This window comes from Exiguobacterium sp. s40, from assembly GCF_018617905.1.
GTDB lineage: Bacteria > Bacillota > Bacilli > Exiguobacteriales > Exiguobacteriaceae > Exiguobacterium > Exiguobacterium mexicanum_A.
Genome location: NZ_JACSLC010000002.1, coordinates 170,856 through 226,738, shown reverse-complemented (window position 1 = coordinate 226,738; position 55,883 = coordinate 170,856). Strand labels below are relative to the sequence as shown.

The window sequence follows — 55,883 nt, the reverse complement described above, 5'->3', positions numbered from 1 at the left end:
TGATTATAGCACATACACGAACAAATATTCGCTTCTGACACGCTTCCCAAATCGTTCCGCTTTTCGTTATCATGGAGAGTGAATCTAAGTAGAAACGAGTTGGTCGTCATGTGGTCACTTCTCTTCATCCCGCTCGGTGCCATCGTCGGCGCCTTGTCCGGATTCTTCGGCATCGGCGGCGGGGTCATCATCGTCCCGGTGCTGCTCTTTAGTGGTTATTCGGCAGCAGAGGCCGTCGCCACGTCGCTCCTGTTCGTCGTCGGGACGAGCCTGTCCGGCGCGAAGAAACATACGTCGCTCGGCAACGTGTCTTGGTCGACCGGCATCACGGTCGGACTGACCGGCGCCGTCACGGCACAGCTGTCGAGCCGCCTCGTCCTCTCGATCTCGGGGACGTATGATTGGTTACTGAACTTATTTTATCTGGCTATCCTATCTTATTTTGCCGTTACGCTATTAAAGAAAACATCGAAACCGCAGAAGCCGAAAAAATCGACCGTTCTCGCGGGGATGATGATCGGAGCGATGGCCGGACTGTTGTCCGCCCTCCTCGGCATCGGCGGCGGGTTCATCATCGTCCCGCTCCTCGTCAGTTGGCTCGGCTTCACGACGCATCGCGGGGTCGGGACGAGCCTTGCTGCCGTCCTGTTCATCTCGCTCGGCGGACTCGTCGGCTATCTGCCGTCGCTATCGCTCGATTATGTGACGCCGCTTGCCCTCGTCATCGGGGCGTTCATCGGTGCGCCGATTGGGGCATCCCTCACGGACCGTTACGACGATAAAGAGATTTCGCGGCGCCTCGCTTGGCTCTACCTCGCCGTCATCGCTTCGATTCTCCTCGACCTCGGAGCCACGAGCTTTCCCCCGCTCGCGTACGTGAGCTTGATGGTCCTGCTCGTCTTTCTCGTCGGGATCACCCTCGACTTCAGACGCCGGATTACCAATCAAAACCACTTTTCATAAGAAAAGTGGCTTTTTTTGCATATTCGGTTTTGAAACGCTTTCATTTGGGGCATATAATGAAGTGGTAAGCCAAATTTAATATGGAAGGAAGGGAGTATCACATGTCAGCATTCGTCAGCGAAATTATTGGTACAATGCTACTCATCTTGCTCGGTAACGGTGTCGTCGCCGGCGTCGTCCTCCGTCATTCGAAAGCGGAGAACGCAGGTTGGGTCGTCATCACGTTCGGTTGGGGCTTCGCCGTTATGATCGGGGTATACGCAGCCGGAATCTATGGAGGGGCTCACTTGAACCCTGCCGTGACGGTCGGTCTCGCGACAGCAGGCTCATTCCCTTGGGCTGATGTGCCAGCGTATATTTTGGCACAATTCATCGGGGCGTTCATCGGGGCCGCCCTCGTGTATGTCCATTACAAGCCGCACTATGATGCGACCGACGACCCGGGCGCCAAATTGGCGACGTTCTCGACCGCACCTGGGATTCGTAGCACGCCGTTCAACGTGATCGGAGAAATCATCGGTACGTTCGTCCTCGTCTTCGGAATTTTATCTTTCGGGGCCAACACGTTCACGGACGGTTTGAATCCGCTTATCGTCGGTTTCCTCGTCGTCTCGATCGGTCTCTCGCTTGGTGGTACAACGGGATATGCCATCAACCCGGCGCGTGACCTCGGACCGCGGATTGCACATGCGATTCTTCCTATCAAAGGCAAAGGCACGTCGGACTGGGGCTACTCATGGATCCCGGTCGTCGGACCGATCATCGGGGCGGTCATCGCCGCATTGCTGTACGGTATTCTCGTACCATAATCTTTCTAATTTCTAAGGAGGCTCTCTCATATGGAGAAAGAAAAACGCTACATTTTAGCACTTGACCAAGGAACGACAAGCTCACGGGCGATCATCTTCGACCACGACGGAAAAATCGTCACGACCGCTCAGCGTGAGTTCAAACAATACTTCCCTAAGCCAGGCTGGGTCGAGCATAACGCCAATGAGATTTGGGGTTCTGTCCTCGCCGTCATGGCCGAGGCGTTCGGTTCGGCCGACATCGATCCAAAAGAGATCGCAGCAATCGGGATCACGAACCAACGGGAAACAGCCGTCGTCTGGGAGAAGTCGACAGGACGTCCGGTCTATAACGCCGTCGTCTGGCAATCGCGTCAAACAGCCGGTATTTGTGATGAGTTGAAGGAAGCCGGTCATGCCGACTTGTTCCGCGATAAGACAGGCCTCTTGATTGACGCCTACTTCTCAGGCACGAAAGTCAAATGGATCCTCGACAACGTCGAAGGCGCCCGTGAGAAAGCCGAAGCCGGTGACCTCCTCTTCGGAACGATCGACACTTGGCTCATCTGGAAACTGTCAGGCGGCCACGCCCACGTCACGGACTACTCGAACGCGTCACGGACGCTCATGTACAACATCTATGAGCAGAAGTGGGACGATGAGTTGCTCGAGATCTTGACGGTACCGAAGTCGATGCTCCCGGAAGTCAAACCGTCGAGTGAAGTGTACGCCAACACGATCCCGTACCACTTCTTCGGCTTCGAAGTTCCGATCGCCGGCGCGGCCGGTGACCAACAGGCTGCCCTCTTCGGTCAGGCCTGCTTCGAGTCAGGAGAAGGTAAGAACACGTACGGTACAGGTTGCTTCATGCTCATGAACACGGGCGAAGAAGCCGTCAAGTCGGACCATGGTCTGCTCACGACGATCGCATGGGGATACAATGGTAAAGTCGAATATGCGCTCGAAGGTTCGATCTTCGTAGCCGGTTCGGCCATCCAATGGCTCCGTGACGGACTCCGTATGCTCAAGTCGGCGAAAGACACGGAACAGTACGCCAACCGCGTCGAGACGACAGACGGCGTCTACGTCGTCCCAGCCTTCGTCGGACTTGGTGCCCCGTATTGGAACTCGGACGTCCGTGGTGCCATCTTCGGCCTCACGCGCGGGACGGAGAAAGAACATTTCGTCCGGGCGACGCTCGAGTCACTCGCCTATCAGACGCGCGATGTCTTGACGGCGATGGAACAAGATTCTGGCATCGAGTTGAAGACGCTCCGCGTCGACGGCGGTGCGGTCAACAACAACTTCCTCATGCAGTTCCAAGCGGACATCTTGGACGTCCCGGTCGAACGGCCTGAAGTGAGCGAGACGACGGCTCTCGGTGCCGCCTATCTCGCCGGTCTCGCCGTCGGGTTCTGGAAAGACCAAGCAGAGATCAAACAACAGTGGAAACTCGACCATCAGTTCGAACCGAAGATGGACGAAGCACACCGCGAAAATCTGTATAAAGGCTGGCAACACGCAGTCGAAGCGACAATGGGCTTCAAACCATCAAAACTTGAACTTTAATTGAACGCACGAAAGGGAGCATCCGCCAAGGATGCTCCCTTTTATAGTTTCCGTAACCGCAGACGCGGGCTCGCCGGTTCGGCGACGAACAAGATGCCGAGCTCGTGCGGGTCGGTCTCGTACATCGCCCGTTGCACGAAACGGATGTCTCCGTTCAAGTTGAGCACCTCGAGCTTGATGTACGGTTTATGCGACTGGAGCGCCTCATAGAAGCTGCTCCCGCCCGTGATGACGGTCCCGTTCACTTTGTAGATCGATTCGCCCGGGATGAGCTGCATCGCCTCGCCCGGTGAGCCCGGGAGCGTGTCGATGATGACCGCTCCTCGGTTGCCGTTGATGAACACCGGCGTCGTCCCTCGATTCTCTCGCTTGATGAGTTGTAGCGCCAACTCATACAACACGAACAGACCGAGCAAGATGTAGGCCGCGTACGGGACGTCGATGGCGTAGGAAGCTCCGAACAAACCGATGGCGATGAGCGCGAGCAGGCCGCGATATAGGCTCAAGCGGCCGAGGAGCGTCCCTGGGAGTGCTCCCGTCGACAGCAGGCTGACCCCGATCGGGATCGGCAAGATGATCGGCACTGGGCCGTCGAGACCGAAGGACGGGGGTAAGAAGACGACAAGCGGGAAGAACCAGAGTCGTTTGACGACGTGGCCGCCGATGAACTGGCCCCGTTTGGACAAGATGAGCGTCGGTGACGTCTCGACCGGACCGTTCCACCGTAAGAGAATCGCCTCCGCGAGCGTCACGACACCGAACACGAGCGCATACACCGGCCAGTCGACCTCGGCCAATCGATCCATCCACCCTGTCAGTCCCCCATACTCGATGACGTCACGAAGCGCGACTGCCGTCAGCATGATCAAAAATGGGAACGCCGGGCTGCTGAAACGCGGGTGCATCGTCAAGACGATAAGCGCGTACAGCACGCTGAACGTCACGACCCATTCCCAGTTGACGGTCGTCTCGAGCAGAATCAGCGCCGCCGAACCGATGACGGCGAGGAGCAGGCTTGGCCATAGAAAATGGCGCCAGTCCGATTTCGGCGAACGCCGACGCGAGCGAAACATGCCCCGCTCCCGTTTGATACGCGTCGTGGATATGTAAGCGAGGGCGACGAGCGTCGCCCAGAGTAGCGGACTACCGATCAAGGTCAACAAAGCAGTAAAACTCATTCGTAGAACGTCCACACTTGTCCAATCCTTTCCCTAATCCTTATTTTGCAGCTTCTTCGAGCGCGCGATTCAATTGGGCATCGTTCGCCTCATCTTGAATCTCCTCGAGCAAGCGTGACTCGAGCGCCGACGCCGTCGCTTCATTGATGATCCCGTCTTCCGGCAAGTTGTTGTCGGCTTGGAAGGCACTGACGGCACGGCCCATCGTATCACCGAAATAGCCCGGCTGTCCGCCTGGTTCATAGCCGATGCCCGTCAACACGGTATGCAAGTTCGAGACCGCTTCCCCGTAGTCCCCGACTTTGAGCGTATCCGCGTCGGCGAGGATGCGGGTGACATTGAAGTAGTCTGGTTGATCGACCTCGACGTCCGGTTCGATGCCTTTCTCGTTAATCCAGTTTCCGTCCGGTGTGAGCCATTTGCTCGTCGTCAGCTTCAAGTTGCTGCCGTCCTCTAAATCGAACGCCGTCTGCACGACGCCTTTCCCGAACGTCTTGTTGCCGATGATCGTGGCCCCGGCCCCTTCTTTGAGGGCTCCGGCCAAAATTTCAGACGCCGATGCCGACCCTTCGTCCGTCAAGACGAACAAGTCGTACGGCTTCGCTTCCCGGGCACGGCCGCTCTGCGACTCACGGTCCCCATCCGCATTCTCGATTTGGACGACCGGTTTGTTCGTCGGGACGAATCCTTCGGTCATCTCGATGACGGCAGGAAGCAATCCACCCGGGTTGCCTCGTACGTCGATGATCAGGCTATCGATCCCTTCCGATTCGAGCGTCTCGAGCTGCTCTAAAAATTCGTCCGCCGTCGGTTCGGAGAACTGGGTCACCTCGATATAACCGATTTTCTTTCCATCTTGCTCTTTCACTTCCGAGTAGACGGTCTCAATCGGAATCGTATCGCGTGTAATCTCGTAGTCGGCCTCTTGGCCGCCGCGCTGAATCGTCAGCGTAACGACGGTCCCTTTCTCGCCCCGGATGAGTTGAACCGCCTCTTCGACGGCCATCCCTTCAATCGATTCCCCGTCGACCGCTGTGATGACATCACCGGACCGAAGACCTGCCGCTTCGGCTGGTGCGCCTTTGATTGGAGCGACGATTAAGATGTCTTCTCCTTTCTTCTCCAAAGTCGCGCCGATTCCTTCAAAGCTCGACTCGATTGAGTCGGTGAACTGTGACGTCTCTTCGGCATCGAGGAAGTCCGAGTACGGGTCGTCGAGCGCTGCCGTCATCCCGTCGAGGGCACCGGTCAATAAATCCTCTTCCGAAATATCCTTCAATGAATGCGTCTCAATCAATTTTCGGACTTGGTCGACTTTGTCCCAACCTTCCGCTTTCGGTTGAATCGGCAGCGCCGTATCCGTAAACGCCATCGTCGCGAGCCCAGCACCAGCTCCGGCAACGAACGTGGCACCGGCTAATAATCCTGCGGTTGTATTTTTCACGGGTGATTCCCTCTTTTCTCTTTGTCAGTCTTTCATTCAGTATAGCAAAAAGTTCAGAAAAACGGACGCGTTCCACAAATTTGGAACACGTCCGTCTCATCAGTAACCGATATAAGGACCCGGGTCGACCGCATTCGGTTGCCCTGGCGCCCATTGTCCGCGATGTAATTCGAAGTGGAGATGCGGTCCCGTCGACCAGCCCGTGTTGCCGAGCGTACCGACGGTCTGGCCAGCGGACACCGTTTGCCCAGACGAGACCGTGATCGAGTCGAGATGGGCGTAGACGGTCGTCCAGACGGCCCCACCGACGATGTGGGAGACGAAGACGACGTTGCCGTATCCTGTCGCCGGCGCCGCCTTGATGACGATGCCTGGTGCCGCCGCGACGATCGGGGTCCCGGTCGCATTGACGAGATCGATGCCGCGATGCGACTCCGCCACGCCTGTCAATGGGTTTTGGCGAGGACCGAACGGGCTCGACACGTAACCGGACACCGGACGGACGAACGAGGTCGCTGGCCCCGACACATTCGTCGGGGCTTCCGCAGGCGGTGGGGTCGTCGGTGCTGGTGAGGCCGTGGCCTTCTCGTCCGACTGTCCTTTCGCTTCCGCTGCGGCTTTGGCCTCGGCCTGTGCTTTCGCCTCTGCTTCCACCTTCGCCCGTGCTTCCGCTTCGGCTCGAGCCTGCGCTTCGGCCGCTTCTCGTTCCGCCGTAGCGATTGCTTCGAGCTGCCCGGCGATGATGCGGCTCTGTTCGTTCATGAGCGCCTGCTCTTCAGCACGGCTCATTTTTTCAAGTTCGAGCAGTTCGACCTGTTCGTTCAGCTCCGACAACAAGTCGCGCTTCTGTTCGGCGGCGACGTCGAGCGCTTGTTTCGTCACGACGAGCTCACGTTCTTTTTGTTTCAAGAATGACAGCTGCGTCCGTTGCCGTGCCTCGAGCGTTTCGAGCCGCTCGACTTCATTCATGTAGGTATGTATGAGGTCCCGGTCCTGCTCCGCGATCGTCTGCGCGGTCAACAGCCGCGTCACGAAGTCTCCGAACGAGCGGGACTCGAAGACGACTTGGAGATAGGACCGGTCCTCGTGTACTTGAAGCACACGAAGACGCTCACTAAGGAGCGCCTTCTGGCTTTCGAGGTACTGCCCTTGGGCAGCGAGTTGATCACGGGTTTCCTCGAGCTCAGTGCGCGCCGCGTCCGCTTCTTCCTGCTGGACGGCGATCTGTTCACTTAATCCCTCGAGACTTTCATTGACGGCGCGAATCTCTGTCGATACCGCGTCGCGTTCCGCCTCGGTGATGTCGAGCTCGGCGTCCGTCTCGTCTTGCGCTTTCTTGGACTCCTCCAATTGATTGGATAGACGATCTTGTCGTGCTTTCAGCGTGTCTTTCTCCGTCGCCATGACCGGCGAGACAAGTAGCGTCAAACTTAATCCAAGCGCAAGCGAACGTTTCATCCGCCAACTCCTCCTCATATTTAAATTAGATTAAACTTTCAAGAACCGACCGAGTGATGTCGTCGAGCCCCAGATCCCGATGAAAGCACCGAGCGCCAAGAGGACGAGCGACACTTGTGTCGTCAGTACCGATGGATCAATCAATTTAAATATATCACTGTTCAGTTGATCTAGCGATGGTTGTAAAGCACTATATGCGACGTCATAACCGAAGTAGATGACAGCGATCGGGATGAGCGCGCCGAGCACACCGAGGAGAAGTCCTTCGATGAAGAACGGCCAGCGAATGAAGCTGTTTTTCGCCCCGACGAGACGCATGATTTCAATCTCGCGACGGCGTGAGAAGATCGTCATCTTGATTGTGTTCGAGATGAGGAACATCGCCATGAGTGTGAGACCGACGATTAACGCAAGTCCACCGATGCGAATCCCATTGAAGAAGGCGAACATCTTGTCGATATAGTCCTGTCCGTATGTGACCTTATCGACGTTGTCGAGTGATTGTACCGCTTTTGCAACCGTCTCCGTGTTGAGCGGGTCTGACGCCTTGACGATATAGCGGTCATGGAGCGGGTTGTCTTTCTCGACCGTCCCATAGGCGTTGGCATCTTCCCCGAGTTGGTTACGGAAGTTCTCCAGTTCCTCTTCTTTCGAACTGAACGTGACCGACGCGACGCCTGGAATCTGCTCTATATTCTCGCCGAGCTTCTCGACGTTCGCTTCCTCCGCGGTCCGGGTGACGAACACTTGGATTTCGACGTCGTTCTCGACGTTCTCCGAGATCTCATTGACGTTGAACATGACGAGGGCGAACACCCCGACGAGTAACAAGGTGATGGTGACGGCACTGACAGCCGCAAACGTCATCCACCCGTTGCGAAGTGTTCCCTTGAACCCTTCGCGTAGATGACGGATTCCACTTTTAAATATCATAGCCATATGCTCCTTTCTCTTCATCGCGGACGACTTTTCCGTTCTCGATCGCGATGACGCGATGACGGATCTTGTCGACGATATCACGGTTGTGCGTCGCCATGACGATCGTGGCCCCGCGACGGTGAATCTCTTCAAATACTTCCATGATGCCCCAAGCCGTGTCCGGGTCTAAGTTACCGGTCGGCTCGTCGGCGATGATGAGCTTAGGCTTATTGACGATGGCACGGGCGATCGACACACGTTGCTGCTCCCCACCCGACAGTTCGTCCGGATAGTTGCGCGCCTTGTGCTTCAGGCCGACGAGGTTCAACACGTCCATGACCTGTTTGCGCATCGTGCCCGTGTCGGCTTGAACGACCTCGAGTGCGAACGCGACGTTCTCATATACCGTCAAAGACGGCAACAACTTGTAGTCTTGGAAGATGACGCCGAGTTGACGGCGCAGTTTTGGGACGTGGCGGTTTTTCAGTTTGCCGACGTCAATCCCGTCAATCATGAGCTGACCGCTCGACGGTTTTTCCTCCCGATAAATCATTTTCATGAACGTCGATTTCCCGGCGCCGGATGGTCCGACGACGTATAGAAATTCGCCGTCTTCGATCTTCAAATCGAGGTCGTCGACTGCGACGACGCCGTTTGGATATACTTTGCTGACTTTTTGCATCGATATCATAACGTATTCCCTACCCTTTTTATATATTTTCCATGCATCTATGACGAATTCTGAATTGGTTTCATCGAATTGATTCGTTAAGTGAATATTTTCGCCTAGCCTCTGTTCTACACGATAATCAGATAACCTGTCAAGCGACCATATAACAGTCACCCCTATCCAATTCATCGCTGAGGCGATAGTTCAAGCGCCTACAATTATAACAATCGAACTTTTAAATAACCATTACAGGATTGTTTCAGTTGGATGGAGTTCGGTGGGAAATTGTCGAAATGAAGATGGGCTTCACGAGATCGACACAGACGGTGAAACGCAAATTCAAAAAGGCACTCGCGGACGCGAATGCCTTAGTCAAATCACGAGTTTCCCGTGCCTTGATTATTTTTTCTCAGCGAGCCAAGCCGCGACCGCTGTGATTTCTTCGTCTCCCTCGATCACGTTCGCAGGCATGGCGCCTTTCCCGTTTTTGATAATTTCTTCGATTTCACTAGCCGACAGACGTGAACCGACGTCCGAAAGTTTCGGACCGCTCATGCCTTCTAAGTTCGCGCCGTGGCACGCCGCACAGTTTTGGGCGTAGACCGCTTCCGCGTCGACCGACGCCGTGTTCGCGCCGTCCCCGTTGCTCGTCGACTCTTCTTCATCGCCACCGCCGCACGCACCGAGCGTGAGCATGGCGCCAAGTCCAATCGCCATCATCCATTTCTTCATAATCAGGTTCCCCTCCTAAGTTGTAGAAATAACCTCCTTTTACCATTATAGCCGTTATGAACCGCTTTCTAACCTAATCTCATGAAAAATACACAAAGATTCCACAACTCACGGCACGTTGATATAGCGTTTGTCGGATGTGAATCCTTGCCCCATCACCTCGTGCGCCTCGCTGAAGATGAGGAACGCATCGGGATCGATGCGACGGATGATCTCTTTCAGACGACTCACCTCGTTTTGACGGACGACGACGAGAAGCATTGGCCGCTCGAGACGCGAGTACGCCCCGATCGCCTGGATCTCCGTCGCGCCCCGGTCGAGCTCGTCGAAGACGGCGCGCGTGATAACGTCCCGCTTCTCCGAGATGACGTATGCCATCTTGTCCTGCGTGAAGCCGAGCTGGACGAAGTCGATCATCTTGATCGTGATGAACAGCGCGATCAGTGCGTACAGTCCCGTCGTGAACGAGAACGTGACCGCAGCGACGAGGACGACCGCCCCGTCGAGGATGGCGATACAGAGATAGAGCGGGATGTGGGTGAACTTATGTAGGATCTGCGCGAGCAAATCCATTCCCCCGGTCGAGGCCCGTCCCCGGAAGATGAGCCCGAGACCGATCCCGACGCCGGCCCCGCCGAAGATGGCCGCGAGCAGCGTGTCATTGACGGCCGCCCCCGCATCAATTGCTTCATAAAATAAGATCACGCCCGGTAAGAAGATTGACCCGACGAGCGACTTGACGCCGAAGCCAAGCCCGAGGATCATCCAGCCGACGAGGAGGAGCAACACGTTCGACACAAGCTGGAACGCCCCTGGCGAGATGTTGAACAGCTCATACGTGATGATCGAGATCCCGCTGACGCCACCCGAGGCGAGGTTGTTCGGCAATAGGAACAAGCTGAACGCCGAGGCGACGAAGACGGACCCGGTCAGTAAATAGATGTAGTCTTTGACGATTTGCTTCATTAAAGGTTTTCTCCTCTACATACAACGTGGCCCAAAGACGTCAGTCCTTGAGCCACTTGCATCACATATTTGTCTTGCGGAGGTAAGCGTCGATAAAGCCCATGATGTCGCCATCCATGACGCCGCTCGTGTTCCCGACCTCATAGCTCGTGCGGTGGTCTTTGACCATCGCGTACGGGTGGAAGACGTACGAGCGGATTTGGCTGCCCCAGCCGATGTCTGTTTTCTCGCCGCGGATCTCATCGAGCTTGCGTTGCTGCTCGTCGAGTTCGCGTTGATACAGTTTCGCTTTAAGCATCTTCATCGCCGCTTCGCGGTTCTTGATTTGCGAACGTTCAGCCTGACACGAGACGACGACACCTGTCGGCACGTGCGTGATCCGGACGGCCGAATCGGTCGTGTTGATGTGCTGACCGCCGGCACCCGACGCGCGGTACGTGTCGATGCGGAGGTCTTCCGTCTTCACTTCGATCTCAATGTCGTCATTGAACTCCGGCATGACATCACACGAGACGAACGATGTATGACGGCGGCCTGACGAGTCGAACGGCGAGATGCGGACCAATCGGTGAATCCCTTTCTCCGCTTTCAAATAGCCGTAGGCGTTATGCCCGACGATACGGAGCGTGACCGACTTGACGCCGGCCTCTTCGCCCGCAAGGTAGTCGACCGTCTCGACTTTCCAGCCTTGCTTGTCAGCGAAACGTTGATACATGCGCAGCAGCATCGATGCCCAGTCTTGCGATTCGGTACCGCCCGCCCCTGGGTGCAACTCAAGGATGGCGTTGTTCGCGTCATACGGTCCGTTCAAGAGGATCTCAAGTTCGAACGCGTCGAAATCGGCCTTGAGCGCCGTCACCATTTCCGAGAGTTCTTCTTGCATCTCGGCGTCCGGCTCTTCTTTGATGAGTTCAAGCGTGACTTCGCCGTCCTCATGGCCGTCCGCAAGCTGTTGATACTTGTCGACCATCGCTTTGAGCGCGTTCGACTCATCGATGACTTTTTGCGCCTTCTCTTGGTTGTCCCAGAAGTCCGGGTACGTCATCTCGTTCTCAAGCTCGGCGATGCGGGCCTGCTTCTCTGTCAGGTTGAGCGATTGGCGATAATTCTCGAGGCGTTTCGCCATCGCCTCGAGTTCGTTGCGAATATCTGAAATTTCCATAGTGTAGGTCACCTTTCCGTAGGAAAGAGGCGAGCGGGCTCGCCTCTTTCAAAATTAAGCCTGTTGTTTGCCGTGGCAGTTTTTGAACTTCTTGCCTGAACCACACCAGCACGGGTCGTTGCGCCCGAGCCGTTGGTCTTCAGAGCGACGGACCGGCTTTTTCTTCACCGGCGTGTCGTCCTTGCCAGACACTGCCACTTCCTCCTCGACGACTTTCTCGCGTCGAAGGTTGTCGCCGACTTCGGCACGGAGCACGAAGCCGGTCACTTCTTCGGAGATGGCCGCGTTCATCGCATCGAACATGTTGATCCCTTCCGCCTGATACTCACGGAGCGGGTCGTTCTGCCCGTAAGCGCGCAAGTGAATCCCTTGACGAAGCTGGTCCATATGGTCGATGTGCGCCATCCAGTGCGAATCGACGGCACGGAGAACGATGATCTTCTCGAACTCGTTGAAGCGTTCCGGCGGCGCGAGTTGGCGTTTCGCCTCATACTGCGCGTTCGTACGTTCGCTCAACAGCTCGATGATCTCTTCGCGCTCTTTGCCGAAGAAGTCCTTGCCTTCGACCGGTTGCTCGAGGGCAAGCGTCTGGTTGGCCCAGTGCGCGAGTTCCTCGATGTTCCACTCTTCCGGCACGAGTTCGAGCGGCGTATATTGCGCCACGCCCGTCTCGACCGTCTCTTGAATCATCGAACGGACGATGTCCGTGACCGATTCGTTCTCGAGGATGCTGGCCCGGTCTTTGTACATGACTTTCCGTTGGTCGGCCATGACGTTATCGTAGCCGAGGAGCTGCTTCCGTGCGTCATAGTTGTTGCCTTCGACACGTTTTTGAGCCGACTCGACCGCTTTCGAGACCATGCGGCTCTCGATCGGTTGCGTGTCGTCCATGCCGAGGCGCTCCATCATGCTCTGGAGGCTGTCGGTACCGAAGCGGCGCATAAGCTCGTCTTCGAGTGACAAGTAGAACTGGGATTTACCTGGGTCCCCTTGTCGTCCGGCCCGTCCACGGAGCTGGTTGTCGATCCGGCGCGATTCGTGGCGCTCGGTCCCGACGATGTATAATCCGCCGAGCTCGATGACGCCTTCGCCGAGCTTGATGTCGGTACCGCGTCCGGCCATGTTCGTCGCGATCGTGACCGCACCTTTTTGACCGGCGTTCTCGACGATTTCGGCCTCACGAGCATGGTTCTTCGCGTTCAACACTTCGTGTTTGACCTTCTTCTTCGAGAGGAGCTTGCTCAAATACTCCGACGTCTCGACGGCGACCGTCCCGACGAGGACCGGTTGTCCCGTCGCGTGAGCTGCCATGATCTCGTCGACGACGGCTTTGAACTTGCCTTCCATCGATTTGAAGATGAGGTCCGAACGGTCTTCCCGAAGGATCGGTTTGTTCGTCGGGATCGTCACGACCTGCATGTTGTAGATGTTACGGAACTCTTCTTCCTCTGTCTTCGCCGTCCCGGTCATCCCGGCCAGCTTCTCATACATGCGGAAGTAGTTCTGGTACGTGATCGTCGCGAGCGTCATCGATTCGCGTTGAATCTCGACGCCTTCTTTCGCCTCGATCGCCTGGTGCAACCCTTCCGAGTAGCGGCGTCCGTCCATGACCCGACCCGTGAACTGGTCGATGATCATGACTTGGCCGTCGCGGACCATATAGTCGACGTCATGATGCATGACGGCGTTGGCACGAAGGGCGAGCCCGACGTGGTGGTTGACCGAGACGTGCTCGATCGCGAACAAGTTGTCGATGCCGAAGAACTTCTCGGCGAGGTCGACCCCTTTGTCCGTCAAGAGGACCGATTTCGTCTTCACGTCGACCGTGTAGTCGTCCTCGATCTTGAGCGTCCGCACGAACGCGTCGGCCCGTGTATAGAGCTCTGTCGATTTTTGAGCCGAGCCCGAGATGATGAGCGGGGTCCGCGCCTCATCGACGAGAATCGAGTCGACTTCATCGACGATCGTGAAGTAGAGCTCGCGTTGGACACGGTCTTCTTTATAAAGGACCATGTTGTCACGCAAATAATCGAAACCGAGCTCGTTGTTCGTCGAGTACGTGATGTCACAGTTGTATGCCGCCTGCTTCTCGACGCGGTCCATGTTCGACACGTTGAGGCCGACCGAGAGACCGAGCGCGAAGTAGAGCGGCTCCATGAGTTCTTTGTCACGGCGGGCCAAGTATTCGTTGACCGTCACGACGTGGACGCCGCGGCCCGTGAGCGCGTTCAAGTACACCGGAAGGGTCGCGACGAGCGTCTTCCCTTCCCCGGTCTTCATCTCGGCGATGTCGCCGTTATGGAGCACGTAGCCCCCGATGAGCTGGACACGGTAGTGGCGCATGCCGAGCACGCGCTCGGACGCCTCGCGGCAGACCGCGAACGCTTCTGGCAAAATATCGTCAAGCGTCTCGCCCTTGTCCAAACGCTCCCGGAACTCAATCGACTTCGCCTGAAGTGCTTCGTCAGACAATGCCTTGATCGGTTCGGCGAACGACTCGACGAGGTCGGCCGCTTTTTCTGCTTTTTTCAATACTCGTTTCTGTGGAGCAAATAAATCTTTCAAAAAGTTCGCCATACGCTTTATCTCCTCTGCATTCACTGAAAAAATGCATGTTTTTTCCCTAATGTACAGTTTAACCGAAGTGACCCTTGCTTTCAAGGAAAGGCAAAAGGAAACGGCCCTCCGAGTCGGAGGGCCGTGTGGTTTCAAGGTTGAATTATTCAGGTTCGATCAAGCCGTATTTGCCGTCTTTACGACGGTAGACGACGTTCGTATTGCCCGTCTCTGCGTCTGAGAAGACGAAGAAGCTGTGACCGAGCATGTCCATCTGAAGAATCGCTTCTTCCGTGTCCATCGGTTTGAGCGTGAAGCGCTTCGTCCGCACGAGTTCGAGTTCTGCCTCGTCCTCGTCATAGACGACCACGTCTTCGGAACCTTCGAGTGATTTGAAGTACTCGCCGATACCGCCATCTTTGGCACGCGATTTACGGTTGAGTTTCGTTTTGTGTTTACGGATTTGACGTTCCAATTTGTCGACGACGAGGTCGATTGCCGCGTACATGTCGAGGTTGGTCTCCTCAGCACGGAGCAACAAGTTCGGCATCGGGATCGTCACTTCCACTTTTTGTTTCTCATTGTACACTTTCAAGTTGACGTAAGCCGTCTGTGCATCCGTAGGAGTTGTGAAATACCGAGTCAATTTGTCCAGCTTTTTCTCGACATAGTCTTGGATGGCTGGTGTGACTTCAATGTTTTCGCCGCGAATGTTATAAATCATCTGAACTCCTCCTTAAAATAACCGCTTGACCCAATGATTCGTCAGATTGGACCGAATCTCCTGCTTCATTTCTGAAAAGAAAGTGGAACCAGGTGGCTCATATATAGTATACCCCGAATCCGAATCGTTTGAAAACGTTATCATCAGAAAATAATGACAATTTTGTTCCAACAGGTCCGTCTTCCACGTGAATCGGTGGTATAGAAACAAACTACCCTTTCTACCCGTTCTTAAACGCGATTTTGATTGGAAAGGACATTATGTGAGAAAAACAAAAAAGTCGGCCCCGTTAGGAGCCGACTCGTGGTTCGAAATTATAATTTTGTAACGTTAGCCGCTTGTGGGCCACGCTCGCCATCAACGATTTCAAACTCTACCTCTTGACCTTCGTCAAGTGATTTGTAGCCGTCAGTTTGGATTGCTGAGAAGTGTACGAATACATCTTTGCCGCCTTCTACTTCGATGAATCCAAAACCTTTTTCTGAGTTAAACCATTTTACTTTACCTACCATGTGTAAATCCATTCCTTTCACCATTGAAGAATACAGAGGCTTTCCCTCTATCGGTAATCTTACCACCTTCTTGCAGGCGTGACAAACACTTTCTCAATTTTTTGCAAACGAATGCTCATTTGGCTTACATTGGAATTGTATTTCCCTACTTTTCATATCGCCTTATTGAATTTACATATTTTGTGATATATCATGGAAGGGATGATTTAGGTTTGTGTTCCATCTGTTATGGCCGAGCCTGAAAATCCAATACGAAAAGGACGGTGCAGCTGTATGCGCCCCTACCATTCCGAGGAGAAATACCGGATCACGAAACGGACGGTGGCGATTTTGCCATGTCGAGACATGACGATGCAATCGCGGATCATTCTCGAGGACGGATCTGAGATCATGACGCCGCTCCGGCCCTACCAGCTGTTGCAGCTCTCGTGCCGCCAGTACAGCAGTTCGATCGAGGAACGCATCTTCGTTGCCAAGCGCGTCGCCGGTGTCAAAGGCAAAGTGCCTGTCGTCATCGAACCGACGTCCGGGCTCGTCTTCTTCCCGACGAAGTCCCCGAAGCGCCCTGATTGCGAATGGTACGCCTGGTCCCACATCCGTGACATCTCGAGTGACCCGCTAGAGCCGAACGGCTCGGTCGTCACCCAGGACGGTCACCGGATCCAAACGAACGCGACCGCGTACGTCCTCCGCAACCAGCTGAAAGCGACGGGCGAACTCGTCGCCCGGTTTCAACAATTGAACCAGAACGCCTTGCTCGAATCCTGACCCTTCCGTCGTCCGACGGGAGGTTTTTTTCTGTCGGTTTCGCTTCACTTTTTGAAAAAGAGGTCGATATATTGGTCGAGGTGACAACTATGCAAATCCAAGCCCCATTGACCGCGGCCGTCGCGGTCACGGCCGGTATCCAAACGAACCGGGTCTATAAGGCCGAACTCGTCAAACAGACCGGACCCGACTCCGGCATCGTTAAAATCAACGGCGAGCACGTCGAGGTCACGTTCGAAGGCGGGCTCCCGAAGACGAATCCGTTCCAATTGACGCTCGCCGAACAAGACGGAAAGCTGATCGGGACGATCGTCGTCAAGCCTGAGCCGGAGACGCCGGACACTTCGAGCGGCCAACCGGTGAAACTCGATACGAAGATTCAGGCGTTGCTCGCGTCGCTACCGCCCGAGGTGCGGAGCGCCGTCAGCCGCCTGTTCCAATCAGGACGGTTACCGATGAACGAGGACACGGTGCGACTGCTCGAGACCGTCTTTAAAGGTGACCTGCGCGATGCGGTCCTTTGGCTAAAGACGATCGAGGCACCGACGCTCCCGCGTGACGTCGCCCGCGACATCGCCGTCGCGTCATTAGATGAAGCGAGACAACTGGTGACTCGTCCGGCGCCCGACGCCCCGTACCCGCAGAAAGAACGCTTCATCGAGCACGTCAACTTGTCGCGTCCCGTCAGCGAACGTTTGACACCGACACCGGAGACGGTCGACCGGCTGATTAACGAGTTGCCGGAGCCGCGCCCGACGCGAATCGAGCCGCGCGAGGCGTTACCGCCTGTCCTCGGCCGACCGGTGCTCGTCAAAGAAGTGACGACACATCTCGCGACCGTGACGAATACGTTCCGAAACGAGCAAGTGACGGTCACGAAACAGCTCGGCCAAGTCGCCGCCCTCGTCGAGACGAACCCGCATCAGGCACGCCCCGCGCTCGAGACGGTGTCGACCCGGCTGACGCAACTCATCCAAAAGACGGACGCCTTGTTACATACGAGCACGACCCAAGAGAAGGCGCTCGTCGCGATGACGGCGAAACTCGACGTCGCCCTCGGGCTGCTGTCGACGAAACCTGCCGAGAGCGCCGCGCTCATTAAAGAAGTGCGCACCAGCTTGAACGAGTTCCGCTACGTGCCGAACCATGTCCGGCTCGAATACATCCCGCACCAGGCGACCCGCGCCGGCGAACTGCCGCGCGTCACGCCGTTCAAGGTCGATCCGAACTTATCCGGCCGCGTCATCCAAGAGACGGCGCAGCGCGTCCAGGCGTCGACATTGTCATTGAAAGCTGACGCGGCGACACCTGAAGCGCAGCGGCTCGCCTCGTTCTTCCAAGTCCAACAGACGCTGAACCGGCTCGACGGCGGGCAGCTCCAGCAGCTCATCCTCGCCTTGCCGGCGAAAGTCCAAGAGATCGACACCGGTATCCACGTCCATATCCAAAACCGTGAGGCCGGCGACGTCGTCGACTGGGAGAACAGCGTGCTCTATATCCGGCTCGAGACACCACGTCTCGGAGAGATCGGCGTCAAACTCGAGGCGATCGACCGGAATCTCCGGCTCACGCTCGAACACGATGACCCGGTCGTCGAGACGCTCGCCAAGCCGCTTCTCGGCAAGATCGAGACGACACTCGAGGCGATCGGTTACCGGAGCGTGACGACCCAGTTCCGCCCACTGACGAAGACGGATCGACCGGAGACCGAGCGTCCGACGCTCGAGACGACCGGCTATGATTTCCGCATCTAGGAGGCTGTTATGTATCAACGTATGGATTTGACGAAACGAAAGACGGCCGCCGTCGTCCGCTATGACGAGACGATCGACCGGGCCCCGGTCGTCGTCGCCCGCGGGACAGGCGCCGTCGCCGATAAAATTTTAGATGAGGCAAGATCGCGCGGTGTCGCCATCGAGCACGATCACTCGCTCCTTGGCCACCTGCTCGACCTTGATCTCGGGGATGCGATCCCCCCTCAGCTTTATGACGTCATGGCCGAAGTGCTATTACTGATTGAAGAACTCGACACCATCAAAGGAGACCCATCATGAACCCGAACCGACTATACGAAATGAGCCCGGAAGAGCTGACCCAAGCGATGCTCCACGCGCTCGTCTACCATTATGAACAAGCTAAGACGGCGACGATCGCCGAACGCAACCGCCATTTGCGCCAAGCCCGCGAACTGCTCGCGAAGCTTCATCAAGGACTCCACGACGGCGGCGGCATCATCTCGGCCCAACTCGATGAGCTTTACTTGTATATGGCGAAATCGAGCCTCGAGGCGTTGATCGAACAAGACATGGACAAAATCGAGGAGCTTCACGGTCTCGCGACCGAGCTCGACAAGACGTGGGGCGCGGCGATTGAAAACGCTCGTCTTCAACCCGTACCTTCAGGAGGAAACCGTTATGAAAATTACCAATAACGTGCAAGCACTCAAAGCGTACTCGTCGCTCACGCTCAACCAGGCGACGATGAAAAAGACGATGGACCGCCTCTCGAGCGGCGTCCGCATCAACAAGGCGTCCGACGACGCGGCCGGACTCGCCATCTCCGAGAAGATGCGCATCCGTCTCGACTCACTGTCGATGGCCGAACGCAACACCCTCGACGGCATCTCGCTCACGCAGACGCTCGAAGGCGGGATGAGCGAGACGCACGCCCTCCTGCAACGGATGCGCGAGCTGTCGGTCCAAGCGTCGAATGGTACGCTCAGCGGTGATGACGCCAAAGCGATCCAAGACGAGATCACGGCGCTCACGGCTGAAGTGACCCGGATCGCCGAGACGACCGAGTTCAACTCGAAGAAAATCATGAACGGTGACTTTATCGCCGGCAATGAGACACTCTTCTTCCAACTCGGGGCCGGCAGCGGCGAAGGCGTCGTCTTGAACGTCGACGACATGCGCGCCGGTGCACTCGGAATCGACGGACTGGATGTGACGACGCAAGGTGGCGCCAATGACGCCATCGCCAAGTTCGACGCCGCGATTCAAAAGGTCTCGCTCGAACGCTCGAAGCTCGGTGCCATCCAGAACCGGCTCGAGGCGAACGTGAGCGTCGTCACGATCGGGTCTGAGAACTTGACGGCATCCGAGTCCCGCATCCGCGACGCCGACATGGCACGCGAGATGATGGACTTCGCCCGCCTCAACATCTTGAACCAGTCCGGCATGGCGATGATCGCCCAATCGAATGCATTGCCGCAAGGCGTGCTACAATTGTTGAACTAACTTAAGGAAGGACGGATCCTATGGACATTCGTCGCATCATGGAGACGCAGTCGCTTCACGGCGCCGGGAAGGCGAAACGCCCCGAGGCTGAGCCTGGCGTCTCGTTCCAGAACGTCATCGGCCAAAAACGGGAGGACCGCGAGCACGAGCGCTTCCAGCGCCAAATCGCGGCCATCCACGAGAAAGGCGAACTCCTCGCCGAGAGCCAGACCGTCGAGTCGCTCGCTGAATATAAGCAACTCATTAAAGACTTTATGAAAGACACCGTTGACGCGGCGCTCCGCCTCGAGGACAAACGTGGCTTCAACCGCCGCGGCCGGGCGAAGATTTACAAGATCGTCGAACAGGTCGACCAAAAGCTACTAGCGCTGACAGACCAGGTCATCTCGGGCGAAGCGTCACGTTTGTCGCTCCTCGACCAAGTCGGCGAGATTCGCGGCCTGCTCGTCAACGTATACGTGTGAGGTGAGATGATGGCAGAACATATCTTTTCGAAAAAAGTGAAATGTCCGTATTGCTTGAAACAGAGTGAGACGCCACGCGTCCTGTCGCGCCACATCCGGCCACAGGAAGTCGCGAAGGACGGATACACGACGTACGACGGTGCCAACCCATACTTTTATGAGCCGACTGTTTGCAGTCACTGTCACCTTGTTTTCCATGACTCGTTCGACAAGGTGAGAAAGACACATCGTGAGTCGCTCGAGAATGGCTACTTCGACCGGGTGAACGCGGACGCGCTCACGGGCGACCGCTCGGCCGATCACGTCATCCGACTATACAAGTTCGCCGTCATAACAGCTCAACTGAGTGGACAGAAGCCGTCCGTCGTCGCCATGCTCGGCATGCGTCTCGTCTGGATGTATCGTCTGACGGGGAACGAGGCGTCCGAGAAGGAATGGATGAAACGGACGCTCGACAAGTACAACGAGGTGCAGGAGGCGTACACGGACCAAGTCCGGACCGGCCTCCCATACGACCAGCTCATGTTGCGGATCGCCGACTTGTCGGCCGCACTCGGTCTGTATGAGGACGCAAGGCGTTGGTACGGCATCTTGCTCGGCAGCAAGGAAGTATCGGAGCGGATCCGTACCCAGGCCCGTTCGCATTGGGAAGATTTTAGAATCGAAAACGGCTAAAAGGGAGGGCTGCGGCTCTCCCTTTTCGCATACAAAAAACCGCGCTCATCCACTCACGGACAAACGCGGTCGGCTCTTCACGGGTGAACCCCCAAACCGAAAGGAGATAGACGCGACATGACTCGCATCAAAACCTAAACAGGGCACCCAAGAACCGATCGCGCGGTGGCGTCTTGCACGGTTCCTTCTCAATGATTTTTATCACGTTCAGATTGAGGTATGCTTAGTAGGAATCCAAAGGAGGTCATTCCATGTTTGAAGCCCGCTATATCGAAACGGTACGCTCGATTTTCCAGGAACAGAAACAGCTTGCCGAAGACGCGTTGAAACAAGTGAACGATGAGGACATGCATCGTGTACTCGCGAAAGACACGCTCTCACTCGCAGTCATCGTGCAGCACATCTCGAACAACATGAAGTCCCGCTGGACCGACTTTTTGACGACGGACGGCGAGAAGCCGGACCGAAACCGTGACGCTGAGTTCGAGGACCAACAACAGTCTCGCGCCGAACTGATGGCGACGTGGGACGAACGTTGGCAACTGTTGGACGACGTCTTGGCGAGCCTCACGCCGAAAGACCTTGGCAATACCGTCTTCATCCGCGGCGAAGAGAAGACCGTAATCTGGGCGATTGAGAAACAAGTGTCACACTACAGCTATCACGTCGGACAGATCGTCTTTCTCGCGAAAGTATTCGCTGGCGAGAACTGGAACGTGTTGACGATTCCGTTGCCGCATCAACGACAATAAGAGAACGCGCATCGCGGAGATGCGCGTTCTCTTTATTTGGTGACGTCGATCGTGTATTCATATCGCTCCTCGGCAATTTTACGGAACTGATCATTATAAGGTCCCTCCACAACAAAGCGGACTTCGGTCAGTTCTTCAGGCATTGACTCGACATGGAACAGCACGCCGCCCTCTTTCTTCACCTTTCCTAAAAATTCTCCGCCTACATCCTCGGAGATGACGATGTCAGCATCAACCTGTTCGCCTGTGTTTGTGACGAGCCTGGCTTGGTTTGGATGAAAGCTGACCGTCTCATCACTCGTGTTTTCGACGATGACATTGAATGAGACAATAGTCACTTCTTTTTGATCATCGAAGAAGAAACGATAATCAGAAGCGACTTCTAGACGCAGCGTTTGCACCTTATCGATTTGAAAGATGATTGGCCCAATCGTTTCTTCAATGCCTAAATCACGATTCTTCATGTAAATTTGACTGCGACCAATCTCATCTTCCTGTACTTCAAACTCTTCATCTTGTACCGTTTCTGCTTCTGTCGTCTCTTTTTGGCTGTCTGTCGACGGAACGCTTTCACTTTGGCTGGTAGGTTCGGTAGTAGTCGATGATGACTCCGTGTCTCCACATCCGACTAACACGAGCAAGGGAATGGCTAAGATGAATCCGTACGACTTCAATCCAATCCTCTCCTTTACCTCAAGACTTTTCCAACTTATATAAATCTTATTCCCCATTTTTAAAAGGGCATTCGAGGTAAACGTTAAATTTTTTTGGGTATTACTCTGGACATAAAATGGCCGCACCAGTTCCCTGGCGCGGCCATTGTTTATTTCTCGACATTGATTGTATATTCGTAACGAGATTCTTCAATCGACTCATAGTTCGCGTCCGACGGTCCATCGATGACGACTTTCACGTCTGCTAATTCTTCTGGCATTGCTTTAACGAAGAAGAGGACGTTCCCTTCCTTCTTCACTTTTCCGAGGAACTCGCCGCCGACGTCATCCGAGAACCACAAGTCAGCTGATACTTGTTCTCCCGTGTTCGTCACGAGCGTCGCTTGGTTCGGGTGGAAACTGACGGTATCGTCAATCGTGTTTTCGACGATGACATTCATCGCGACGACTGTCACTTCTTCTTGTCCGTCAAACGAGTCTCGGTACGCCTCGTTGACAGTAAGTCGTGACGTCTGCACTTTATCGATCGCGAAGTTGACAGAGCCAATCGTCTCTTTGATGTCGAGTGCCTTGTTCTTCATGAAGATTTGGTTTGAACCAAGTTCACTCTCCTGCACTTCTGCTTCTTCTGTTGATTCTGCCAGTGGTTCTTCCTTCTTCTCTGCCTCTACAACTTCCTCCGTATCGGTTGCTGTCGTCTTCAGTTCATCGGCCTCTCCGCAGCCTGCAAGCAATGCAAGGGGTAAAGCGAGGATCAATCCGTATCGTTTCATGTTCATCTTAACTCTCTCCTTTTTTCGTGTGAGTGGTGGTTGATAAGATGAGCATACTGGATTGTCTAGCATGACCGGTGTAAGAAAACGTATAGGGTCGTCACCCTGAATAAATAAAAGTCAAGGTCCGTGATTGGACCTTGACTTCACATGTTTTATCCTCGTGATTTGAGCTCTTCTTCTTCATACGGATCGGGCCCGTCTTCGATTGGCGCATCGTCTTCGATGTACGCTTCAAGTTTCGGGTCACGTTCCACATACTCATCGTACGCCCCTTCTGGACCATAGACGAAGTAACGACGATCTTTCGACGACTTAGGCTTTACCTTTTTCTCACTCATCTCGTTTCCCTCCCCTTTCCAGAAAAGAAGCAACGGTTACAGTGGTATTTACCCGATTTTATACGAAAACAGACGTCTTTGCATCCTTACATCCCTATTGAAACTTTTTCCAAATCAAATCGTATACAAAGACAACACATGAATGAGAGGACGAGATAGATGAGTTTATTGAAAACAGGACTGGATCGTGGCGTGAAGTGGTTCATGCTATTTGGGTTGCTTGCGATGTATCAATGGTGGAGCGGAAATATGGAAGGTGTACATAATGTGCTCGTTTATGGTGGGATGGCATTCTTCCTCGGTTTGACGAGTGTCATCTATGAAGTGAGACGTTGGTCGTTCCCGAAACAGATTTTAATTCATTGGGTCACGATGCATGTAACGATTCTTCCGCTCGTCATATTAACTGGTTTTCTGCCGGTGTCGTCACTTCAAGATGCCCTGATGGTTTACTTGAAGTTTAATGTGAGCGGGTTGTTCTTATTTAGCGCATCCTATGTAATACAAAAGGCGCGACGGCAAGTTAAAACTTTATGAACGAAAACAGCTCGAAGGCGCGCCTTCGAGCTGTTTTATGTCTGTTGATCAAACAATCCCGAGAAGTTCGAGTCGACATCCTCGTACGGGTCGACGTACGACTTGACCGTCTTCCGTTCTTGACGCGCCGTCCCGAGCGTCATCCCGAGCCGTTGATGTTCGGCCTCGATTAATCGGGCAATCTGTTGGCTGTCATCGACGAGCTGACGAATCACCGTCTGGTCGGCGTCCTTTAAGTCCGGTCCGTGCGCCGCAAGCAACTGCTCACGATCGTCGAGCAACTCATGGATTTGATCCATCCACGTGTCATACGTCGGCTCTTCCGGCACTTTAGCTAGCAGGTCTTTTAAACGTTGTGTTTTGAAAATGATTTCATCGATGGGCCTCATGCTTGCTTCGCGAGTTTCATCGCTTCCTTCCACGTGTCACGGAGCTCCGTTGTGAAATCGAGAACTTCGTCGAGGATCGTCGTGTCATTCTTAACGTTCGCGTCGACGAGACGGCGCCACATGTACTCATACAGCGAATCTAAGTTCGCCGAGATAGCAACGTCTTTATTTAACGTCAAGCGCATCTCTTGAAAGATGGCTTGAGTCTTTTGGATGTTCTTATTCTTTAAATCTACATTCCCTTGCTCGATGGCGAGTTTGGCGAGGCGCATGAACTTGAGCGCCCCGTCATACAGCATGAGCGTCAATTCCTGTGGGTTTGCGGTCGTGACCGCGTTGTTTTGATATGCTGCATATGGATTGGCTACCATTTAAATTCCTCCTCTTACATCCCGCCGCCTAAGAACTGTTGCAGTGAGGCGGCTTGCGAGTTCGCCTGGTTCATCGCCGTCTCCATCGCCGCGAAGCGACGGTAGTAGGCGTTTTCTTTATCGACAAGTAGTGCGTTCAAGCGCTGGATGCGGGTATCGATGGCCGTCATTTCTTTCCCCATCGAGTGGGTCTGCGAACCAGATCCGTCCGCTCCGGCAATCCGTGTGATTGTCGCTCTCGAATCAGCTGCCGCATCACGGATTTGTGGAAGCAGTCCACTCTCCGCATTCGTGAACAGTTGATACACCTGTTCTGGATCTTTCTCGATGGCAGCTTTGAGTTTCTCTTCGTTTAACTCGATTTTTCCGCCGTTCGTGAAATCAGCTCCGGTCGCAAGACCAATTTGGAACAACTGTTGCATTGTGTCATCGTTCGTTGAAGCTGATGTGCTCGACCACTTGCCACGCATCGTATCCATCGCACCGCGGACAATCGTATCGCCACGGAGCATACCGCTCATCGCTTTTTCTTCCCACTTCTTGATTTCATCTTCAGATAATTCATCACGTTGCGCTTGTGTGAGCGGTGCGAATGAACGGAAACGGTCTTCTTTGACTTTCTTGTTCATCAAATCAATCGTTTCATTATACTTATCGACGAACCCTTTGATGTTATCAAATACTTTTTGGGTGTCAGTTGCGGCTGATAGCGTGACAGGTGTTGGGTTACTTGCTTCTTTAAACTCAGCTTTCAAAGTGATGGTCATGTTGTCAAACGTGACAGTATTCGAGGAACGAGTCACATCAATCCCGTTGATTTTAAATTTAGCATCTACACCAATTGGAGCGTCGCTTAGCCCGAGAGCAGTCCTCGCTTCCGCGGAAAAATCGATTGTGGCAGCTTGCCCTGTCTCTTTTGTCGAAATTGAAATTTTTCCAGTTGACGGTTCAAAGAATGCCGATAGGCCTGTATCTTTTCCATTCAATTGACTGATTAAATCTTGAACCGTCGCATCCGCGCCCAGTTCGATTTTTTGATGCGGTCCTGTCGTAGACGACTTAAACCCTAGTTCATACCCTGTACCGCTCGTGTATTCTGCAACGACACCTTTCGGAATGACTCCTTCTGGATATTTTGTCAGTTCATTTGCTGTTAGTTTTCCAGTGACGGCATCATAAGTGAAATCATCATTGATTAACGTGTTGCCATCTTTATCTTTTAAAACGACGGTTGAAAAGTCTAATCCTTTAGCCAATATCATTTCTTTACCATCGACGTCTTGATGGACGCGTTTTTGCCCGGCAACTAAACCTTTGAGGTCAGAAATTTTAGTGGTTGCCGTGATTGGTAGATCAGCTTTTGTTAATGGTTCAACTACGGTTGAAGCAGAAGTAGCCAAATTTTCAACGGATTCAATTTTGATTGCCGTGTTCCCGCTCGATGGTCCAGCCACTACTGAGATACGCGACTCGTCAGATGAGCTCGACGTCTTCGCATAGAAATTCCGGCTAAACATAAGGTCGACAGCACTATTTCGTAAGCTCATAAGGGAGCGGTTGATTTCACGGTAGGCATCTCGTTTCCATTCAGTCGTCTGTTTCTTTTGTTCAAGTTTGTCGACCGGTACTCGTTCCACTTGCATCAATTGTTTAATGATCGTATCGGTATCAATCCCACTGGCGAGTCCGCCAAATCGGATAGGTGTCGTCATGATGTACCTCCTTTATACACGTTCATCGAAGAGTTGGTTGAACTCCATAAACGCAGCGAAAAAATCGAGTGACTTCTTGCTTGGTATTTCACGGATCACTTCGTTGTTCGTGTCCACAATTTGAATATAATAGTCGTTCAATTTTTCATGTTTCATAAACTTTATACCGGTACGTTGTTGTTCGAGTACCAAGTTCGCCTTCTCGACGGCCGCCTCTAACTTCGTTACGTGTTGAGGCGTCGGGAGAATAACGATGCCTTCGTCGGCGAGGGCTTTTTGATTCGCTTCGACGAACACGTTTTTCGTTTGTTCATACGGCAAGACAGAAGAAGGTAGGTGAAGCCGGACTTCAGAGATAATTGGATTCATAAGCTATCACACCTCATTATGATTTCTTCATTATGTATATCGGCATCAGATTAGTAATCTTCAATATTATCGTGTTCACTAATTCGTCTAATCTTAACTAGATACAAAAGAATACTGTGAAACTAACTGGGTATATTATATACGAACGTATATTCTTATAAGGAGGGATATTTGGTGAGATGGGAAGAGTTAACGACTTATGAGAAAAGTTTATTATTAGGGACTTTGCTAGGAGACGGTCATATTAGCATTCATAAGAAGAAATATCCGAATGCGAATTTACGGTATGGTGAACACTTTTCTATCAAGCAACTTGAGTACCGGGAATGGAAATTGAAACAGGCACCACGTATTTTCTCAAGTATCATCAAGAATAATAATGGGACAAGTGCATCGCTCACTTCTAAATACGATGAGTTGTTCACTTGGCTCCGTAATCAATTGTACATTGCCGGTAAAAAAAGCATCCCACTTCATCTACTACGAGAGTGCATCGATCCGGTCTTTTTGTTAGCGCTCTATCTTGATGACGGCAGTCTTTGTTTAACAAGGTCGAGTCGCTCCAATAAAAATCAAATCATTTTGACCCCACACATCGCTTTATACCTCCAAGCTTTCCATCCATCTGAGTTAAACTATTTAAGCCAATTTATTCACGATACGTTTGGACACCAATTTGTCTTAAGCCGACGGAATGACGGGCATAACTATATCCTCCGAATACAGAAGACCCAAGAAGCTCTCAATTTCCTTGAGTTCACAAAATCATATGCCACTGAAATCCCTTCGATGGCTTGGAAGTTGAATTGGGACTATCGTTTGTCACAAGAGAAAGACGAAAATCCTGATAAAATAGTGATTACCTCTAAGCCTAAAAATGATTATACGGAGAAAGACATCGAGTATATCGTCACTTCAAAGTTACGTGGACAGACGGATCAAGAAATTGCAGATGCGTTAGGCAGAACATATTGGTCTGTCGTGTACAAGTGGCAGGACATCAAGAAAAACCGATTAAGAGAGGTCGAGGCTGTGTATGTAAGTTAAAAAACTCCCACGGCTCTTGTGGAGTCGTGGGAGTCATAAAACTTGTTATAGAGCCAATTAACGGAGCAATTGAAGTACAGCTTGCGGCTGCTGATTCGATTGCGCCATCATAGCTTGTGCAGCTTGGTTAAGGATGTTGTTCTTCGTGAAGTTCATCATCTCTTTAGCCATGTCTACATCACGGATACGTGATTCAGCAGCTTGAAGGTTTTCAGCACCTACATTTAAGTTGTTAATCGTGTGCTCAAGACGGTTTTGAGTTGCACCAAGTTTTGAACGTTCTGCAGAAACTTTAGTAATTGCGTTATCAATCACGCTGATTGCGCGTGAAGCAGATTCTTGTGTCGAGACATCAATTCCTTCAGTAGCTGTAGCTGTAATAGCTCCAGTTGTAGTAGTTGCTGCGAATTTACCAGTTGCGTTAAGCGCATCGGCAATGTCTTGTCGAGTTGTAGACACAGCTCCAGTACCCGCGCCACCAGCTGCTTGTTCCAAGGTAATAGTTACAGTTCCAGCATCTTCATCAACTACAACACCAAAGTTAGTGGCGGTATTTCCCGTTGCAGTTGATGCAGCAGTTACTGTAATGTTATAGCCCTCTGTAGTTAGTCCTTGAACTGAAACACCGGCACTAACTGTTGCAGTAGCTCCTGGCGTTACCTTGACTACACCTAAAGCTTCAGCACCCATGTCTGAGATATTTAATGAAATGTCTTGTCCTTGGTTAGAACCAATGTGGAACTTACCAGAGAATCCATTTTCACCCATAAGATTCTTAGTGTTGAATTCTGTATTTTCAGAAATACGAGTAATTTCTTTAGCCAATTCGTTGACTTCTTTTTGAATTTCAGTACGATCCGCATCTGTGTTTGTATCGTTAGATGACTGAGTAGAGAGTTCACGCATACGCTGAAGAATGTCATGAGTTTCACTCAAAGCACCCTCTGCAGTTTGAATGAGTGAAATACCATCTTGTGCGTTTTTCGAAGCCATATCAAGACCGCGAATTTGTCCGCGCATTTTTTCAGAGATTGCAAGACCAGCCGCATCGTCACCTGCACGGTTGATACGAAGACCTGAAGATAACTTCTCCATCGCTTTACCAGTTTGTGTTGTGTTAAATGACATGTTACGATGTGCGTTCATTGAGTTAAGGTTGTGGTTGATAATCATTGTAATTTCCCTCCATAGGTTTAAGTTTTTTCCGCTCTTCCAAATCCATTTGTCCGAGCATACAAGGCTTAGGCCGGCCCCTCACCTTGTATTAGTTGGTAACGTTTTTGCGTTTCCATACTCTATATCGGAGTCATCTTCATTCTGTTTAGTCTTTTTCAAAAAAAGTTACTCGTTTTGAGTAGAATCTTCAAAAACAAATAGAAAATGACCCATCATTGGGCCGCTCCGCCTCACTTTAAAGCTGTTCTCGCCTCATCCACAAAACTTGTCCCTGTCTGCCAATGAATCGCCTCGTTGGCTCGACTTTCGGCAACATACTGCCGGCCGAGAATTGTTCGTCCTCGATATAATTTTGGTGTCCGCGACCAAGAATCGATCTAAGCGGTTTTGAATCGTTTTTCCAAGAATAATCGTAATTTGATTGACAGACATGAGCATCCGATTCCTTTTAGTGAGTTCAGTAATAGTTAGACATGGCAGTGATTGGGTCCGGCTCTCCTCCTAAGAGAGCATCATCACTCATCCTATAAAACAATCGTTCTGTAAAAAACTTGTCACATCCATTATCCTCTCTAAAAAATCCCGAAATCTTCACCTCACATTTATTAGCCAGAAATTTTTATAAAATCATACATTTTATGAGTCTCTTGAATCGTTTACCTATTTTCGAAATATTTCCTTTCAATCCTTTGCCAATTTTCTCTATACTTGGTTCGAGCCATAGCTAGAACAAAGGGAAATCAAGGAGGAAAACCATTGAACAAACGAAGTAAACGCTTGAGTACTGCTATCTTTTTATCAGGTGTGCTGGTTGCCACGATGTACACTCAAGACGTAAATGCCGCATCGAAAACAGCTACTGTCGATACATCTATCTTAAATGTTCGACAATCTTCCTCTACATCATCTCCAATCGTTGGAAAGTTGACAAAAGGAAACAAAGTCTCTGTCTTGAACGTCAAAGGGTCTTGGGCTGAGATTGACTATAAAGGGGCGAAACGTTACGTTTCTTCCGCCTATTTAAAAATGACAACAGCAACACCCGCACCGACAAGTAAGGTCAAGCAGACATATACTGTCACCGATAACTTGAATTTGCGTCAATCGGCCAGCCTGAAAGCGCGAGTCCTTGTCACCATCCCTAAGAATAAAGAGGTGCAATACCTTTCAAAAACAGGAACTTGGTATCGCGTAAAGTACGGATCAAAGACTGGGTATGTCGCAGCCAAATACGTCAAGGTACAAAACACAGTCGTCAAAAATGCTACCGCGGCTGCACCGAAGCCTACTACAGTCACAAAAAACAACGCTTCATCTAGCACGACGAAACAAGTGTATGCCACAACCGTGAATTTGAATTTACGTAGCACGGCCTCGACGAAAGGCAAAGTACTCGTTACGATTCCGAAAAACAAGGAAGTCCAATACATCGCGAAGTCTGGCAATTGGATTAAGGTGAAGTATGGCTCCAAAACTGGTTTTGTGTCTGCTAGCTATATTAAGGTAACCAATAAAAGCGTTAATCCCGTTACCGTAAAGCCTACTGCTCCAAAGCCGACACCGAAGCCACCCGCCTCAACGACAACAAAAACGAACGTATATAAGACCAAAGAAAATCTCAATTTACGTAGTTCGGCATCACTTTCGGGTAAAGTGCTCGTCAATATCCCAAAAAACAAAGAGGTCCAATACATCTCGAAATCCGGGAACTGGTATCGCGTGAAATATGGATCAAAAACAGGTTATGTGTCTGCTAGTTATGTTGCGGTAACTACCAAAACGGTTAGCCCTGTAGCACCAAAACCAACACCTAAACCGCCTGCATCCACACCCGTTAAAAAAGTTACGTATAAAACAAAAGAAAACCTTAACTTACGAAGTGCGGCCTCTTGGTCCGGTAAAATTCTGCTCACGATTCCGAAAAATAAAGAAGTGACCTATGTATCGAAATCTGGTAGTTGGTATCGTGTAACTTACAACGGAAAAACCGGTTATGTTGCGAGTAGCTATTTGACAGAAGTCAAGCCAACCTCTTCAAAACCCGTAGCTCCGACTGCTAAAAAATACTATTATACAACCGCTAATCTGAATTTGCGCGATAAAAATTCATTGAGCGGGAAAGTAATGACTACTATCTTAACCAACAAACAGGTCGAGTTTGTATCTGCTCATGGTGATTGGTATAAGGTTAAATATGATGGGAAAGTCGGTTACGTCTCTAAAAAATATTTAACTGAGAAATCACCCGCGTCGACAAGTAAACCGGTTGAAACAGAAGAGGACTATTCAATTGAATACGAGGCTATCGTCACAGCAATGCCGAGTTTAAATGTTCGTAGTACTCCACAAGTCACAGCTTCAAACGAAATCGGCACTGTATTGTTCAACCAAATTATCGGAGTCATCGAACATGTAAATGACTCGTGGGTTAAGATCGAATTTGAACTTGGTGATAAATTGATTCCTGCTTATGTCAGTAGCGCTTACATCAAACCATATACGGGCCCGACTGTTCCAGAGACAATCCCAGGCACGAAAAACGTCGTTTTAAACTATAGCGATTATGAATTGAAATTAACTGATATGGTTCAAATTCAAAAGAATGTTAATGCACAGACAGATAAATACCGTGGATCTGCTGCTTATGTATCTAAAGAGTTCATCCAATTGATTGAAGGCACTCAAAGCGGAAGAGTTTCGGCGAGCACTTTGAACGTACGTGCCGATGCCACAACAAATTCCCACATCTATGGAGTTTTGAACAGTAACAGTGTGGTCTCGATTCTTGGAGAAAAAGACAACTTCTATATCATCTCTTATAAGCGGAAAGCAGGAGAATCTGAACGAGTCTTCGATAACACATGGCGGTTAGCGATGGAGTCTGATATTTTAAATCAAGTTGATCCTCGTCTCGTAAAATTCGAGGCTGCGCTTGATTCACCACGAGAATCGTTCCAATATTTGGACCTCTCGAAGTCGGCCAACGTATCGGCCACGATTTTGAATAAAGCGCTCCAAGGAAAAGGAATCTTGTCTGGACAGGCACAAGCCTTTATCGACGCTGGTAAGGAATTTAACATTAACGAAATTTATTTAATGTCACACGCTTTCCTTGAAACAGGAAACGGGACATCCACTCTTGCTTCTGGTGTTTGGGTAGATACGAATGGGAACTTGAGTACTTCTACGAGCACTCGTCACAAACTAGTCTATAACATGTACGGAATCGGTGCGACAGATGCCAATCCTACAGCTGGTGGTGCCAAGCACGCATTTGATAATGGCTGGTTTACTCCCGCAGCTTCTATTTATGGTGGTGGAGAATGGATCAGTAAACGATACGTGAACAATACGCGACAACAGAATACACTTTACAAAATGCGCTTTAACCCAGCAAAACCTGGTACGTATCAATACGCTACCGATATCGAGTGGGCCTATAAGCAAACCTTTAAAATTCATGAGATTTATAAACAGCTTGAAGAATATACAGTTGAGTTTGATATTCCACGCTTTATTTATTAAAACAACTTGAACGTTTAAAGAAGGAGAGTTTATCAGCTCCTTCTTTTTTGATACCCATGATAAGACAAACAAAAACAGAGGATTGTTATCGCCCGGTCGGGTAACAATCCTCTGTTTTTACCATTCTCATAATTCATTTTACGAATAATTGATTTAAATAGGCTATTACTAAATCAATTATTTGATACTTTGACCATTTCCGTCTCATTCTGCAAACTCTCCGCGACACGAACGAGCTCCGTCATCGCGCCGTTCACTTCACCGAGACTCGCCGCTTGTTGGCTCGCCGCTGACGTGACTTCCGTCGCGTAGCGTGACGCCTCTTCGACCATGCCGACGATGCCGGCCGAGTTCGTGACGACCGAGTCGATCTGTCCGCGCGACTCATCCAAAAGCGCATCGACCGAATGGACGTGGCTGTACACTTCGTTCGCCGAGTTGTGGATCGATGCGAACGCACCGCCCGCCTTCTCGACGAGACCGACGCCCGTCTCCACTTCTGCTTTCACGTTCGCCATCGAAGACGACGTGTCGCCGACGAGACGTTTGACGTCGACAATCAAATCCGTGATTTCTTGCGTCGAGTTCGCCGTCTGTTCAGCGAGCTTCTTGACCTCGGCCGCTACGACCGCGAAGCCGCGTCCATGTTCACCGGCCCGAGCCGCTTCGATTGACGCGTTCAAGGCGAGCAAGTTCGTCTGCGCCGAGATGTCACTGATGACGTCCGTGATGCGCGAGATTTCGCCTGTCATCTCTGTCAACTTGCTGTTGAGCGTCGACGACTGCTCGACTTTGCCAGCAATCGCGTGCATCGCGTCGACCGACGTCGAGGCGAGGCCTTTGCCGCTCTCCGCTTCTTGTTGCATCTCATTTGCCGAATTCAAAGCCGATCCCATCTCTTGACGGATGTTCTCCATCGTCCGAGCGACAGCACCGAGCAAGTCCATCGAGCTGTACGTCGCGTTGACGTTGTCTTCGAGCATTTTGTTCAAGGCATCCATCGCTTGACGGATATTCTCACCGGCGACGTTCCCTTCTTGGACCGCTGCCGCGATCTCTTGCGCCGAACCGGTGAGTTGGTCCGCCGTGTAGCGCATGTTCGTCCCTTGTTCCCGCAGGTGTCCGACCATGTTGTCCATCGACAGAAGCAGACGTCCCATCTCCGAACGGTCTGTCGTCGTCTCGTCCGCGAACACGACCGTCAAGTCGCCGTTTCCGACCTCGACCGCCTTGTCCGACGCCAATTCGATGGCCTTGAGCGGACGACGGGCGATCAAGTAGATGACGGCGCCACCAATCCCTGAAATGAGCAAGGCCACGGCCGTCCCGACGAGCATGACCTGACCTTTCGCCATCTCAAGCTCCGTGAGCAACAAGAGCGTGATCCAGCCGACCGCTCCGCCCGTGATAAAGGATGTGACCAAAATCCAAGCGAGCAGTTGGGTCGTAAAGTTTTTGAATAGCTTCACTATGAGTTCCTCCTCTGTGTAATTCATCACCTACTATATCGTCCGATTGCCAGCTTTTGTATAGCGTTTTCAGTTGAAGTTTTGGTCAATGAAAAAACGCCCCCGTCTCCGAGAGCGTTCATTTCAAAATCGGTCGTCTTCTTTTGTCATGTGCACTTGTTCGCGCGGTGTCAAAAGCGCGTCGATTGCGAGCGCGAGCGCGGCCGCCCAGTGCAACATCATGCCGAGGAACGGGATGAACCCGAGCACCGACGCCGTGATGCCGACGATCGGTCCAACCGAAATCCGCTTCAGCCGCGTGATCGACAAGACGAGCACGACGATGTGGAACACGAGCATGAACCCGAGCGGCATATAACCCATGCTGATGATGAACAGCCCACCGAGCGCCGGAATGCCGAGCAGCGCCTCAAAGGCGGCACCCATCCATTTCAAATTTCGAACCATTTGTCTAACCTCACAGTTCTAACAAATAAAACTCATACCCACCGTTTTCAGCGAACCCAGCCCGCTTGTAAATCTCGAGCGCGGCCTTGTTTTCCGTCTCGACGTCGAGCTCGAGCTTCGTCCGGCCCATGCGGAACAGTTGCTGGACCATCTGTTTCAACATCTTTGTGCCGTAGCCCTTGCCTTGCTCGTCCGCTTTGACGCCGAACGCATGGATGCTGCCGGCATCTTCACCCGAAAGGAGCGCACGGATGACACCGACGGGACGACCGTCGACCTCACCGATGTACGTCACGCGGTCCGGTGTGTCGATCTGTTCATAGATGTTCTCTGTCACGTCGACCGGGTCACCGAACGCTTCAGAGAGCGTCTCGATGATGAGCGAACGGTCCGCTTCGGTCGCCTCGCGGAGCGACACCTCGTCCGGCTTCAAGAACAGCTCGGCTTTTTTCAGTACCAAGTTATATTCTGAGAACTGATACGCCGCGCCGAGATGGTCGATGACCGCCTTGCCGTCCTTCGATTTGGGATCGATGACGAACGTGAACGCTTCACAGCCATTCTGTTTCGCGTCCTGCTTCGCCGTTTCAAAGAGTGCCTTGAAGACGCCTTGTTTGCGATAGTCCGGATGTACGAGCGCGTTCACTTCATACTCGTTCGGGAGATACGGAAAGAGCACCATATAGCCGACGAGCGTGTCCCCATCATAGACGGCGTAGTCGTTCTGACCGACCGCCACGTGTCCGAGTTTCACGTCAATCTTGTCATGCGCGTTGACCGCTGCCTCGAGGGCCCCTACCTGTTCTGCCTGTCTCACTTCTTCTACTGTCCAATTCATGAAATCACCTCACGTCATATTGTAGCATAATCGAAAAAGCCCGCCGTAACGGGCGGACTCATAACGTCCGGAATTCGAGCTCCGGTAATGTCTCGAGCAGTTCGGCAATCTCGTCCGTGTGCGCCTCGGCACCTGGAACGGCCTCGGTCGGTTCGACCCAGAAGAACGTCTTGTCGCTCGCACCGAGGTAGTTGCCGTAGCCGACTTCCTCTGCGAACGCCGCTTCCGATAGTTCACGGTCAATCAAGTCCAAATGGAACAACAACTGGTCGTCGCCGTCCTCGACGTTATAGTAGATGTCGAACGTGCCGTAGCTGTTCTTGTCGCCGACATCGACGACGTCCTGCGCCTTCTCGATATAGACGTCCCCGCGCTCAATCGCCTCGACGATTTTCGATGGGAGAATGATCTCATAACCGAGCTCACGGTCACGGATCGTCTGCGTCGTATCGTCCGTCCGTCCCCGGGACGAAACGACACCGACCGTTGCGACGAGGGCACCCGTCACGCCGAGCGCGACCGCCCATTTCATTGTTTTGTTCATATGGATTCACTCCTCTTTAGTCTAGCCATGAGACGATTATCGCACAAAATGACCTTAAATCATTAAATATTCTGAAAAAATGTTTTAGGATGCGTTGACGCACGTCCGTCAATCCCATACGATGAAGATATCGTATTATAGAAAAGAGGAACTGATATGTCAAACGAACAACAATTGTCACGCGCACAGCTCGACGCGCTCTTAAAAAACGTCTTCGCCCTTCAAATCCCGGTCATCGAGAAGTTCATGACCGACTTGTTCAGAAAGTACGTCTCGACAGCGTCCACGTTCAAGCAGGACATGGACACGATGAAAGCGACGGACTGGCATAAGCAGTTCTTCGGTCAGAAAGTAATGCCGCACTTGTTCATCGAGAACCTCGGCTTTGGCGCGTCGTTCCGTCATCAGGAGCAAGACAAAGTCGTCAAAATCCCGGACAATATGACGGTCGTGAAGCCGGACTCGGACGACCAGATTGAAGAGATTCTCCAAAACCTCGACAAGACGATGGCGTCGATGGACAACATCAAAAACAAGGGACTCGTCAAAAAGTTCTATAAAGAGACGCTCGAACTCATCTGCCAGCTCGGAAGCCGGACTGGGATGATGGACGAGTTTTATGAGCAAGTCAAAGGCAGTTTGACGAAAGCTTGACCCGCCATCCACGTCCTCGGACGTGGATTTTTTAATTTTTGCTTCTCGGCTCGAACACGGCCAAGCGTTCGATGTTAGCCAAAATCGGCTTCGCCCGTCCAATCAACGTCTGTGTCGTCTCAAGCGACAGCGACTGTTGATGCGCCTCGATACTCTCCCATACCTCATAGACGACGATCGACTCGTCGTCGAGCGACGCCGCGACTTGATACACGCAACACGTCGCCTCTCGTTCCATCGCCTCGGCCGCCTCGAGCAAGATGGCGAGCAGCATCTCACGCTCGCCCGGAACGGCCGTCAATTTGCCGAGCAATCCATACGGTTTCATCTTCACCCCTCCTTGTCGTATCGATTCGCCGCCGGCATCGTCTTCTCCTTTACACGGAACTGGCTACGGCTGTGGAAGACGACCCCAATCATGACGAGCGAGATGCCGACGAGCGACAGCCCGGACGGCAGATGCGCCTGCAGGAAAATCAATTCCCCGATAAGCGCGAACAACACCTCGAGCGCCTGCGTCGCCTCGATCGTGGCGAGTTTCCCCATGTCGTGTTTGACGAGGTCGGTCGCCTTGAAGAAGAGTACCGTCGCGACGACACCGGACAAAAGTGCGACGAGGAGCGTCTGCGTCAGTTGCGAGCTCGAGGGCGCCCCCGTCGTCAGCCCGTAGCCGAACAACAGGAGCCAGACCGGGAGCGAGCCGATGCACATGCCTAGGATGCGCTCGAACACGTCGAGGTCGGTGTGGGCCATCATCTTCCGGTTGCCGAGCGGATAGGCGAACGCGGCAATCAATACCGGCACCACCCCAATCCACAGGAAGCGCGGCTCGAAGTCGGCGAGAAACTCGACTTGCATCAAAACGACGCCGAACAGAATGAGTCCCGAGAAGCGGAGCGCCGTCCACGGAATCCGCTCTCGCGTCCCATCGCTCCGGCGGAACAGCGGTGACAACAGCGCCCCGGCGATAATCGTCACTTGCCACGTGCCGGCGATGAGCCAAGGCGGGGCGACCTCGGCGGCGAGACAAATCGGGACGTAAAACAGACCGAAGCCGACCGTCCCCCAGACGAGCCACGGCCACGGCTCATCGATGATGGCGCGACGCACCCGGGTCATACCACCCCGGACGTAGACGACGAAAGCGAGGAACGGGATAATGAACAGGAAGCGGAGCGAGGCACTGTACGCCCAGTGACCACCTCCGACTTGCATCGATTCGTTCAACACGAACGTGCTCGCAAAAAACAAGGCGGCGAGTACACCTAACAGAAGCGGACGCATACGTACTCTCCTTTCCGAATCCCCATGTGTTCCATAACTTGTGTCAGATTTCCTGCCTCATCCACTAAATTCTGTGTGAGGTTTGCTATACTAAAAAGAAAAAGGGAGTGAACCCCGATGCAGCGTCCACCGATGCCTTCCCCGACCCCGGAGGAAGTGCTCCGCTTGAAACGTGTCCATAACCCGATTAAACCGACCGAGCTTCTCGCCAAGGGGCTGCTCCTGTTGCTCGGCGCCTTCATCTTCGCGGTCGGGCTCGAGGCATTCCTCGTCCCGAACCAGATCATCGACGGCGGCATCGTCGGCGTCTCGATCATCACGTCATATTTGACCGACACGAAGCTCGCCATCTGGCTCGTCTTGTTCAACATCCCGTTCATCTTCTTCGGCTATCGCCAAATCGGGAAGACGTTCGCCGTCGTCACGTTGTTGGCGATCACGCTCATGTCCGGCTTCACGATCTTGCTCCATTCGGTCGAGCCGTTCACTGACGATTTGCTGTTGTCGACCGTGTTCGGCGGCTTCTTGCTCGGCGCCGGGGTCGGGCTCGTCATCCGGGCCGGTGGGTCGCTCGACGGGACCGAGATTTTGGCCGTATCGTTCACGGACCGGTTGCCGTTCTCCGTCGGTGAGATCGTCATGTTCTTCAACATCTTCATCCTCGGAATGGCCGGGTTCATCTTCAGCTGGGACCGGGCCATGTACTCGCTCCTCACGTATTTCATCGCCTTCAAGACGATCGATATCGTGCTCGAAGGAATCGATCAGTCGAAGGCCGCGTGGATCATCACCACCTCACCCGATGACGTCGGTCAAGCCATCATGGACCGACTCGGCCGGGGTGTGACGTATTTGCACGGGGAAGGCGCCTACACCGGCGACGGCAAGAAGGTCGTCTTCACCGTCATCAGCCGACTTGAAGAGACGAAACTGAAAGACATCCTCGACGACTATGACGAGAAGGCGTTCCTCGCCATCGGCAATATCCATGACGTCCGGGGCGGCCAGTTCAAAAAGAAAAATATCCACTAAAAAAATTGGCCCCGCGGGACCGATTTTTTGTTTATCCGATTTTCGCTTGATCGCGCCCGCTCGTCTTCGCCGCGTAAAGGGCGGCGTCGGCCCGCTCGAACACGACCGTGCCCTGTTCAGCACCGGCGAGCGAGGCTCCGAGCGACACCGTCATCGGGATAGCAGTCCCTTCGAACGAGAACACGGCGTGTCGCGGATGACCTTGACGATATCGTCCGCGATCAACCGGACGTCACCGGCATCCTCGAGCACCATCAGAAACTCTTCCCCGCCGTAGCGCCCGACGAAGCCGTCCGGCGGACAGTTCGCCTGTAACGTTTGACCGATGTGGTGAAGCGCTGCGTCACCGGCTCGATGACCATATGTATCGTTCAACTGCTTGAACCGGTCGACATCGATGACGAACAGCGCCCAAGGGAGACCCGACATCTCGACCTCGTTCAAACGTTCGAGCGTCATATAGCGGTTCGGGAGACCCGTCAGCTCGTCAATCGTCGCCCGCTGCGCGTGCAGCCGGAACATGCGCAGGTGCGTCTCAATCTGTTTCGCGACCCAGTAACACATCCAGCCACCGAGGAACGTCATGACGAAATACGGCAAGAACACGGTCGTGAACGCCTGAATCGGGACGTTGCCAGCAATTCGAAACAAGACGAGCACGGCCCCGAACACGAGATAGGCCGAATACAAGTGACCGCGTCGCATCACCAGTCGATTTAACACGAGCGACAACACGAAGAACAAGCCGAGCGTACCGAACGAGCTGACGAACTGCTCCGTCATGCCGTCGAGACCGAAGCGACCGAGAAGAGTCAACCCCATCGTGACGGCGACTCCGACCGGTCCGGCATAGGCGCCTGAGAGCGCGAGCGGGATGATTCGTAAATCGACTCGTGCTTCCCCGACTTGGAACGAGTTGACCGCCAACAGCACGGCCGCGAGCCCCATGGCGAGACCGAACCAGATGCGGACCGCGTAAGGAGAACCCGTCTGGATCGGCAACAATTGGCGCATGAGGTACAACGTCAGCGACAAGACGAGATAGATGATACTGATATTGATAAAAAAGATATTGATGACTTGACCCAAACTACCTCGTCCTTTCCCGCCGTTTCTTTCCCCCTATCCTATCGTACAAAAGTGACGCATGTCACCCTATCCAAATTTTAGGACAGCTAAAAAGCCGGAAGCTCACGCCTCCGACTTGTTTTGCATCATCTGTTTCATCAAGTTGGCGCTGTCGCGGGCCGATTCGTTCTCGGCTTGCATCTGGACGTACACCTCATGACGATGGATGTCGATATGGCGCGGTGCGTCGATGCCGAGCTTGACCTGATCGCCTTCGATGGCAAGCACGGTGAGCGTCACATCGTCCCCGATATGGATGGCCTCGCCTTGTTTTCGTTTCAATACGAGCATCAGCGCACCTCTTCTTTCTGACCGCCGAGCGGGAACCGGGCCGGGTAGACATCATCCAAGATGACTTGCTTCCCGCGGCGCTCTTTCGTCTCGATGACGATCGGCGCCTTCAAGTTGAGCGTCGAGGCGTCGAACGGCTCACGGAGCGTCACGATGGCATATACCGAGACGTGCTCCGCCTCGTCGATGCCGAGCTGTTCTTTCGCGCCGTCGGTCAATTCGAACGCATAGTCCGGCTTGTGCCAGAACGGGTTCGTCACGACGAAGGCGCAGGCCGGGTCCTCGAGCGACTGGAGCGACCAAAACGGGAGCTCGTCCCCATACGGGATGAGGGTGAACGTCTTCGAGTCCGGGAATCCGGGAATCTCGCTGACGAACGAGATCGTCTCTTCTTCATTTACTTCGATTTTGCCAAAATAGTCTGTCTCAATGAACATGGGTTGTCCTCACTTTCAACGCGTCTCATCATACATGCCACCGACCGGCCACATTTCGAGCGACGCCTGCTGACGGAGCGAGATGTCCGTCGTCCATGGCGTGAACGAGATGTCGGCCGGGGTGAGTGATACATCAATCTGTGCCGGCGTCAGGTTCCACTCGATTTTGACATCCGCCGGCGTATACGTCAACTTCACGCGGTCGATCGATTTCGGCATGAAGTCCATGTCGACGACCGGGTACGGGGCGCTCGTCTTCTCAGCGGCCATCGCGGCGATCGGGTTGCCGTTCTCGATGCGCATGAGCCGGTCCCCGTCCCGGGCCGTGGTCGAGGTCGCTTCCCGGGCCGCCTGTTCCCCGAGCTGACCGAAATGGCGCCCGAGTTCGAGCGCCGCCTTTAGGTTGCTTTCACTGCGAGCGACCGATGAATCGACCTCGAGCGTACCGCCTGTCGTCTGTTGGGTCATCTCGACCTTGCCTTGCGTCATCGACACATCGGCCCGGCCTTGCCTCATCTCGAGGTGGGGCCGGTTCGACGTGATTTGAATCGCGGCCTGCGTCTGCCGCATCTCAAGCCGGGCGATGTTCATCGCTTACCGGAGGAAGTCGAGGAGCGTCGGTTGAATGATTCGGGCGCCGGCCGATAGCGCAGCCCGGTGCACCGTCTCGTGAGACTTGAGCTCCATGATGACTTTTTCGATGTCGATGTCTTCGTTATCAGACATGATCGTCTTGGCGATGATCTCATGTTCTTGCAGGCGGTTGTCGACGAGTTCTAGCCGATTGGCGCGCGCCCCGAGCTCGGCCCGTTCCGTGATCAAGTTTTGGGCGATCACGTCGAGGTCGGCGAGCTCGTTCGAAAGAACCTCACCGGTCGTGTTCGGGTCGGCCAGTTTCGAGACGAGGTCGTGGAGTCCGGCGAACACGTCGCTCCCGAACACCGTCTCCGGTTGCATGTTCACTTGGACGGTGATGCCTTTCGATACTTCAAAGGCGACTTTCCCGCTCGCTGCCGGTGCCCCGTCCGGGTAAATGCTGTTGACGTCCCCGTTCGGGTCGGCAAGGAACGCCTTCAAGGCGTCCATGTCGACGAGCGGTTGGTCCGTCTTCGTGCCGTTGTAAATATATTTCTCGCCCGATTTCGCGTTCGCGAGCGAACCGATATGTTCGATCAACTGATTGACCTCACTTTGGATGATTTGACGTTGCGACGACTCGTACGTGTCGTTCGCCGCCTGCGTCGTCAGTTCGCGAATCCGTTTGACGGCTTCCGTCACTTCGTTCAACGTCGAGTCGGTCAAGTCCATCCAGCTCGTCGCTTCGCTGACGTTGCGGCGGAACTGATCGACCTCACGCACCTCGGTCCGGTAGCGCATACCTTGCATGGCGACGACCGGGTCTTCCGAAGCCCGTTGAATCCGTTTCCCGCTGATGAGCTGTTCTTGCACTTGGGCGAGCTTGTTATAGCTGCTCGATAAGTGTTTCAAGTTCGTCTGTGTGAGCATCGTCTGTGTGACTCGCATCAAGCATTACCTCCCTACGACACCCATGCCGTTGATGATTTTGTCGAGCATCTCGTCGACGGCCGTGATGTTGCGGGCCGCCGCGTTATAGGCGTGTTGATATTGAATCATCATCGTCATCTCTTCGTCGAGCGAGACGGCGCTCACTGCCTGGCGGCGCTGGTCTGAGCTCGCCATGAGGGCGAACGTGCTGGTCGCGAGTCGTCCGCTCTGGTCGGCGGCGACAGCCATGTTCCCGATGACGTTTTGATAGTACTTCCCGATCGACGTCTCTGTCTGGACCGATCCGTCGAAACTGAGCGTGGCCGACTTCAAGTTCGCCAACGATAGTGCCCCGCTGCCGTCCCCGATGTTGCCGTCTTGAGACGCGGCAATCAAGTCGAGGTTGTTCATGACGGCGTCGCTCACTTTGATCGTCGCGGCGCTCGCCGTCCCTTCGAAGAAGTTCGCCGTACCGGCGTTGCCTTTGGCGTCCATGTTGTTGCTGTGGGCCGTGTTGAAGGCCGAGGCGAACTGGCTGGCCATCTCGTCCAAGTCTTTCAACATCGTCGCGTACGCGCCGTTCACGCTGCCTGATTCGGGTGTGTCCGTACCGTACATCTCGACGAGCGCTTTCCATTTACCGTTTGGCATCGATGCATGCGTGAGGGCCACATCCGCTCCGCTCGCATCGGTCATGTCGAGACCGTCGAACGAGCCGACCGTGCCGTTGATCCCATCGACGAGCTTATGGTCGACGCCACCGATCGTGACGACGATGTCGATCCGCCCTTCCGCGACTTTCTGAGAGTTCCCGCGCGATTCCCCATTCGTATAGTCGACCGGGACGCGTTTAAAGTCCATATATTGGGCAAGCTCGTCCATGTAGCGGTCACGCTCGTCATACAGTTCGTTCGGGAGCACGCCGAGCGGTTCCGCGTCACCGATTTGACGGTTGACCTCACTGATCTTCGTCATCAAGTCGTTCACTTTCTTGACGACGACGTCACCTTCAGACGCCAAGTCGGCCTGCACTTTTTGGAGCGAGGACGACATGTAGTTGAACGTTTCCGCGAGCGTCATCGCCCGTTGGCGCACGACGCTCCGCGCGCCGGCGTCGTCAGGGTTGACCGACAAGTCTTGGAGCGAGGCCCAGAACAAGTCGAGCGATTTGGCGAGGCCCGTCTCGGACGGCTCGTTGACGATGTCCTCCATCCGGCCGAACGCCGCCTCTTTCGTGGCGTAGTAGGCGTTCTTGATCGATTCGTCACGATATTGCTGGTCGATCATCAAGTCACGGATCCGAGCGAGCGTCTCCCCGCGGACACCCGTCCCGAACTGCCCGGCCTTCGTTCCGCCGAAGTTGACGCTGAGCTGTTCGGTCATGCCGAGCGATAGGCGCTGGCGTGAGTAACCCGGGTTCGAGGCGTTGGCGACGTTGTTCCCTGTCGCCTGGAGCGCCCACTGGTGCGTCGTCAAACTGCGACGCGCCGTCTCTAATCCCATAAATGTTGAGCCCATTAAACTTCCTCCTTATACATCCCGGCTGAACGAGCGCGTCTCGAGCGCCTGTTGACCGTACGTGAAATCATCTGCCTCTGGCAGGAGCATATCCAAATGCCATTCGATATACCGGAGCGACTGTTCGAGCAAGACGGCGTTCAATTCATTCTGCCGTTTCAGCTCGAGGACGACCGGTCGTAACGCTTCTTTCTCTTCATCGTCCAAAACGAGCGTTCCTTGAAGTCGTTCCGCCTCTTTTTGTTTGATTTGTCGGACGAGCGTCGCTTCTTCCTTGACGAGCGCGCTGAACGCGGGCATATCCCCGTTGACGAGCAGTCGTTCTTTTTCATAAGCGATTTCGAGTAAACGTGTATGTAATGTGAGCATAAGTCTCTCCTTTGTCCAAAAAAAGAGCCGACTAAAGAAAGGGTGTCCCTTGTTTAGTCAGCTTCCGTGCCATCATATTTATGCGAAGGTCTCCCTCGGACCTCGCTTTCATTCATCCTTGTAGAAAGCGTTTGGCGATTTCGCGCGCGTCCCGTGAATACGTCCCAGCGTTGATTTCCGCCTTCAAGGCGTTAATCTTCTCCAGGCGCTCCGGATGTTTCACCGGTTCTTCAAACCGGGCGCGGGCTTCGGCCGATATCGATAGTTGGTCCGTTTGGCGTGTCAGCTCGGGCTTCGTCTCAGGTTGCGTTTTCTTCTCATAAGTGTTCGGTAAGTGTACCCACTTTGCAGAATCGATGCGCATACGTGTCCCCCCTCTTCTCAGTTGTTAGTCCAAACGATAAGCGCGAACGCTTTGTTTCGTGACGGTGGCTTGTAGCCCTTTCAGTTCTTGCTGCATGTCGGTCTGACAACCCGCGCATACCTTTCCTTGGTTCGTCGGATTGCCGCAACGGATGCAGGCGATGTTCAGTGACGGGTTGTCCTTGATGATCAGGCGTCCTTCATGGATGTATCGCGTGATATCAAGTTCGGAGACGTTCGTCGCTTCGACGAGGGCCCCGATCGTCGCCTGTTTGTTGGCGGGTTCGCGGATGAAGTCCCGGACTTTCAAGAAGTTTTGGAAATCGACTTCCGCGCAGGATGGGCAGTAAGGCGAGCGGCTTTGTTTCATGAACAGCCGTCCGCATGTTTGACAAGTTGTTGCTTCCACAGTCATTCACCTCTGCCCTTTATATCGGACGCATTTTTAATTTGTTTAGCGTCCGGAACAGGCAAACGGCAGAAACTTGTTCCACCCCGGCCCGGCGCAGGGTGAGCGCCGCTTGATGCAACGTCGTCCCGGTCGTATAGACGTCATCGACGAGGACAATTTTGCCACAGCGCGGTAACCGCTGTACAGTGAACGGGTTCGCACGGTGCCGCCTTTCTTCTTTCCCAAGTTCGCGCTGACTTGAAACCTCGGCTTTCACGAGCGTTCGTTCCATCGGTCCGATCAATCGGGCGAGCACCTCGGCCTGATTGAAACGCCGCGTCCGTAACCGCTCCTCGCTGAGCGGGATTGGCACGTAGACGACATCCGGTTCTCGCAGCTTCCGGAGTACCGGACGCATCTGATTGGCCAGGACGACGTCACCGCCGAACTTATAGCGGTGGAGCCAATTCACACCCGCCTCGTCATATAGGTAGAGCGAGCGCACGGTCAAATCGAGACCGAGGGCAAGCCACCGGACGCAATCGTCGCATGTCGCCCCATCCCCGGTCGGATGGCCGCAGCGCGGGCAGCCCGAGATGATCGGGGTCAATCTCCCCTCGCAGTCCGGGCAGACCCAGTCCCGTTTCAAGAGCGTCGCCGGGCTCCACGGAATAGCGAACGGTTTTCGGCAGACGAGACAGTTCATCGCCGGTTCGCCTCCTCGATCTCGCGGATGGCCCGGTCTTGCCGGAACGTGCGCTCGTGGTAGAAGAAGACGACATCCCCGGTCGGCGCGGTCGGTTTCCGACCGGCCCGCCCTGCCATCTGGACGAGGGCGCGGGACGAGAACAAGGCGTGACTGCTGTCGAGGACGGCGACGTTGACCCCGGTCACGGTCATGCCCCGCTCCCAAATCGACGTCGCGAGCACGATTCCGTTCGTCGCCTCGAGCCATTCGAGCGTATCCGTCCGCTCATTGGTATCTGCCGAGACGCCCTTAAAGGTGAGACCGTTCGCTTCAAGCAGTTCTCCATAACGGACGAGGTCCGGCTTCGTCGGGACGAACAACAGGCGCGGCGTCGACTCATGACGCTGACAGAAGTCGAGAATCGTCTGTCCCGTCTCACGCACGAGTCGCGGCACCGGCAAGTCGTGGCCGTGATAGCGACGCGATAGATGCACGGTCGGGAACTGGCGCTGCCAGACGGTCGGCGTCGCCGTCACGAACAAAAATAGACCTTTTCCGGCTCGGCGGAGCGTCCACCAAAGTGCCAAATCGAAGGCGAACGGGAAGGCATCAGACTCATCAACGAGAACGTAATCGAAGACATGTCGTAAGTTCACGAGCAGCGGCGCCGTCGCGACAGTGATCATCCCAATCGTGTCCTTATCCCCGCCCCCGTAGCGCCGGGTGACCGGGACGGAGAAGGCGGCCTCGAGCCGGTCGACCCATTCGATGGCGACGTCACGGCGCGGCGAGACGATGAGGACACGCTTCCCTTCATTGACGACGCGCGCGATGACCGGGAATGTCATCTCCGTCTTCCCGGCCCCGCAGACGGCATGGACGAGCCCGCTCGTCCGGGATTCCCACCAGGTGAGCAACTGCCGGCTGATGTGTTGCTGGTCGGTCGACAGCTCGAACGGCATGACGAGTTCCGTCGGTTCGACCGGTGTCGTGATGTCTTCTTCCCCGAGACGGTCGCACTGACAGACACGGCCGAGATGGAGGCAATTCCGGCAATAGTGACACGCGCCGTGGTGGCACGTGAACGAGCGGGTGTCCGTACTCAGACAGCGTTGACAGATTCCGAAGCGGATGGCGGGCGTGCCGGTGTCGCGGATGATGAGTTGTCCCAATTCAATCAGTCCTTTTTGAATGAGGATATCATGTGAGAAGCCGTCGGACATGAGGCGTTGTCAGCATGTAGCGTCACCATTCCCGTACGGAACATGAGCCATTTGCGACTTACGACCGAGGCGAACGGTGCAACATCTCTTTTATACTAAGCGTAGCCCAATAATTGGAAAGCAGGTGTCCGATGCACAAACGACCGCTTCATAACGTCTTGACCGTACTCGGAATGATGGCCGTGTTCTGTCTCGGTTGGTGGGTGTGGTATGTGCTGAACGGCAGTGAGGCGGCCGAACAACGAGCCGTCCGAGCAGCCGAAACGTATGTCGACACGACGTATCCCGAGATGGAACTCGTCGTGACCGACGTGACGTACTTATCCCTGTACGATGCGAAGTATTACGTCTTGTTCGCGTCCCCGTCCCATGCCGAAGCTGAGTTGTGGGTGCGCGTCACTCGAGCCGGAGACGTCGTGGACGACAATATCGGGGTTGTCGCGAACGTCTCACGGTCATTGGACAGACGCGACGCCTTCGACTAACACCTATAATCAAAAAAACTCGCCAGACGATTTCGTCTGGCGAGTTTTTCTCGTTATGCGTTCCGTTTGTAGAACATGATCGCCTCATACGCCCGGAGCGACAACGTCGTCCCGTCGAGCTGCGGCACGTCATAGTTGTGGCTGACGACCTCGGCCTGCGTGAAACCTGCCGGGATCTCATACGTCGTCTCAGGGCCGTAGAAGTTGGCGACGACGAGCACTTCCTCGTCTGCCGTCTTCCGCATGTACGCCCAGACATCGAGCGCGTCCGGTGTGAGGAGCGTGTAGTCCCCGTCCGTCAACACGTCGAACTCTTTGCGGAGCGAGATCAAGTTCTTGTAGTGGTAGAACACCGAGTTCGGGTCGTCGAGCGCCGTCTCGACGTTGACGTCCGTATAGTTCGGCGCCACGTTGATCCACGGCGTCCCGCTCGTGAAGCCGGCGTGCGGCGTCGCGTCCCACTGCATCGGCGTCCGCGAGTTGTCGCGCGACTTCTGTTTGATGGCGGCCATCATGTCCTCGTGCGACACGCCCTGTTCGCGTTTCAAGTTATAGGCGTTGAGCGTCTCGATGTCACGATACTCGTCGAGCGAGTCGAAGCCTGGGTTCGTCATGCCGATTTCCTCGCCTTGATAGATGTACGGTGTCCCTTGGAGGCCATGGAGCACGGTCGCGAGCATCTTCGCGCTCTCGACGCGATGGTCGGTGTCGTTGCCGAACCGGCTGACGACGCGCGGCTGGTCATGGTTGCACCAGAAGATGGCGTTCCAGCCCTTGCCGTGCATCCCTTCCTGCCACGTCGACATGATGTCTTTCAGTTGGATGAAGTCGAACGGGGCGGCGACGAACTTCTCGCCGTTCGGATAGTCGACTTTCAAGTGATGGAAGCTGAACGTCATGCTGAGCTCGCGCTCGTCCGGGCTCGAGTAGCGGACGCAGTGGTCGAGCGTCGTCGATGACATCTCGCCGACCGTGATGACGTCATGCCCGTCGAACACCTCGCGGTTCATCTCTTTCAAATATTCATGGATGCGCGGCCCGTCCGTATAGAACTTGCGGCCGTCCGAGTCGTCTTCCGGGAAGTCCTGCTGCTTCGAGATCAAGTTGATGACGTCGAGGCGGAACCCTTTGATGCCTTTGTCACGCCAAAAGCGCATCATTTCATAGACGTCCTCGCGCATCTGCTCGTTCTCCCAGTTCAAGTCGGCCTGGGTCACGTCGAACAAGTGGAGATAATATTGGCCGCTCTTCTCATCATACTTCCAGGCGTTGCCGCCGAACTTCGACTCCCAGTTCGTCGGCTCGTCGCGCCAGATGTAATAGTCGCGGTAGCGCTCGTCGCCGGCGAGCGACTTTTGGAACCACTCATGCTCGGTCGACGAGTGGTTGACGACGATGTCCATCATAAGCCCGATGCCGCGCGCCTCGGCCTCGCGGACGAGCTCGTCAAGATCGTCCATCGTCCCGTACGACGGGTCGATCGCGTAATAGTCGCTGACGTCATAGCCGTTATCGTTTTGTGGTGACTTGTACACCGGGGTCATCCAGATGTATTCGATGCCGAGCTCGGCCAAATAGTCGAGCTTGGCCGTCACGCCTTTGATCGAGCCGGTGGCATTGCCTTCCGGGCTATAGAAGCTTTTCGGATAAATTTGATAGACGACAGATTTGCGCCAGTTTGATGGTGTCATAGGTGTAGTCTCCTTTTGTAAGAGTTTTCATTTGTACAGGAAAAGGGGAAGAACCTCCGTCCCTCCCCTTGTCAGTCATCTTCTTATGCGACTTTGTTTTTCTCGATTTCGCCTTTTTTCATGTAACGTTTCGACAGCGCGATCGTCAACACGAACGGTATGACGAGGGCGATGACCATCCCGACGATGAAGATAAGAATCTTATCGGTGAAGATTGACAGGAATCCAGGAAGACCCCCGACCCCGACAGCGAACGCTTGGACGTCGTTCAACGTGATGAACACCGCCGCGACGGCCGACCCGATCATCGCCGAGTAGAATGGGAACTTGTTTGGTAAGTTCACCCCGAACATGGCCGGCTCGGTAATCCCGAAGAATGCCGAGATCGATGACGTTGAAGCCATACTCTTTTGTTTGGCGTCATGTTTGAACACGAGGAACATCGCGAGTGCGGCTGCACCTTGGGCGATGTTCGACAAGGCGAGCATCGGCCAGAGGAACGTCCCGTTCGTTTCCGCGATGAGCTGCAAGTCAATCGCGAGGAACAAGTGGTGCATCCCCGTGACGACGAGCGGTGCGTAGAGCAGACCGAACAGGAGTGCCCCGACGACCGGTACAGCTTCGAACACGTTGACAATTCCTGTTGCGATCACGTTACCGAGGCCACGTGTGAGCGGTCCAACGATTGACAGCGCAAGGAATCCAGTGATGACGATCGTCGTGATCGGCACGACGAGCAATTGAATCGCATTCGGGACATGTTTTTTTAAGAAGATCTCAATATGGCTCAAGATGAAGGCCGCGGCCAAAATCGGAAGAATCTGACCTTGGTAGCCGACTTTCTCGATTTCGAACAAGCCGAGGATATTGAACGTCGGAATGTCGCCTTCAAGCGCCGCCTGCCCATAACCCCAGGCGTTCAAGAGGTCCGGGTGGACGAGCAAGAGACCCATGACGATCCCGAGCACTTCGCTGCCGCCGAACCGTTTCGTCGCCGACCAACCGACGAGCGCCGGGAGGAAGACGAACGCCGTGTTCGCCATCATATTGATCAAGTCCCAGAGTCCTTGCAGGTTCGGGTACGCCTCGATCAGCGTCGCATCGTCGACGAACAACCCTTCCGACGCGAGCAAGTTGTTGATCCCCATCAATAGACCGGCGACGATGATGGCCGGGATGATTGGGACGAAGATATCAGACAACATTTTGACGAACTGTTGGAGCGGGTTCATCTTCTTGCCGCCGGCTGATTTGACCTCGGCGACCGTCGCCGCTTCGAGCCCGGCGAGTTTGATGAATTCGGCGTAGACGCGTTCGACGTCACCGGCCCCGATGACGACTTGATAGACACCCGAGTTTTCGAATGCCCCTTTGACGAGATCAGCTTCTTTCACTTTTGCTTCATTGACGAGCGACTGGTCTTTCAACGAAAGCCGGAGCCGCGTGACACAGTGTGCCGCTTTGTCGACGTTATCCTTGCCCCCGATGGCTTCAAGGATATCCGCGGCGATTTGACGATAATCTGCCTTCATATTGTAGGCCTCCTTTGTTTGAAAGCGTTTGTTGAAAACGGTTACTTATGAGTACAAACAAAGTTTAACTTATATAGACAAGTCATGTCAACAACTTATCTATATAAGTTAGGTGTAACAACTATGTGACAGGCGTTCAGTATTTTTGTTCCCTCTTGCCTTGATTCAAAACGAAAAAAAGACTCCTTTCGAAAAAGGAGCCTTACCGGCGCGCCACATCGCTGAACTGGAACTTGTCGAGCCGGTGGCGGGACTCGGTATACTCGAACTGTCTGCCCTCATAGAGGAACGTGTCGTTCGTGATGACGATGACGTACTCGTAATCGTGGAGGTCGAGCCGCACCCGGTCGAGCTCGGTCACATCCTCGGCCGCGATCTTCCGCTTGGCGTAACTGATCTGGAGCCCGAGCTCATGCTCGACGTACTCATAGATCGAGCGGGCGGCGATCTCTTCCGTCAGTCCCGGAACGAGGTCTTTGACGAAATAGTTCACGTCTAGGATGACGTCCTCCCCGTCGAAGTTCCGGACCCGTTCGATCCGGTACATCCGCGTCCCCGGCTCCAGGTTCATCCGGTCGGCGAGCCAAGTCGGCGCCTCGATGTCCTCGAACGAGGCGACCGACGTCTGGATCGAGCGGCCGAGCAAGGAAGCGTACACTTCCGAGAAGCTGACGATGCCGTTGAATTGGAACTCGATTTGGTCGCGCCGGAGCACGAAGACGCCTTTCCCGTGATGCTTCCGGACGTACCCGTGCTCTTGGAGCAGGTCGAGCGCTTTCCGGACCGTGCCTCGGCTCGCCTCATACTCATGCATGAGCTCGGTCTCGGATGGCAGCTTCGACTCCGCCGCATATTCCCCGGTCTTCATCCGCTCGGCGAGGCGCTCATAGATTTGACGATATTTGGCCACAGGCTCACTCCTCTCTATCGAAAAAGACGACCGGATGGCCGTCTTTTGTTTACCACTCGCGGCGATACCACGTGATGCCGATCGCACCAGGTCCAAGGTGTGTCCCGATGACCGGTCCGAAATGACCGCCCGTGACATGGGCCTGTGGAAACTTCTGTTTCATCGATGCGATCTCCTCGGCCTGACGGTCCGGGCAGTTGGCGTGGATGATGCCGATACAGTAGCCTGCACCGTCGCCCTCGATCGATTGTTCCATCATCTCTTCGATGCGGCGGACCGCCTTCTTGTACGTCCGAATCTTTTCGAACGGGACGATCAACCGGTCTTGGAAATGCAACACCGGCTTGATTTGAAGGAACGATCCGACGAGCGCCTGTGCCGCGCTGAGTCGTCCGCCTCGTTGGAGGTGGTCGAGGTCATCGACGACAAAGTACGCACGAATCAACTCGCGCATCTTTTCAAGGTGAGCCATGATCTCCTGTGCCGACGCGCCTGCGTCACGCAGATGAATCGCTTCTTCGACGAGGAACGCTTGAGGCATACATGAGATCTCCGAATCGAACGCGTGGACGTTGACGTCGACCATACCGTTCAAGGCGATCATCGACTGGTACGTGCCGCTGATTCCGCTCGAGAGGGTGATCGCGATCACATCCGTCACCTCGTCCGGCAAACGTTCAATCAATTCGATCGTTTCCCCGATGCTCGGTTGGGAAGTCGTCGGCAAGTTCCCTGCCTCGATCCGGTCATAAAACGCCTCGGTCGTGATGTCGACGGCTTCGCGGAATGACTCCCCGTCAAAGATCACGCTGAGCGGGGCGACGTGGATGTCGTGCCGCTCACAAAATTCGGCCGGCAAATAAGCAGTACTGTCGGTCAAAATGGCTATGTTTCCCATGCTATATCCTCACTTTACATCGTTTCGTTTTCCAATTGAATGTGGATTCCATTCCATATTGTAGCATAAAAACGATGTATTGCATCGGTAGAGGTCAAATCTCAACCCATCCGCGGCGGATGGCATCGACGACGGCTTGCGTCCGGTCGTTCACTTCCATCTTGCGAAGCACCGACGAGACGTGGTTCTTGACCGTCTTCTCGCTGATGAACAACATGTCGCTGATGTCGCGGTTCGAGCGGCCCTCGGCGAGCAAGTGCAACACTTCGACTTCACGACGCGACAACAATTGGTAGACCGGATCGTCCGTGCGGTTCTCGACGTTACGGCCGGCCTGCTCCCCTTTGAATTGGAGCAAGCGACGGTATTCCTTCAAGACGTTCGTCGTCACTTTCGGGTGCAGGTACGCCCCGTCTTTCGCGACCGAACGGACCGCCGAGATGAGCTCGGTCGAAGCCACTTCTTTGAGCAGGAAGCCCGATGCGCCCGCTTCGAGCGCGTGCGTGATGTACGACTCGTCGTCGTGGATCGACAGGATGAGGACACGCGTCTCCGGTGACAGCACCGACAACTGTTTCGTCGCCTCGATTCCGTTCAGTTCAGGCATGTTGATATCGAGAATCAAGATCTCTGGTTTGTGGTCGGCGGCGATGCGAATCGCCTCGGTGCCGGTCCGTCCTTCGGCGACGACCGTGAATTCATCCTCTAAATCAAAGATCCGTTTCAAGCCTTCTCGAAACAGCTCATGGTCATCCACGATCGCGATGCGTGTTTGTAATTGTTCCATCTGGATACTCCCCCTTGTTCTTGTCTTACGTGATTGGAATCGACATGCGGACGACCGTCCCTTTGCCGACTTCCGAATCAATGGTCATGCTTCCGTTCACAAGCTCGATCCGTTCCCGCATTCCAACGATCCCGAACGACTCCTCGCCAATCGTGCTCGGCACGAATCCGACCCCATGGTCCCGTACATGAATATGTATCGCGTCGTGCGCTTGCTCGACGTTGACGATGATCTCCGCCGTCTTCGAGTGTTTGATCGCGTTTTGAACGGCCTCTTGGACGAGCCGGAACACGTTGATCTCCAGTTTCTCAGGCAATCTGGCCCGAGCCCCCCGGTAGTTGAGCCGTGTCTTGATGGTCGTATATTCCTCGGTCTGGTGGAGGTATCGTTCGAGCGTCGGCAAGAAGCCGAGGTCGTCAAGTGACATCGGACGAAGGTCGTAGATGAGCCGCCGGACGTCGACGAGTGCGCCGCGGATGAGGCGTTTCAGCTCGTGCAGTTCGGCGAACGCCTCGTCTTTCCCGCGCTTGTCGAACGTCTTCTCGATCAAATCGGCTCGAATCAAAATATGAGCAAGCGATTGCGCCGGTCCGTCGTGCATCTCACGGGCGAGGTGACGCCGTTCCCGTTCGGCCGCCTCGAAGACGCTGATCGCCATCTCTTGTTTCTTCATCATGTCGGAGTACTCTTGCTGCAGGTCGTCCCGAAGGAAGTTCAGCACGACGGAGACACGGCTGACGAGTTTGTCGGCCCGTTCGATCGTGTCCTCGAGGACGAGCAGGCGGCGTTCGAGGTCGTTGCGACGCTGTTGGCCGGCCATCTCTTCTTTTTGGATGAGAAAGCGCTCGAGCTGCATTTGGTTGGCGCGTTCATACGCCTCTCGAATCTCTTGCTCGCTATGTATATGAAACTTCTTGCTCACTTGGACGAGTTTGTTCTTCGTCGCTTTCACGAGCAGGTCGAGCCGTTCCGACTCCTCGATATAAAACTCGATCTTTTGCGTCAACTCTTTCAGTTCGTTTTGAATCAACGAATACTCGTTGGCCGAACTCTCGGTAATCCGGACGATCTCCTCTTTACTTTCCGTCACCGTATCAATCATATTTGTTATGATATGTTCTAAAGCTGTACGATCGGTAATATGATTCACGATGCCATCCCCTAATAATTCGGTAGTAAGTCTTCATCTATTCCTATTATCGACTGCGGAACGTTCGTTTACAGTAAAAAATGGAGGCTCTCCTTCCCATTCGCCGCACCAGGCGTTGACGCCTACTTGAATTTTAAAAAAAATATTCAAAAATAGAAAGGAGAATTTTCAGAAATGTCTACTGAACAAAATTATACTATAAAACAAGACGGAGAATACGAGGTCGTCATTCAAAAGTCAAAATTTATCGCCCACTTCAAACGGGTCACCTCTGAAGCAGAGGCGCAGTCGTTCATCCAAGCCATCAAGAAAGCTCATTGGAGCGCCAATCACAACTGTTCGGCCTATATCATCGGCGAGCGCAACGCGTTCCAAAAAGCGAACGATGACGGCGAGCCGAGCGGGACGGCCGGGCTGCCGATGCTCGAAGTGCTCCGGAAACGCGAGTTGAAAGACACGGTCGTCGTCGTCACCCGCTACTTCGGCGGCATCAAGCTCGGTGGCGGCGGATTGATTCGCGCTTACGGCGGCACGGTGAGCGAAGGTCTCGACGCGGTCGGCATCGTCGAGCGCATCCCGATGCAACGCTTGACGCTCACGGTCGATTACGGCTGGATTGGCAAGGTCGAGAATGAACTGCGGCAATCATCGTACCTTCTCGACGACATCGTCTACGCGGACACCGTCACGTTCCACATCTCGGTGCCGGTCGAAGAGACCGAGGCCGCAATGGCATGGCTCGTCGATTTGACGAACGGACAAGGGGGACTCGAGACCCAGGACCAGCGCATCATCGAACGTGATTTTGTGCGGTAGGTCACGTATACTAAAGGAAACGAATGAAATGAGGAGACGACATGGAACAAGACTCCCGCAAGAAACGCCCCGTGTGGAAGATCGTCCTGCTCGTGCTCGGCCTCGTCCTGTTGATTGGCGGGTCGGCCTTCGGCTACTTCGTCTTTAAGGCGAACGAGACGGCGGAGAACACGAACAGCGAGCTGACACGAGGTGACAAGTCGGACCGTCGGGAAGAGACGGTCGACCTGACGAAAGATCACTTCTCCGTCCTACTCGCCGGCGTCGATGGCGGCGCCTCGCTCGAGGAAGGACGGACCGACTCGCTCATGGTGGCGACGTTCAACAAGGAATCGCGCCAAGTGACGCTCGTCAGCATCCCGCGCGACTCATACGTCGACATCGTGACAACGGACGGCGAGTTCAAAGACAAGATCAACCACGCCTACGCCTACGGCGGCATCGACACGACGATCGCGACGGTCGAGAAGCTGTTCGACATTCCGATTGACTACTACGCGACGATCAACTTTGACGGCATCGAGGATCTCGTCGATGCGGTCGGCGGCGTCGAGGTCGATGTGCTCGTCCCGATCTCGGGCCGGGCGACCGGTAACGTCGAGCTCGAACCCGGCGTCCAAATGTTAGATGGAAAAGAAGCACTCGCCTACGCGCGCATGCGCAAGGACGACCCTGAAGGTGACGTCGGACGGGCGAAACGTCAACAGCAGGTGCTCGAGGCCATCATCAACGAGGCGACGACGATCAATTCGTTCACGAAGCTCAACCGGATCATGAATGCGGTCGGCGATAACATCCGAACGAATATGTCCTTGTCCGAGGCGTCACAGCTGCAGCCGTATACGAAGTCGCTCCGGTCGTTCAACCAAGAGACGCTCGCAGGCGGTGACTTGACGCTCGGCGGTGTGTATTACTACGAACTCGACCCGGCCGATTTGAGCGAGAAACGCACGCTCTTGAAGAGCGAACTCGGCCTGCCG

At 54.0% G+C, this 55,883-nt stretch carries 62 protein-coding genes (1 of these 62 only partly in view); 19 read left to right on the top strand and 43 right to left on the bottom strand.

Annotated elements, in window-relative coordinates; genetic code table 11:
* Nucleotides 1-108: 108 nt before the first annotated feature.
* The 3 genes from KNP02_RS02800 (at nt 109) to glpK (ending at nt 3,320) form a co-directional block, all read left to right on the top strand.
* Entirely contained in the window at nt 109-963 is an 855-nt protein-coding gene (locus KNP02_RS02800; protein WP_214707257.1) for a sulfite exporter TauE/SafE family protein, read from the top strand.
* 101 nt (nt 964-1,064) lie between these two features.
* The gene (locus tag KNP02_RS02795) at nt 1,065-1,772 is read left to right on the top strand and encodes an MIP/aquaporin family protein (protein ID WP_214707255.1); all 708 of its coding nucleotides are present in this window, start codon (nt 1,065-1,067) and stop codon (nt 1,770-1,772) included.
* 30 nt (nt 1,773-1,802) lie between these two features.
* Nucleotides 1,803-3,320, top strand: a complete 1,518-nt coding sequence (gene glpK / locus KNP02_RS02790; protein WP_214707253.1) for a glycerol kinase GlpK — start codon at nt 1,803-1,805, stop codon at nt 3,318-3,320.
* A gap of 41 nt (nt 3,321-3,361) precedes the next feature.
* Here the strand turns inward: glpK and KNP02_RS02785 are convergent, their stop codons facing one another.
* From KNP02_RS02785 to cspD, 11 genes are all read right to left on the bottom strand, one after another.
* Entirely contained in the window at nt 3,362-4,498 is a 1,137-nt protein-coding gene (locus tag KNP02_RS02785; protein ID WP_214707252.1) for a PDZ domain-containing protein, read from the bottom strand.
* Nucleotides 4,499-4,538: 40 nt separating this feature from the next.
* Nucleotides 4,539-5,942 (bottom strand): S41 family peptidase, encoded by a 1,404-nt coding sequence (locus KNP02_RS02780; RefSeq protein ID WP_214707250.1) that lies wholly within the window; start codon nt 5,940-5,942, stop codon nt 4,539-4,541.
* 99 nt (nt 5,943-6,041) lie between these two features.
* Nucleotides 6,042-7,400 carry a murein hydrolase activator EnvC family protein gene (locus tag KNP02_RS02775; protein WP_214707248.1) on the bottom strand — a complete coding sequence of 453 codons (1,359 nt, stop codon included), beginning with the start codon at nt 7,398-7,400 and terminating at the stop codon, nt 6,042-6,044.
* Nucleotides 7,401-7,430: 30 nt separating this feature from the next.
* A complete protein-coding gene (ftsX, locus tag KNP02_RS02770; protein WP_214707246.1) occupies nt 7,431-8,333 on the bottom strand; it encodes a permease-like cell division protein FtsX in 903 nt (300 codons plus the stop codon).
* Complete coding sequence (gene ftsE / locus KNP02_RS02765; protein ID WP_214707244.1) at nt 8,323-9,009, bottom strand: cell division ATP-binding protein FtsE; 687 nt, start codon at nt 9,007-9,009, stop codon at nt 8,323-8,325. Before ftsE ends, ftsX begins: the two co-directional genes overlap by 11 nt.
* Before the next feature lie 378 nt (nt 9,010-9,387).
* A complete protein-coding gene (gene cccB, locus KNP02_RS02760) occupies nt 9,388-9,720 on the bottom strand; it encodes a cytochrome c551 (RefSeq protein WP_214707242.1) in 333 nt (110 codons plus the stop codon).
* 108 nt (nt 9,721-9,828) lie between these two features.
* Entirely contained in the window at nt 9,829-10,686 is an 858-nt protein-coding gene (locus tag KNP02_RS02755) for a YitT family protein (protein ID WP_021065415.1), read from the bottom strand.
* Nucleotides 10,687-10,747: 61 nt separating this feature from the next.
* Complete coding sequence (gene prfB, locus KNP02_RS02750) at nt 10,748-11,848, bottom strand: peptide chain release factor 2 (protein ID WP_214707240.1); 1,101 nt, start codon at nt 11,846-11,848, stop codon at nt 10,748-10,750.
* A gap of 54 nt (nt 11,849-11,902) precedes the next feature.
* Nucleotides 11,903-14,425 carry a preprotein translocase subunit SecA gene (secA, locus tag KNP02_RS02745; RefSeq protein WP_214707231.1) on the bottom strand — a complete coding sequence of 841 codons (2,523 nt, stop codon included), beginning with the start codon at nt 14,423-14,425 and terminating at the stop codon, nt 11,903-11,905.
* A 142-nt stretch (nt 14,426-14,567) separates the two neighbouring features.
* A complete protein-coding gene (gene hpf / locus KNP02_RS02740) occupies nt 14,568-15,128 on the bottom strand; it encodes a ribosome hibernation-promoting factor, HPF/YfiA family (RefSeq protein ID WP_214707229.1) in 561 nt (186 codons plus the stop codon).
* Nucleotides 15,129-15,442: 314 nt separating this feature from the next.
* Entirely contained in the window at nt 15,443-15,640 is a 198-nt protein-coding gene (gene cspD / locus KNP02_RS02735) for a cold-shock protein CspD (RefSeq protein WP_021065411.1), read from the bottom strand.
* A 273-nt stretch (nt 15,641-15,913) separates the two neighbouring features.
* On the opposite strand from cspD, the gene KNP02_RS02730 reads away from it, so the two are divergent.
* The 8 genes from KNP02_RS02730 (at nt 15,914) to KNP02_RS02695 (ending at nt 21,538) form a co-directional block, all read left to right on the top strand.
* On the top strand, nt 15,914-16,408 hold the full coding sequence (locus KNP02_RS02730) for a competence protein ComK (RefSeq protein WP_214707226.1): 495 nt from the start codon (nt 15,914-15,916) through the stop codon (nt 16,406-16,408).
* Nucleotides 16,409-16,497: 89 nt separating this feature from the next.
* A complete protein-coding gene (locus KNP02_RS02725; RefSeq protein ID WP_251129113.1) occupies nt 16,498-18,162 on the top strand; it encodes a hypothetical protein in 1,665 nt (554 codons plus the stop codon).
* Nucleotides 18,163-18,171: 9 nt separating this feature from the next.
* On the top strand, nt 18,172-18,462 hold the full coding sequence (locus tag KNP02_RS02720) for an EscU/YscU/HrcU family type III secretion system export apparatus switch protein (RefSeq protein ID WP_131472867.1): 291 nt from the start codon (nt 18,172-18,174) through the stop codon (nt 18,460-18,462).
* Nucleotides 18,459-18,839 carry a flagellar export chaperone FliS gene (locus KNP02_RS02715; protein WP_214707224.1) on the top strand — a complete coding sequence of 127 codons (381 nt, stop codon included), beginning with the start codon at nt 18,459-18,461 and terminating at the stop codon, nt 18,837-18,839. The genes KNP02_RS02720 and KNP02_RS02715 overlap by 4 nt, the downstream gene beginning before the upstream one ends.
* Entirely contained in the window at nt 18,823-19,647 is an 825-nt protein-coding gene (locus tag KNP02_RS02710; protein WP_214707223.1) for a flagellin N-terminal helical domain-containing protein, read from the top strand. Before KNP02_RS02715 ends, KNP02_RS02710 begins: the two co-directional genes overlap by 17 nt.
* Nucleotides 19,648-19,667: 20 nt before the next feature.
* The gene (locus tag KNP02_RS02705) at nt 19,668-20,111 is read left to right on the top strand and encodes a YaaR family protein (protein WP_214707221.1); all 444 of its coding nucleotides are present in this window, start codon (nt 19,668-19,670) and stop codon (nt 20,109-20,111) included.
* A 9-nt stretch (nt 20,112-20,120) separates the two neighbouring features.
* Nucleotides 20,121-20,786, top strand: a complete 666-nt coding sequence (locus KNP02_RS02700; protein ID WP_214707219.1) for a DUF2225 domain-containing protein — start codon at nt 20,121-20,123, stop codon at nt 20,784-20,786.
* 251 nt (nt 20,787-21,037) lie between these two features.
* On the top strand, nt 21,038-21,538 hold the full coding sequence (locus KNP02_RS02695) for a DUF1572 family protein (RefSeq protein ID WP_214707217.1): 501 nt from the start codon (nt 21,038-21,040) through the stop codon (nt 21,536-21,538).
* A 32-nt stretch (nt 21,539-21,570) separates the two neighbouring features.
* On the opposite strand, the gene KNP02_RS02690 is transcribed toward KNP02_RS02695, so the two are convergent.
* From KNP02_RS02690 to KNP02_RS02680, 3 genes are all read right to left on the bottom strand, one after another.
* Nucleotides 21,571-22,212 (bottom strand): DUF4352 domain-containing protein, encoded by a 642-nt coding sequence (locus KNP02_RS02690; protein WP_251130727.1) that lies wholly within the window; start codon nt 22,210-22,212, stop codon nt 21,571-21,573.
* Between the two features lie 149 nt (nt 22,213-22,361).
* Nucleotides 22,362-22,991 carry a DUF4352 domain-containing protein gene (locus KNP02_RS02685; protein WP_214707215.1) on the bottom strand — a complete coding sequence of 210 codons (630 nt, stop codon included), beginning with the start codon at nt 22,989-22,991 and terminating at the stop codon, nt 22,362-22,364.
* Nucleotides 22,992-23,140: 149 nt separating this feature from the next.
* On the bottom strand, nt 23,141-23,326 hold the full coding sequence (locus tag KNP02_RS02680; protein ID WP_029595024.1) for a hypothetical protein: 186 nt from the start codon (nt 23,324-23,326) through the stop codon (nt 23,141-23,143).
* A gap of 159 nt (nt 23,327-23,485) precedes the next feature.
* Here KNP02_RS02680 and KNP02_RS02675 point away from each other — a divergent pair, with 159 nt between their 5' ends.
* The gene (locus KNP02_RS02675) at nt 23,486-23,863 is read left to right on the top strand and encodes a DUF3021 family protein (RefSeq protein ID WP_214707213.1); all 378 of its coding nucleotides are present in this window, start codon (nt 23,486-23,488) and stop codon (nt 23,861-23,863) included.
* A gap of 35 nt (nt 23,864-23,898) precedes the next feature.
* On the opposite strand, the gene KNP02_RS02670 is transcribed toward KNP02_RS02675, so the two are convergent.
* The 4 genes from KNP02_RS02670 to KNP02_RS02655 are packed head-to-tail and all read right to left on the bottom strand — an operon-like array spanning nt 23,899 to nt 26,704.
* Nucleotides 23,899-24,252: a flagellar protein FliT gene (locus tag KNP02_RS02670; RefSeq protein WP_029595022.1), complete on the bottom strand. Its 354-nt coding sequence runs from the start codon at nt 24,250-24,252 to the stop codon at nt 23,899-23,901.
* Complete coding sequence (gene fliS / locus KNP02_RS02665; protein ID WP_058764181.1) at nt 24,249-24,623, bottom strand: flagellar export chaperone FliS; 375 nt, start codon at nt 24,621-24,623, stop codon at nt 24,249-24,251. Before fliS ends, KNP02_RS02670 begins: the two co-directional genes overlap by 4 nt.
* Before the next feature lie 14 nt (nt 24,624-24,637).
* Nucleotides 24,638-26,335: a flagellar filament capping protein FliD gene (gene fliD, locus KNP02_RS02660; protein WP_214707211.1), complete on the bottom strand. Its 1,698-nt coding sequence runs from the start codon at nt 26,333-26,335 to the stop codon at nt 24,638-24,640.
* Between the two features lie 12 nt (nt 26,336-26,347).
* Nucleotides 26,348-26,704 carry a flagellar protein FlaG gene (locus KNP02_RS02655; protein ID WP_214707209.1) on the bottom strand — a complete coding sequence of 119 codons (357 nt, stop codon included), beginning with the start codon at nt 26,702-26,704 and terminating at the stop codon, nt 26,348-26,350.
* Nucleotides 26,705-26,878: 174 nt separating this feature from the next.
* Between KNP02_RS02655 and KNP02_RS02650 the strand changes: the two genes are divergently transcribed.
* Nucleotides 26,879-27,751 carry a DNA endonuclease gene (locus tag KNP02_RS02650; protein ID WP_214707207.1) on the top strand — a complete coding sequence of 291 codons (873 nt, stop codon included), beginning with the start codon at nt 26,879-26,881 and terminating at the stop codon, nt 27,749-27,751.
* A 57-nt stretch (nt 27,752-27,808) separates the two neighbouring features.
* On the opposite strand, the gene KNP02_RS02645 is transcribed toward KNP02_RS02650, so the two are convergent.
* Nucleotides 27,809-28,924: a flagellin N-terminal helical domain-containing protein gene (locus KNP02_RS02645; RefSeq protein ID WP_214751423.1), complete on the bottom strand. Its 1,116-nt coding sequence runs from the start codon at nt 28,922-28,924 to the stop codon at nt 27,809-27,811.
* A 759-nt stretch (nt 28,925-29,683) separates the two neighbouring features.
* Between KNP02_RS02645 and KNP02_RS02640 the strand changes: the two genes are divergently transcribed.
* Nucleotides 29,684-32,452: an SH3 domain-containing protein gene (locus KNP02_RS02640; protein WP_214707203.1), complete on the top strand. Its 2,769-nt coding sequence runs from the start codon at nt 29,684-29,686 to the stop codon at nt 32,450-32,452.
* 173 nt (nt 32,453-32,625) lie between these two features.
* Here the strand turns inward: KNP02_RS02640 and KNP02_RS02635 are convergent, their stop codons facing one another.
* The 4 genes from KNP02_RS02635 to KNP02_RS02620 form a co-directional block, all read right to left on the bottom strand.
* The gene (locus KNP02_RS02635) at nt 32,626-33,921 is read right to left on the bottom strand and encodes a methyl-accepting chemotaxis protein (protein ID WP_214707201.1); all 1,296 of its coding nucleotides are present in this window, start codon (nt 33,919-33,921) and stop codon (nt 32,626-32,628) included.
* A 123-nt stretch (nt 33,922-34,044) separates the two neighbouring features.
* Nucleotides 34,045-34,368, bottom strand: a complete 324-nt coding sequence (locus tag KNP02_RS02630) for a hypothetical protein (RefSeq protein ID WP_214707199.1) — start codon at nt 34,366-34,368, stop codon at nt 34,045-34,047.
* 10 nt (nt 34,369-34,378) lie between these two features.
* Nucleotides 34,379-35,206, bottom strand: a complete 828-nt coding sequence (locus tag KNP02_RS02625; RefSeq protein ID WP_214707197.1) for a GNAT family N-acetyltransferase — start codon at nt 35,204-35,206, stop codon at nt 34,379-34,381.
* Between the two features lie 58 nt (nt 35,207-35,264).
* Nucleotides 35,265-35,750, bottom strand: coding sequence for a hypothetical protein (locus KNP02_RS02620; RefSeq protein ID WP_214707195.1), 486 nt, complete (start codon nt 35,748-35,750; stop codon nt 35,265-35,267).
* Between the two features lie 156 nt (nt 35,751-35,906).
* On the opposite strand from KNP02_RS02620, the gene KNP02_RS02615 reads away from it, so the two are divergent.
* Nucleotides 35,907-36,404 carry a hypothetical protein gene (locus tag KNP02_RS02615; protein ID WP_214707193.1) on the top strand — a complete coding sequence of 166 codons (498 nt, stop codon included), beginning with the start codon at nt 35,907-35,909 and terminating at the stop codon, nt 36,402-36,404.
* Nucleotides 36,405-36,435: 31 nt separating this feature from the next.
* Here KNP02_RS02615 and KNP02_RS02610 read toward each other — a convergent pair whose 3' ends face one another.
* Both KNP02_RS02610 and KNP02_RS02605 read right to left on the bottom strand, forming a co-directional pair.
* The gene (locus KNP02_RS02610) at nt 36,436-36,732 is read right to left on the bottom strand and encodes a putative quinol monooxygenase (protein ID WP_214707191.1); all 297 of its coding nucleotides are present in this window, start codon (nt 36,730-36,732) and stop codon (nt 36,436-36,438) included.
* 2 nt (nt 36,733-36,734) lie between these two features.
* Complete coding sequence (locus KNP02_RS02605; RefSeq protein WP_214707189.1) at nt 36,735-37,688, bottom strand: DMT family transporter; 954 nt, start codon at nt 37,686-37,688, stop codon at nt 36,735-36,737.
* Between the two features lie 117 nt (nt 37,689-37,805).
* Between KNP02_RS02605 and KNP02_RS02600 the strand changes: the two genes are divergently transcribed.
* A complete protein-coding gene (locus KNP02_RS02600) occupies nt 37,806-38,720 on the top strand; it encodes a YitT family protein (protein WP_214707187.1) in 915 nt (304 codons plus the stop codon).
* Nucleotides 38,721-38,751: 31 nt separating this feature from the next.
* Here the strand turns inward: KNP02_RS02600 and KNP02_RS14970 are convergent, their stop codons facing one another.
* The 12 genes from KNP02_RS14970 to KNP02_RS02545 all read right to left on the bottom strand — a co-directional run bounded on the left by KNP02_RS14970 (nt 38,752) and on the right by KNP02_RS02545 (nt 46,583).
* Nucleotides 38,752-38,874 carry a nucleotidyl cyclase domain-containing protein gene (locus KNP02_RS14970; protein ID WP_256441016.1) on the bottom strand — a complete coding sequence of 41 codons (123 nt, stop codon included), beginning with the start codon at nt 38,872-38,874 and terminating at the stop codon, nt 38,752-38,754.
* A complete protein-coding gene (locus KNP02_RS02595; protein WP_251129110.1) occupies nt 38,871-39,809 on the bottom strand; it encodes a GGDEF domain-containing protein in 939 nt (312 codons plus the stop codon). The genes KNP02_RS14970 and KNP02_RS02595 overlap by 4 nt, the downstream gene beginning before the upstream one ends.
* A 102-nt stretch (nt 39,810-39,911) precedes the next feature.
* Nucleotides 39,912-40,139, bottom strand: a complete 228-nt coding sequence (gene csrA / locus KNP02_RS02590; protein ID WP_021066562.1) for a carbon storage regulator CsrA — start codon at nt 40,137-40,139, stop codon at nt 39,912-39,914.
* A complete protein-coding gene (gene fliW, locus KNP02_RS02585; protein ID WP_138859041.1) occupies nt 40,139-40,576 on the bottom strand; it encodes a flagellar assembly protein FliW in 438 nt (145 codons plus the stop codon). The genes csrA and fliW overlap by 1 nt, the downstream gene beginning before the upstream one ends.
* Nucleotides 40,577-40,591: 15 nt before the next feature.
* Entirely contained in the window at nt 40,592-41,167 is a 576-nt protein-coding gene (locus KNP02_RS02580) for a DUF6470 family protein (protein ID WP_214707185.1), read from the bottom strand.
* Between the two features lie 3 nt (nt 41,168-41,170).
* Nucleotides 41,171-42,100 carry a flagellar hook-associated protein FlgL gene (flgL, locus tag KNP02_RS02575; RefSeq protein WP_138859039.1) on the bottom strand — a complete coding sequence of 310 codons (930 nt, stop codon included), beginning with the start codon at nt 42,098-42,100 and terminating at the stop codon, nt 41,171-41,173.
* Nucleotides 42,101-42,106: 6 nt separating this feature from the next.
* Nucleotides 42,107-43,600 (bottom strand): flagellar hook-associated protein FlgK, encoded by a 1,494-nt coding sequence (flgK, locus tag KNP02_RS02570; RefSeq protein WP_214707183.1) that lies wholly within the window; start codon nt 43,598-43,600, stop codon nt 42,107-42,109.
* 12 nt (nt 43,601-43,612) lie between these two features.
* A complete protein-coding gene (gene flgN / locus KNP02_RS02565; RefSeq protein ID WP_214707180.1) occupies nt 43,613-43,969 on the bottom strand; it encodes a flagellar export chaperone FlgN in 357 nt (118 codons plus the stop codon).
* Between the two features lie 112 nt (nt 43,970-44,081).
* Entirely contained in the window at nt 44,082-44,333 is a 252-nt protein-coding gene (locus KNP02_RS02560) for a flagellar biosynthesis anti-sigma factor FlgM (RefSeq protein WP_034778628.1), read from the bottom strand.
* 24 nt (nt 44,334-44,357) lie between these two features.
* Complete coding sequence (locus KNP02_RS02555; RefSeq protein ID WP_214707178.1) at nt 44,358-44,702, bottom strand: flagellar protein; 345 nt, start codon at nt 44,700-44,702, stop codon at nt 44,358-44,360.
* A gap of 58 nt (nt 44,703-44,760) precedes the next feature.
* A complete protein-coding gene (locus tag KNP02_RS02550; RefSeq protein ID WP_214707176.1) occupies nt 44,761-45,429 on the bottom strand; it encodes a ComFC family protein in 669 nt (222 codons plus the stop codon).
* Nucleotides 45,426-46,583, bottom strand: coding sequence for a helicase-related protein (locus KNP02_RS02545; RefSeq protein WP_214751421.1), 1,158 nt, complete (start codon nt 46,581-46,583; stop codon nt 45,426-45,428). The genes KNP02_RS02550 and KNP02_RS02545 overlap by 4 nt, the downstream gene beginning before the upstream one ends.
* Before the next feature lie 182 nt (nt 46,584-46,765).
* On the opposite strand from KNP02_RS02545, the gene KNP02_RS02540 reads away from it, so the two are divergent.
* Nucleotides 46,766-47,119, top strand: a complete 354-nt coding sequence (locus KNP02_RS02540; protein ID WP_214707166.1) for a hypothetical protein — start codon at nt 46,766-46,768, stop codon at nt 47,117-47,119.
* 53 nt (nt 47,120-47,172) lie between these two features.
* On the opposite strand, the gene treC is transcribed toward KNP02_RS02540, so the two are convergent.
* The 6 genes from treC to KNP02_RS15040 form a co-directional block, all read right to left on the bottom strand.
* Nucleotides 47,173-48,810, bottom strand: coding sequence for an alpha,alpha-phosphotrehalase (gene treC, locus KNP02_RS02535; protein WP_214707164.1), 1,638 nt, complete (start codon nt 48,808-48,810; stop codon nt 47,173-47,175).
* An 83-nt stretch (nt 48,811-48,893) separates the two neighbouring features.
* Nucleotides 48,894-50,342 carry a PTS system trehalose-specific EIIBC component gene (treP, locus tag KNP02_RS02530; protein ID WP_214707162.1) on the bottom strand — a complete coding sequence of 483 codons (1,449 nt, stop codon included), beginning with the start codon at nt 50,340-50,342 and terminating at the stop codon, nt 48,894-48,896.
* Between the two features lie 202 nt (nt 50,343-50,544).
* Nucleotides 50,545-51,210 (bottom strand): trehalose operon repressor, encoded by a 666-nt coding sequence (treR, locus tag KNP02_RS02525; protein WP_251129124.1) that lies wholly within the window; start codon nt 51,208-51,210, stop codon nt 50,545-50,547.
* Nucleotides 51,211-51,301: 91 nt separating this feature from the next.
* Complete coding sequence (locus KNP02_RS02520) at nt 51,302-52,150, bottom strand: DegV family protein (protein WP_034778644.1); 849 nt, start codon at nt 52,148-52,150, stop codon at nt 51,302-51,304.
* 94 nt (nt 52,151-52,244) lie between these two features.
* On the bottom strand, nt 52,245-52,937 hold the full coding sequence (locus KNP02_RS02515) for a response regulator transcription factor (protein ID WP_034778646.1): 693 nt from the start codon (nt 52,935-52,937) through the stop codon (nt 52,245-52,247).
* Between the two features lie 25 nt (nt 52,938-52,962).
* Entirely contained in the window at nt 52,963-54,087 is a 1,125-nt protein-coding gene (locus KNP02_RS15040) for a sensor histidine kinase (RefSeq protein WP_214707148.1), read from the bottom strand.
* A gap of 174 nt (nt 54,088-54,261) precedes the next feature.
* Between KNP02_RS15040 and KNP02_RS02505 the strand changes: the two genes are divergently transcribed.
* Together KNP02_RS02505 and KNP02_RS02500 are read left to right on the top strand one after the other, a co-directional pair.
* The gene (locus KNP02_RS02505; protein WP_214707146.1) at nt 54,262-54,903 is read left to right on the top strand and encodes a YigZ family protein; all 642 of its coding nucleotides are present in this window, start codon (nt 54,262-54,264) and stop codon (nt 54,901-54,903) included.
* Nucleotides 54,904-54,944: 41 nt separating this feature from the next.
* Nucleotides 54,945-55,883: the 5' portion of an LCP family protein gene (locus tag KNP02_RS02500; protein ID WP_029594991.1), read on the top strand. Its footprint extends 84 nt past the window's final position; the window shows 939 of its 1,023 coding nt (coding positions 1-939); it begins with the start codon at nt 54,945-54,947; its stop codon lies beyond the right edge, outside the window.

Coding starts and splice junctions, on each gene's coding strand:
- KNP02_RS02800 (WP_214707257.1), top strand. CDS start 109: ATGTGGTCACTTCTCTTCATCCCGCTCGGTGCCATCGTCGGCGCCTTG.
- KNP02_RS02795 (WP_214707255.1), top strand. CDS start 1,065: ATGTCAGCATTCGTCAGCGAAATTATTGGTACAATGCTACTCATCTTG.
- glpK (WP_214707253.1), top strand. CDS start 1,803: ATGGAGAAAGAAAAACGCTACATTTTAGCACTTGACCAAGGAACGACA.
- KNP02_RS02785 (WP_214707252.1), bottom strand. CDS start 4,498: ATGAGTTTTACTGCTTTGTTGACCTTGATCGGTAGTCCGCTACTCTGG.
- KNP02_RS02775 (WP_214707248.1), bottom strand. CDS start 7,400: ATGAAACGTTCGCTTGCGCTTGGATTAAGTTTGACGCTACTTGTCTCG.
- ftsX (WP_214707246.1), bottom strand. CDS start 8,333: ATGATATTTAAAAGTGGAATCCGTCATCTACGCGAAGGGTTCAAGGGA.
- ftsE (WP_214707244.1), bottom strand. CDS start 9,009: ATGATATCGATGCAAAAAGTCAGCAAAGTATATCCAAACGGCGTCGTC.
- cccB (WP_214707242.1), bottom strand. CDS start 9,720: ATGAAGAAATGGATGATGGCGATTGGACTTGGCGCCATGCTCACGCTC.
- KNP02_RS02755 (WP_021065415.1), bottom strand. CDS start 10,686: ATGAAGCAAATCGTCAAAGACTACATCTATTTACTGACCGGGTCCGTC.
- prfB (WP_214707240.1), bottom strand. CDS start 11,848: ATGGAAATTTCAGATATTCGCAACGAACTCGAGGCGATGGCGAAACGC.
- secA (WP_214707231.1), bottom strand. CDS start 14,425: ATGGCGAACTTTTTGAAAGATTTATTTGCTCCACAGAAACGAGTATTG.
- hpf (WP_214707229.1), bottom strand. CDS start 15,128: ATGATTTATAACATTCGCGGCGAAAACATTGAAGTCACACCAGCCATC.
- cspD (WP_021065411.1), bottom strand. CDS start 15,640: ATGGTAGGTAAAGTAAAATGGTTTAACTCAGAAAAAGGTTTTGGATTC.
- KNP02_RS02730 (WP_214707226.1), top strand. CDS start 15,914: ATGCGCCCCTACCATTCCGAGGAGAAATACCGGATCACGAAACGGACG.
- KNP02_RS02725 (WP_251129113.1), top strand. CDS start 16,498: ATGCAAATCCAAGCCCCATTGACCGCGGCCGTCGCGGTCACGGCCGGT.
- KNP02_RS02720 (WP_131472867.1), top strand. CDS start 18,172: ATGTATCAACGTATGGATTTGACGAAACGAAAGACGGCCGCCGTCGTC.
- KNP02_RS02715 (WP_214707224.1), top strand. CDS start 18,459: ATGAACCCGAACCGACTATACGAAATGAGCCCGGAAGAGCTGACCCAA.
- KNP02_RS02710 (WP_214707223.1), top strand. CDS start 18,823: ATGAAAATTACCAATAACGTGCAAGCACTCAAAGCGTACTCGTCGCTC.
- KNP02_RS02705 (WP_214707221.1), top strand. CDS start 19,668: ATGGACATTCGTCGCATCATGGAGACGCAGTCGCTTCACGGCGCCGGG.
- KNP02_RS02700 (WP_214707219.1), top strand. CDS start 20,121: ATGGCAGAACATATCTTTTCGAAAAAAGTGAAATGTCCGTATTGCTTG.
- KNP02_RS02695 (WP_214707217.1), top strand. CDS start 21,038: ATGTTTGAAGCCCGCTATATCGAAACGGTACGCTCGATTTTCCAGGAA.
- KNP02_RS02685 (WP_214707215.1), bottom strand. CDS start 22,991: ATGAACATGAAACGATACGGATTGATCCTCGCTTTACCCCTTGCATTG.
- KNP02_RS02680 (WP_029595024.1), bottom strand. CDS start 23,326: ATGAGTGAGAAAAAGGTAAAGCCTAAGTCGTCGAAAGATCGTCGTTAC.
- KNP02_RS02675 (WP_214707213.1), top strand. CDS start 23,486: ATGAGTTTATTGAAAACAGGACTGGATCGTGGCGTGAAGTGGTTCATG.
- KNP02_RS02670 (WP_029595022.1), bottom strand. CDS start 24,252: ATGAGGCCCATCGATGAAATCATTTTCAAAACACAACGTTTAAAAGAC.
- fliS (WP_058764181.1), bottom strand. CDS start 24,623: ATGGTAGCCAATCCATATGCAGCATATCAAAACAACGCGGTCACGACC.
- fliD (WP_214707211.1), bottom strand. CDS start 26,335: ATGACGACACCTATCCGATTTGGCGGACTCGCCAGTGGGATTGATACC.
- KNP02_RS02655 (WP_214707209.1), bottom strand. CDS start 26,704: ATGAATCCAATTATCTCTGAAGTCCGGCTTCACCTACCTTCTTCTGTC.
- KNP02_RS02645 (WP_214751423.1), bottom strand. CDS start 28,924: ATGATTATCAACCACAACCTTAACTCAATGAACGCACATCGTAACATG.
- KNP02_RS02630 (WP_214707199.1), bottom strand. CDS start 34,368: ATGGTTCGAAATTTGAAATGGATGGGTGCCGCCTTTGAGGCGCTGCTC.
- KNP02_RS02625 (WP_214707197.1), bottom strand. CDS start 35,206: ATGAATTGGACAGTAGAAGAAGTGAGACAGGCAGAACAGGTAGGGGCC.
- KNP02_RS02620 (WP_214707195.1), bottom strand. CDS start 35,750: ATGAACAAAACAATGAAATGGGCGGTCGCGCTCGGCGTGACGGGTGCC.
- KNP02_RS02615 (WP_214707193.1), top strand. CDS start 35,907: ATGTCAAACGAACAACAATTGTCACGCGCACAGCTCGACGCGCTCTTA.
- KNP02_RS02610 (WP_214707191.1), bottom strand. CDS start 36,732: ATGAAACCGTATGGATTGCTCGGCAAATTGACGGCCGTTCCGGGCGAG.
- KNP02_RS02605 (WP_214707189.1), bottom strand. CDS start 37,688: ATGCGTCCGCTTCTGTTAGGTGTACTCGCCGCCTTGTTTTTTGCGAGC.
- KNP02_RS02600 (WP_214707187.1), top strand. CDS start 37,806: ATGCAGCGTCCACCGATGCCTTCCCCGACCCCGGAGGAAGTGCTCCGC.
- KNP02_RS14970 (WP_256441016.1), bottom strand. CDS start 38,874: ATGACGGTGTCGCTCGGAGCCTCGCTCGCCGGTGCTGAACAGGGCACG.
- csrA (WP_021066562.1), bottom strand. CDS start 40,139: ATGCTCGTATTGAAACGAAAACAAGGCGAGGCCATCCATATCGGGGAC.
- fliW (WP_138859041.1), bottom strand. CDS start 40,576: ATGTTCATTGAGACAGACTATTTTGGCAAAATCGAAGTAAATGAAGAA.
- KNP02_RS02580 (WP_214707185.1), bottom strand. CDS start 41,167: ATGAACATCGCCCGGCTTGAGATGCGGCAGACGCAGGCCGCGATTCAA.
- flgL (WP_138859039.1), bottom strand. CDS start 42,100: ATGCGAGTCACACAGACGATGCTCACACAGACGAACTTGAAACACTTA.
- flgK (WP_214707183.1), bottom strand. CDS start 43,600: ATGGGCTCAACATTTATGGGATTAGAGACGGCGCGTCGCAGTTTGACG.
- flgN (WP_214707180.1), bottom strand. CDS start 43,969: ATGCTCACATTACATACACGTTTACTCGAAATCGCTTATGAAAAAGAA.
- KNP02_RS02560 (WP_034778628.1), bottom strand. CDS start 44,333: ATGCGCATCGATTCTGCAAAGTGGGTACACTTACCGAACACTTATGAG.
- KNP02_RS02555 (WP_214707178.1), bottom strand. CDS start 44,702: ATGAAACAAAGCCGCTCGCCTTACTGCCCATCCTGCGCGGAAGTCGAT.
- KNP02_RS02550 (WP_214707176.1), bottom strand. CDS start 45,429: ATGAACTGTCTCGTCTGCCGAAAACCGTTCGCTATTCCGTGGAGCCCG.
- KNP02_RS02540 (WP_214707166.1), top strand. CDS start 46,766: ATGCACAAACGACCGCTTCATAACGTCTTGACCGTACTCGGAATGATG.
- treC (WP_214707164.1), bottom strand. CDS start 48,810: ATGACACCATCAAACTGGCGCAAATCTGTCGTCTATCAAATTTATCCG.
- treP (WP_214707162.1), bottom strand. CDS start 50,342: ATGAAGGCAGATTATCGTCAAATCGCCGCGGATATCCTTGAAGCCATC.
- treR (WP_251129124.1), bottom strand. CDS start 51,210: ATGAAGACCGGGGAATATGCGGCGGAGTCGAAGCTGCCATCCGAGACC.
- KNP02_RS02520 (WP_034778644.1), bottom strand. CDS start 52,150: ATGGGAAACATAGCCATTTTGACCGACAGTACTGCTTATTTGCCGGCC.
- KNP02_RS02515 (WP_034778646.1), bottom strand. CDS start 52,937: ATGGAACAATTACAAACACGCATCGCGATCGTGGATGACCATGAGCTG.
- KNP02_RS02505 (WP_214707146.1), top strand. CDS start 54,262: ATGTCTACTGAACAAAATTATACTATAAAACAAGACGGAGAATACGAG.